General features: G+C 34.4%; 37 protein-coding genes. 24 read left to right on the top strand and 13 right to left on the bottom strand.

The genetic code is table 11. The features are described 5' to 3' along the window. Positions 1 to 423 precede the first annotated feature (423 nt). From FLB_RS01450 to FLB_RS01440, 3 genes are all read left to right on the top strand, one after another. Positions 424 to 1,077 carry a HipA domain-containing protein gene (locus FLB_RS01450; RefSeq protein ID WP_231891026.1) on the top strand — a complete coding sequence of 218 codons (654 nt, stop codon included), beginning with the start codon at positions 424 to 426 and terminating at the stop codon, positions 1,075 to 1,077. 247 nt (positions 1,078 to 1,324) lie between these two features. Then, positions 1,325 to 1,657, top strand: a complete 333-nt coding sequence (locus FLB_RS01445) for a hypothetical protein (protein ID WP_064714191.1) — start codon at positions 1,325 to 1,327, stop codon at positions 1,655 to 1,657. Between the two features lie 11 nt (positions 1,658 to 1,668). Further along, positions 1,669 to 2,160 carry a hypothetical protein gene (locus FLB_RS01440; RefSeq protein WP_064714190.1) on the top strand — a complete coding sequence of 164 codons (492 nt, stop codon included), beginning with the start codon at positions 1,669 to 1,671 and terminating at the stop codon, positions 2,158 to 2,160. A gap of 69 nt (positions 2,161 to 2,229) precedes the next feature. On the opposite strand, the gene FLB_RS01435 is transcribed toward FLB_RS01440, so the two are convergent. Continuing rightward, entirely contained in the window at positions 2,230 to 2,589 is a 360-nt protein-coding gene (locus tag FLB_RS01435; RefSeq protein ID WP_064714189.1) for a hypothetical protein, read from the bottom strand. After that, positions 2,590 to 3,990, bottom strand: a complete 1,401-nt coding sequence (gene mnmE / locus FLB_RS01430) for a tRNA uridine-5-carboxymethylaminomethyl(34) synthesis GTPase MnmE (RefSeq protein ID WP_064714188.1) — start codon at positions 3,988 to 3,990, stop codon at positions 2,590 to 2,592. It abuts the gene before it with no gap. 195 nt (positions 3,991 to 4,185) lie between these two features. Between mnmE and FLB_RS01425 the strand changes: the two genes are divergently transcribed. From FLB_RS01425 to FLB_RS01415, 3 genes are all read left to right on the top strand, one after another. Further along, positions 4,186 to 5,025 carry a universal stress protein gene (locus tag FLB_RS01425; RefSeq protein WP_064714187.1) on the top strand — a complete coding sequence of 280 codons (840 nt, stop codon included), beginning with the start codon at positions 4,186 to 4,188 and terminating at the stop codon, positions 5,023 to 5,025. 382 nt (positions 5,026 to 5,407) lie between these two features. Beyond that, positions 5,408 to 7,180, top strand: coding sequence for a MutS-related protein (locus tag FLB_RS01420; protein ID WP_064714186.1), 1,773 nt, complete (start codon positions 5,408 to 5,410; stop codon positions 7,178 to 7,180). A 90-nt stretch (positions 7,181 to 7,270) separates the two neighbouring features. After that, positions 7,271 to 8,023, top strand: a complete 753-nt coding sequence (locus FLB_RS01415; RefSeq protein WP_064714185.1) for a hypothetical protein — start codon at positions 7,271 to 7,273, stop codon at positions 8,021 to 8,023. Between the two features lie 199 nt (positions 8,024 to 8,222). Here FLB_RS01415 and dnaN read toward each other — a convergent pair whose 3' ends face one another. From dnaN to FLB_RS01390, 5 genes are all read right to left on the bottom strand, one after another. Next, the gene (dnaN, locus tag FLB_RS01410; protein WP_064714184.1) at positions 8,223 to 9,341 is read right to left on the bottom strand and encodes a DNA polymerase III subunit beta; all 1,119 of its coding nucleotides are present in this window, start codon (positions 9,339 to 9,341) and stop codon (positions 8,223 to 8,225) included. A 106-nt stretch (positions 9,342 to 9,447) separates the two neighbouring features. After that, positions 9,448 to 11,133 (bottom strand): gliding motility-associated ABC transporter substrate-binding protein GldG, encoded by a 1,686-nt coding sequence (gene gldG / locus FLB_RS01405; protein WP_064714183.1) that lies wholly within the window; start codon positions 11,131 to 11,133, stop codon positions 9,448 to 9,450. Continuing rightward, complete coding sequence (gldF, locus tag FLB_RS01400) at positions 11,133 to 11,858, bottom strand: gliding motility-associated ABC transporter permease subunit GldF (RefSeq protein ID WP_064714182.1); 726 nt, start codon at positions 11,856 to 11,858, stop codon at positions 11,133 to 11,135. Before gldF ends, gldG begins: the two co-directional genes overlap by 1 nt. A gap of 68 nt (positions 11,859 to 11,926) precedes the next feature. Beyond that, a complete protein-coding gene (locus tag FLB_RS01395) occupies positions 11,927 to 12,223 on the bottom strand; it encodes a putative quinol monooxygenase (protein ID WP_064714181.1) in 297 nt (98 codons plus the stop codon). A 45-nt stretch (positions 12,224 to 12,268) separates the two neighbouring features. Further along, positions 12,269 to 13,096 (bottom strand): S-adenosyl-l-methionine hydroxide adenosyltransferase family protein, encoded by an 828-nt coding sequence (locus FLB_RS01390; RefSeq protein ID WP_064714180.1) that lies wholly within the window; start codon positions 13,094 to 13,096, stop codon positions 12,269 to 12,271. A 108-nt stretch (positions 13,097 to 13,204) separates the two neighbouring features. Between FLB_RS01390 and FLB_RS01385 the strand changes: the two genes are divergently transcribed. The 7 genes from FLB_RS01385 (at position 13,205) to FLB_RS01355 (ending at position 20,696) form a co-directional block, all read left to right on the top strand. Then, positions 13,205 to 14,158 carry a PhoH family protein gene (locus FLB_RS01385; protein WP_064714194.1) on the top strand — a complete coding sequence of 318 codons (954 nt, stop codon included), beginning with the start codon at positions 13,205 to 13,207 and terminating at the stop codon, positions 14,156 to 14,158. A gap of 109 nt (positions 14,159 to 14,267) precedes the next feature. Next, positions 14,268 to 15,071, top strand: coding sequence for a Cof-type HAD-IIB family hydrolase (locus FLB_RS01380; RefSeq protein WP_317038976.1), 804 nt, complete (start codon positions 14,268 to 14,270; stop codon positions 15,069 to 15,071). Between the two features lie 42 nt (positions 15,072 to 15,113). Continuing rightward, on the top strand, positions 15,114 to 15,725 hold the full coding sequence (locus tag FLB_RS01375; RefSeq protein WP_064714178.1) for a hypothetical protein: 612 nt from the start codon (positions 15,114 to 15,116) through the stop codon (positions 15,723 to 15,725). A gap of 3 nt (positions 15,726 to 15,728) precedes the next feature. Beyond that, positions 15,729 to 18,086 carry a S9 family peptidase gene (locus FLB_RS01370; RefSeq protein ID WP_064714177.1) on the top strand — a complete coding sequence of 786 codons (2,358 nt, stop codon included), beginning with the start codon at positions 15,729 to 15,731 and terminating at the stop codon, positions 18,084 to 18,086. Positions 18,087 to 18,169: 83 nt separating this feature from the next. Beyond that, positions 18,170 to 19,120 (top strand): phosphoribosylaminoimidazolesuccinocarboxamide synthase, encoded by a 951-nt coding sequence (locus FLB_RS01365; protein ID WP_064714176.1) that lies wholly within the window; start codon positions 18,170 to 18,172, stop codon positions 19,118 to 19,120. A 228-nt stretch (positions 19,121 to 19,348) separates the two neighbouring features. Beyond that, positions 19,349 to 20,050: a hypothetical protein gene (locus FLB_RS01360; protein ID WP_064714175.1), complete on the top strand. Its 702-nt coding sequence runs from the start codon at positions 19,349 to 19,351 to the stop codon at positions 20,048 to 20,050. Between the two features lie 235 nt (positions 20,051 to 20,285). Beyond that, positions 20,286 to 20,696, top strand: coding sequence for an ankyrin repeat domain-containing protein (locus FLB_RS01355; protein ID WP_064714174.1), 411 nt, complete (start codon positions 20,286 to 20,288; stop codon positions 20,694 to 20,696). Positions 20,697 to 20,914: 218 nt separating this feature from the next. Here FLB_RS01355 and FLB_RS01350 read toward each other — a convergent pair whose 3' ends face one another. Continuing rightward, positions 20,915 to 22,267: a M28 family metallopeptidase gene (locus tag FLB_RS01350; RefSeq protein ID WP_064714193.1), complete on the bottom strand. Its 1,353-nt coding sequence runs from the start codon at positions 22,265 to 22,267 to the stop codon at positions 20,915 to 20,917. 175 nt (positions 22,268 to 22,442) lie between these two features. On the opposite strand from FLB_RS01350, the gene FLB_RS01345 reads away from it, so the two are divergent. The 9 genes from FLB_RS01345 to FLB_RS01305 all read left to right on the top strand — a co-directional run bounded on the left by FLB_RS01345 (position 22,443) and on the right by FLB_RS01305 (position 30,584). Continuing rightward, positions 22,443 to 23,297, top strand: coding sequence for a S1 RNA-binding domain-containing protein (locus FLB_RS01345; RefSeq protein ID WP_064714173.1), 855 nt, complete (start codon positions 22,443 to 22,445; stop codon positions 23,295 to 23,297). 728 nt (positions 23,298 to 24,025) lie between these two features. Continuing rightward, positions 24,026 to 24,856 (top strand): 1,4-dihydroxy-2-naphthoyl-CoA synthase, encoded by an 831-nt coding sequence (locus FLB_RS01340; RefSeq protein ID WP_024982521.1) that lies wholly within the window; start codon positions 24,026 to 24,028, stop codon positions 24,854 to 24,856. 163 nt (positions 24,857 to 25,019) lie between these two features. Further along, positions 25,020 to 25,982, top strand: a complete 963-nt coding sequence (menA, locus tag FLB_RS01335; RefSeq protein WP_064714172.1) for a 1,4-dihydroxy-2-naphthoate octaprenyltransferase — start codon at positions 25,020 to 25,022, stop codon at positions 25,980 to 25,982. Positions 25,983 to 26,021: 39 nt separating this feature from the next. Continuing rightward, complete coding sequence (locus FLB_RS01330) at positions 26,022 to 26,699, top strand: metal-dependent hydrolase (RefSeq protein ID WP_064714171.1); 678 nt, start codon at positions 26,022 to 26,024, stop codon at positions 26,697 to 26,699. A 141-nt stretch (positions 26,700 to 26,840) separates the two neighbouring features. Further along, positions 26,841 to 28,040 (top strand): tetratricopeptide repeat protein, encoded by a 1,200-nt coding sequence (locus tag FLB_RS01325; RefSeq protein ID WP_064714170.1) that lies wholly within the window; start codon positions 26,841 to 26,843, stop codon positions 28,038 to 28,040. Between the two features lie 167 nt (positions 28,041 to 28,207). Further along, a complete protein-coding gene (locus tag FLB_RS01320) occupies positions 28,208 to 28,456 on the top strand; it encodes a DUF6364 family protein (RefSeq protein ID WP_064714169.1) in 249 nt (82 codons plus the stop codon). Next, on the top strand, positions 28,453 to 28,866 hold the full coding sequence (locus tag FLB_RS01315; RefSeq protein WP_064714168.1) for a type II toxin-antitoxin system VapC family toxin: 414 nt from the start codon (positions 28,453 to 28,455) through the stop codon (positions 28,864 to 28,866). The genes FLB_RS01320 and FLB_RS01315 overlap by 4 nt, the downstream gene beginning before the upstream one ends. A 189-nt stretch (positions 28,867 to 29,055) precedes the next feature. After that, a complete protein-coding gene (locus tag FLB_RS01310) occupies positions 29,056 to 30,102 on the top strand; it encodes an o-succinylbenzoate synthase (protein WP_064714167.1) in 1,047 nt (348 codons plus the stop codon). Positions 30,103 to 30,116: 14 nt separating this feature from the next. Further along, a complete protein-coding gene (locus FLB_RS01305) occupies positions 30,117 to 30,584 on the top strand; it encodes a CYTH domain-containing protein (RefSeq protein WP_064714166.1) in 468 nt (155 codons plus the stop codon). Positions 30,585 to 30,694: 110 nt separating this feature from the next. Here the strand turns inward: FLB_RS01305 and FLB_RS01300 are convergent, their stop codons facing one another. The 5 genes from FLB_RS01300 to FLB_RS01280 form a co-directional block, all read right to left on the bottom strand. Continuing rightward, on the bottom strand, positions 30,695 to 31,852 hold the full coding sequence (locus tag FLB_RS01300; RefSeq protein ID WP_064714165.1) for an OFA family MFS transporter: 1,158 nt from the start codon (positions 31,850 to 31,852) through the stop codon (positions 30,695 to 30,697). Between the two features lie 29 nt (positions 31,853 to 31,881). Next, positions 31,882 to 32,664, bottom strand: coding sequence for a pyruvate formate-lyase-activating protein (pflA, locus tag FLB_RS01295; RefSeq protein ID WP_064714164.1), 783 nt, complete (start codon positions 32,662 to 32,664; stop codon positions 31,882 to 31,884). Between the two features lie 92 nt (positions 32,665 to 32,756). Then, positions 32,757 to 34,991 (bottom strand): formate C-acetyltransferase, encoded by a 2,235-nt coding sequence (pflB, locus tag FLB_RS01290; RefSeq protein WP_064714192.1) that lies wholly within the window; start codon positions 34,989 to 34,991, stop codon positions 32,757 to 32,759. A gap of 350 nt (positions 34,992 to 35,341) precedes the next feature. Next, a complete protein-coding gene (gene rimK / locus FLB_RS01285) occupies positions 35,342 to 36,721 on the bottom strand; it encodes a 30S ribosomal protein S6--L-glutamate ligase (RefSeq protein WP_064714163.1) in 1,380 nt (459 codons plus the stop codon). Positions 36,722 to 36,850: 129 nt separating this feature from the next. Continuing rightward, positions 36,851 to 39,400 carry an ATP-dependent Clp protease ATP-binding subunit gene (locus FLB_RS01280; RefSeq protein ID WP_064714162.1) on the bottom strand — a complete coding sequence of 850 codons (2,550 nt, stop codon included), beginning with the start codon at positions 39,398 to 39,400 and terminating at the stop codon, positions 36,851 to 36,853. Positions 39,401 to 39,659: 259 nt separating this feature from the next. Between FLB_RS01280 and gyrA the strand changes: the two genes are divergently transcribed. Both gyrA and FLB_RS01270 read left to right on the top strand, forming a co-directional pair. After that, the gene (gene gyrA, locus FLB_RS01275; protein WP_064714161.1) at positions 39,660 to 42,314 is read left to right on the top strand and encodes a DNA gyrase subunit A; all 2,655 of its coding nucleotides are present in this window, start codon (positions 39,660 to 39,662) and stop codon (positions 42,312 to 42,314) included. 38 nt (positions 42,315 to 42,352) lie between these two features. Beyond that, a complete protein-coding gene (locus FLB_RS01270) occupies positions 42,353 to 43,624 on the top strand; it encodes a tetratricopeptide repeat protein (RefSeq protein ID WP_064714160.1) in 1,272 nt (423 codons plus the stop codon). The last annotated feature ends 274 nt before the right edge of the window (positions 43,625 to 43,898 follow it).

The raw sequence follows: 43,898 nt of genomic DNA, 5'->3' as shown, positions 1-43,898 counted from the left end.
ATGTCGCCGCCTTTCTTTAGTAAAACCCCTTCATCTTATGATGAAGGGGTTTTTTGTTTTGTAGTTTTATGAAAAAGCATGAGATATAAAGGATCAAGTTCAAAACCTGTGGATTAAGCAAAAAGATTGGATAATCTGAATAAGAAGAAATCCTTTAAGTAGTTGTTAGTACAATAATTCTTTCTTTGGTTAATATTTTGAGGGTTTTGGCTTCGTTCAAAAAAGGAATTTTTTCAGGCTAAATTTTGTGCTAATTTTTGTTTGGAAAAGTGAAATCTTAGTGTTTATAGGGTTTTTTTCGTTTTTTTAGGTGTATTTTGTAAATTTATTCTGTGTTTTTATGCAAATAAAGTGATGCTCAATTTTCTTAGGTAGACTATTTTAAGCGCTATAGTTTCTGTAGTAGATTAAGGTTTTGAAATAGTGGATCAATTTGGAAACTATATTATCATACCGCAAAATGATTTATTTCGAGAGCTACCACAAAACGAAGATGTAACCATGCGCATGGCTAAAAAATACGGACTGGACGTTCCTTTTCACGGCATGGTTTATGCTAAAGATGGCAGTTTGTCGTATTTTATAAAGCGTTTTGATCGCTACGGAAAAGGTAAAAAAATCGTTACAGAAGATTTTGCGCAGTTAACTGGAAATACAAGAGATACCAAATACCGCTTTACTATTGAAAAGATAGTAAATGTTATGGATGAGTTCTGCACATTTCCTGCTATCGAAAAAGCCGATTTTTTTAAAAGAGTTTTGTTTTGTTTCATCACTGGAAATGAAGACATGTATCTTAAAAACTTTTCATTAATCACGAAAGGAGGAAAAACGACATTGACACCCGTTTACGATTTTTTGAATTCCTCAATAGCTTTTAAAAACCCTGAAGAGGAAATGGCACTTACTTTAAATGAAAAGAAAAGTAATTTTAAAAAAGCAGATTTTATAAACTACTATGCTAAAGAGCGTTTAGGCCTTTCGGATAAAACTGTTGATTCGATTTTGGCAAATATGATTAAATGTCTTCCAGAATGGAAGGAGTTGATTGAAATTTCTTTTTGTCCGATGACATGAAAGAAAAATATCTGAAACTTTTAGGAGAGAGAATAAGTAGGTTTTAGCAACAGCAACATCACTAAATTTAATGATTGTTTAAGTGTGTTTTTATGATTATGTTTGAGAAAACTAATAAATCTCTTCGCTTCGGGATAGGTTATTACCTATGTTAATGAATGGGCAGGTGAGTGTGGGCGGTTATGAGGTTGAGGATCGCAAGTTGAGGATGGTTGCGGAGGAAGGAGAAAATTATAAAAAGTAAAATATGGAAATATTAAATAGAAGTGCTATTACAATTACACCAAAACAACCTTTTGTAGATTGGGCGAATGCGCTTGCTCCAGAATTTCCAATGAAAATAAGTGTACTAGGCGAATCACATACCTATCTCACCAATCCAGATTTTGAAGATGCCGAAAAACACTTAAAAAAATATTTCAAGCAAATTTTTATAGAAGAATTAGATAGTATTTGGACAGACGAACAGGATTGGCCACAAAAAAGAGATTTCAAAACCTTTTGCGAATGGTTTAGTTTTGAAATTTCTGATTGGGTACAAGATTTGAGTACTAAACCTCTCTTCGATGATGATCATTAAATAAAAAAAAGATGTCAAATCGCGAGGAATTACAGCAAATGCCTTTATACCAAAAAGCAGAGCAAATTTTAAAAATAACCATGGGATTAGTAGCAATTGTACCCGCTGAAAATGAGTTTTTACAGGAAACCACCGTGCGCTACATGATGGAAAATGCCTTGTTACTACTTGCTAAAATCGCGGGTGCACAAGGCATTGATTTGTACGATTTGAAAATGGAAAATGCAACGCTAATCCGCAAAGCTGCAAGAGAATTGTATGTGCAAGCCGGTAGTTTACGATTCGACGACTCAATTAAGGATAAAGATTATATCGAATTGCTACGAAATACAATCGAAGAATTTCGGTTGCTTTACATCGATTGGGTAGAAAATTTTGATCCATGGAATTACATCAAGGACGATTGGGGCTTGTTTAACCCTCCAGGAGTAAGCGCACATGATAAAGACCCAGATGAAGATATTCCCTTTGATCCCAATGATTTTTTTGGAGATGAGGAATAATCTTCTATGTATTTTACAGCTTAAGATCTGTGGCCTTGCAGTGAATAGCCTGCCCGTAAATCCTTGTCATTAATTTAAAACTTCATGAGCATTTATTCTTAGACAACGTTCGCTGCCTAAATAGAGCGGGTTGCCATGTTTTTCGGACCAAAAACCATCCAAAACATCTTTTGTAATGCATTGATAGACCGCAACACCTTTGTAGGTGACTTTGTCGTCTCCCTTGTACTTGAAGTTGATTACTAAAATATTGTTTTTGAAAAAACCAGAACCAGTTTGTATTTGCTCATCGTTTATCAACCAATGGGCTTGGATTCGATGGTGCTCGTCTAGCGATAGTGTCAAAACACCTTGGTAAGTAATAGCATTGTTTGCTTCCTGATTGCTTCCTGAAATGAAGTAGGTTCCGATGAGATCTTGTGGGGTCATTTATTTCCCAATACAAAAATTAGCAAAAATATTCCCCAACAATTCATCATTCGTAACCTGCCCAGTTATCAATCCGAATTGGTACAAAGCTTCCCGAATATCTAGAGCCATTAAATCACTGGATAAATTGGTTTCTAGCCCAAATTTTACTTTTTGTATTTCTTCTAAGGCTTTTAACAACGAATCATAGTGTCTTGTATTGGTAACTATCGTTTCGTTGTTGCGTAGCGCTCCAGTGTTCACAAACGAAAGCAATTGGTTTTTTAAATCCTCGATGCCTTCTTTGTTTTTGGCTGAAATTTTTAAAAGTTTAAGGTTTAATGTTTCAAGTTGATTGTTGATACTTACCATTTCATTTTCAGCTAACAAATCAATTTTATTTACGACAACGAGAATTGGTTTTAATGGGTATTTGTTTTTTACTTTTTCAATTTCGGTGATATAGTCAAAACCTGAAACTTTAAACTTTAAACCATCAAACAAAAAGATAACGACCTGTGCTTGCTCAATTTTTTCAAAAGTCTTTTGGATGCCAATGCTTTCAACATAATCTTTGGTCTCTCGAATACCAGCCGTGTCAATAAATCGGAAGCCAATACCGCCAATCACCAATTCGTCTTCGATGGTGTCACGCGTAGTTCCCGCAATTTCCGAAACGATAGCGCGTTCTTCGTTTAGTAAAGCATTCAATAAAGTCGATTTTCCCACATTGGGTTCGCCTACAATAGCCACTGGAATTCCGTTTTTGATTACATTTCCCACGGCAAAAGAATCAATAAGGCGTTTCAATACAAATTCAATTCGGTTGACCAATTCGTGAAATTGTGTTCTATCAGCAAATTCTACATCTTCTTCGGCAAAATCCAATTCGAGTTCGATAAGCGAGGCAAAATTTAATAGTTCTTCTCTTAATTTGGCAATTTCGTTCGAGAAACCTCCACGCATCTGCTGCATCGCAATTTGATGACTCGCTTCGTTGTCCGACGAAATCAAATCGGCAACGGCCTCGGCTTGGGACAAATCCAATTTTCCATTCAAAAAGGCTCTTAGCGTAAATTCACCCGCATCAGCCATTCTACAACCTTTACGCAACAGCAATTGAATAATTTGTTGCTGAATATAGGTTGAACCATGACAGGAAATTTCGATAGTATTTTCTCCCGTATAAGAATTTGGCCCTTTAAAAATAGAAACCAATACTTGATCCAATGTTTTCTCACCATCCACGATATGTCCCAAATGCAAAGTATGCGTTTTTTGGGCAGTCAAATCTTTGTTTTTGATCGAACGAAAAACAGAATTGCCAATTTTAATGGCATCTTGACCAGAAATACGAAGGATGGCAATGGCTCCAGCGCCCGAGGGAGTAGCTAAAGCAACTATAGAATCGTTTGGAATCATGGGAGGTGTCTATTTGCCTGCAAAAGTAAGCAAAAGTATTGGCTTTGCAATTTCCTTTTGCGAATCACAACTTGTTATCAAAGGATTATCTTATAGTTAAATATATGGTAAACTGACAAATATCAGTTGAATTGGATTAAACGTTTCTTAAATTTAAACAACATTTAAACGATAAATCTTAAAACTATAGTTACTATGAAAAAGATATTATTTCCAACGGATTTCTCAGAAGTGGCTACCAACGCTTTTGTTCATGCGTTGCATTTGGCTGATGTAGTCAATGGAGAATTAGTCCTATTGCACACTTTTCAACTCCCTATAGTAGATAGTCAGTTTACGCCTGACAATTACTATATGATATATGAATCGTTGCAATTGGCTGAATTTGATGCGTTCAAAGACGAAATTCCCAAACTGAGAGCGATAGCAGAAAAAGAAGGTTTGGAAAAAGTCAAAATCAGCCATCGTTTGATGGATGGAGATTTGGTTAGCAATATTAAAAAAGCAATCAAAGAAGAAAATATCAATTTTGTAGTCATGGGAACCGCCGGAGCTACGGGTTGGGAAACCTTTTTTGTTGGTACCAATACAGGCTCGGTTTTGTCAGCCGTTTCAGTACCTGTACTGAGCGTTCCGATCACAGCAGCGTATCAAAAAATAAAAACCATTGGTTTTACCACCAAGTTTAGAGAAAAAGATAAAAAAGCCTTAGAATTGGTTTGTAGCATTGCCAAAAAAACGAAAGCACAAGTAAAATGCTTGTACGTAAAAACCAATCAATCCGATGTGAAACCAGAAACCATCAAAGAATGGGAAACTCATTTCGCCAGCGAACCGGTTCAGTTTACGATTATTCCGCTAGAGGATGTGCAAGGCACCATTATTGATTTTGTGTCTCAAAAAAGCATCGATGTGTTGGCCATGGTGACCTACAAACGCAACTTTTTTGTCGAATTATTTAGTCCAAGTCTCACCCGAAAATTTTCAGATTATTCCGAGATTCCCATTTTGGCGCTACAAAGCGATACGCTTTAACCTAAAAAACAAACAAAAGTATAGTTAAGAGAAAGTATTTAAATTTGGGCGTGCCCCTCCCGATACTTCGACAAGCTCATTAGGTCGGGTCGGGCTTTACGTTCCCGCTTTTTTTTATCCCTTAAAAAAAAGGGATAAAAAAAGAGCTCCACTACAATCCCTCACGCATACCTCTACACGATTGATTACTATAATTCGAAGCTTTTTTTGCCACAAAGCCATAAAGATAAATCTATGTCAATCTGTGCAATCTGTGTCTGTTTTTTTTCACAGCGAAGCACACAAAGATTAATCTGTGTTAATCTGTGTAATCTGTGTCTGTTTTTTTCTTCTTCCATAAGTTTTGAAACACTTATATTTGCTTTTCACACTAAAGAATCCAATGGAAATTTACATACAAAAAAAAGCGCTTTATGAAGCTCAGGTAAAACAACTACAGCAACACTACAACCGAATCAGTCTTGGGCGTTTAGGGTCTGTTTTGGTATTGATTTTGGCTATTTATGGCTATCAAAAAAACAATAGCAGTAGTTGGGTCTATTTAGGTGCTTTAGCTGTTGCCGCTTTTTTTGTTTTAATGCGTTGGCATACTCGTGTGTCCTACCAAAAGAATATTGCTCAAGCTTTAGTTACCATAAATGCTGATGAAATTGATTTTCTTGAACGTAAAAACATCCCTTTTGAAGACGGCATCGAGTACAATGATTTTCATCATCCGTATGCTTATGATTTGGATATTTTCGGCCAACAGTCTTTATTCCAAAGTTTGAACCGCACAGGGACTTTCATGGGAAAACAAATCTTAGCCTCTCATTTGTTAAAAGTAAATTCGGCTACAGCAATTGAGGAAATTCAGGAAGCAACAAAAGAGTTAGGTGAAAAATTAGATTGGCGTCATACGTTTTTGTCTATCGCCAAAGTAAGTAAGGACAGTGAAGCGATTTATCAAAAGCTCTTGCGATGGAGTGTTTTCAATAGTGAGTCAGTGTCTAGATTTGCAGTAATTTTTGCTTATGTTTCGCCAGTTGTTTTAGTGGTTTTGGGTATAAGTTATGGATTGACCTCTAGTTTGGTTTTAGCTAAGTTTTTCGGATTCTTATTTATGGTCAATTTAGCAGTCGCAGGTATCTTTCTAAAACGGATTTTGTCTGAAACAGCGCATTCATCAGAAATCAATTCGATTGTCCATAATTACAGCTTGCTGATTGAAAAAATAGAAAATGAAAAGTTCAGCAGTTATAAAGCAAATCATTTGCAACAACAATTAGTTCATGAAAATAACAAAGTAAGTCTTCAGTTGAAGCAATTATCTGATTTGTTTTCAAAAATGGATAATACTAGTAATTTCTTGATAGCCATACTTTTTAATGGTTTCTTTTTGTACAATATTCACATTTTAAATGCCATTGTGAATTGGAAAAAAAATTACGCTATCAATCTGGAACAAAGCTTAGCTATAATTGGCGAATTTGAAATGCTCAATAGTTTGGCCAATTTTTCATTCAACAATCCTGATTTTGCTTTTCCAACATTAAATAATGAGCATAAATTTGCTTTTGAAAAGTTGAGTCATCCGTTATTGAACCCAGAAACTAGAGTAGGGAATACTGTTGCCTTTCAGCCGCAATCGTTCTTGATTTTGACTGGCTCCAACATGTCAGGCAAAAGTACTTTTTTGCGAAGTTTGGGAATCAATATGGTTTTGGCTGGAATGGGAGCGCCTGTTTGTGCCACCCAAGCGAATGTGCATCCTTTGCCGGTATTAGTATCGATGCGATTATCGGATTCGTTATCGGATAGTGAATCCTACTTTTTTGCCGAAATCAAGCGACTTAAGCAAATTATGGATGGATTGGACGAAAGTCCTGCCTTTGTTTTATTGGATGAAATTTTACGTGGTACGAATTCCGATGATAAGCGCAGTGGAACGATTGAGGTGGTCAAAAAAGTAATTGCAAAGCAGGCGATTGGAGCAATTGCGACCCACGATATTGAAGTGTGTTTGACTACCAATGAATTTCCTCAAATTTTAACCAATAAATGTTTCGAAGTCGAAATTAAAAATGACGAATTGCATTTCGATTACCAATTGCGAGAAGGCATTTGCCAAAACAAGAGTGCTACCTTTTTGATGAAAAAGATGGGTGTCATCTAGTCCTAAGTAGCAACGGATTTTAATCAGTTGACGTAGGAATGTTTCATTTTGTATAAACGGATTTTATTCCGTTGTTAAATAGTAATATTCATGACAAAAGTGCTAAAAAACAACAAAACTATTTCCGAAAATTACGCCCTCTTGGGCAAGTTGATTAATGAGCATTTAGATTTGTTTCCTGATAAGAAAAAAACTCTTGAAATTTGTCACACAGGAAAATTTCTAATGTTCTTTGATAACTTAACGATTCTTGAAGTTACTGAAAAACCAGACTTCATTCTATTTGATGGAAATAACCAAATAGGACTTGAACATCAAATAATTGTTGAATCAAAATCGAAAGAAAGAGAAGGTTTTTTTGAAAATATTTTTTCATTGGCCGAAATTGAATTGAAAGAAGATAGAGAATTACCAAACTTTCTTGCTAGCTGTTACATCGAACCTTACGCAAATTTTAAACTGAGCGAAAAAGAGTATTTAATTGAAACGGTGAAAAAGGTTGTTAAAGAATATGTCCTTAATAACAATTTCATTGAAAACCCACTAATTGAAAGTCTATTTATTCAACCTCATACACAGAAAAACATTTATGCAAATATGGGTGCTTGGTGGCAAAAAAATATTACTTTAGAAGCTATTGAAAATGCAATCAAAAAGAAAAATGCTAAAATTTCAACTTATAAAGAAATAGGAATAAATACTCAATGGTTATTGCTAGTAATAGGTAGCAGTGGAGATAGTTCATTTGAGATGGACAAAAACTTGAAATTGGAAATGGAAACAGAGTTTGATAAAGTTTTCGTTTTAGAAGATTTAAGAAACGTATTATATCAATTGAAATAAAATAAAATAAAATACTACTGGTAACAGCTACAACGGATTTTGGCAATTGGCTATTCAGCAACAAAGATTGCAGCGGAGAGCGGGACGATGTTTCTGGAAAATCCCCATTCTTTCTGCTCCAAAAAAAATCCGCAAAACTGGTTAGGAATTACGGATTCAAGAAATAGTATTGATTTTGGTTAGTTTAAAATAGTAGTGATTAGCTATTAAGCATAACCGGCATTACAAGCATGGTAACGGTTTCGCCTTCTTCTAAACCATCTACTGGGGTTAAAATCCCAGCGCGATTTGGTAAAGACATTTCAAGCATAATCATATCGGATTGAAGGTTGGTCAACATTTCGGTTAAGAATCGAGAGTTGTATCCAATTTGCATATCGTCTCCTTGATAATCACAAGTCAAACGCTCTTCTGCTTTGTTGGAGTAATCAATATCTTCAGCAGATACGTTTAATTCGGCACCAGCAATTTTCAAGCGAATTTGGTGTGTTGTTTTGTTAGAAAAAATGGCCACACGACGCACTGAACTTAAAAACAAAGTACGATCGATGATTAATTTGTTTGGGTTTTCTTTTGGAATAACCGCTTCGTAATTTGGGTATTTTCCGTCGATTAAACGACACATTAAAATGTAATTGTCAAAAGAGAAAGTGGCATTGCTATCATTGTATTCAATTTTTACTTCAGCATCCGATGTAGAAAGAATACTTTTTAAAATAGTCAATGGTTTTTTGGGCATTATAAAGTCTGCTACTTCAGAGGCGGTAACGTCTGTACGAGCATATTTTACTAGTTTATGGGCATCTGTTGCTACAAAGATCAATCCTTGTGGCGAGAACTGAAAAAATACTCCCGACATTACCGGACGTAAATCATCGTTACCCGCTGCAAAAATAGTTTTGCTTATGGCAGTTGCTAGAACATCAGCAGGAACAAGAGTTACTGAAGGTTCATCAAGACTAACAGCTTTAGGGAATTCATCACCAGGAGCATAAGCCAAGGCATATTTTCCAGAATTAGAACTAATTTCTATAGTGCTATTTTCTTCTACAGTAAACGTTAAAGGTTGTTCAGGAAACGTTTTTAAGATTTCTAAAAGTAATTTTGCTGGTACCGCAACACTTCCTTTGCTGGTGGAATCAATTGCTAAAGAGGCAGTCATGGTAGTTTCTAAATCAGAAGCTGAAACCATCAATTGGTTATTGTCTAATTCGAATAAAAAGTTGTCTAAAATAGGTAAAGTATTGCTACTATTGATTACACTACCTAAAACTTGCAATTGTTTTAATAAGTACGAACTCGATACTATAAATTTCATCTGTATTGTTTTATTTTTTTCTTTGGATTCTATAATTACTAGGGTAGAATACCTGATTACAAATATATCTTAAACTAGTTTATATTTTTATTTTTTTTATTAACACTTAACGGGCATATTTGCGCTTGCGAAGATAGGTAAATAGTACCCCGAAAACGACTAAAATTAGAATTGGAAGCCCGATAGTTAAGACTTGGATGGAGCTGTAATTGGTATAAACTTTTTCTTTATCCAATAACGGGAGATCTAAATCTTTGCTTCTAATGTTAATAAGTCCGCTATCATCTAATAAGTAATTTACACTATTCATCAGAAAATCTTTGTTATCATAGAGATTTCCTGAGCGTTGATCGTAGCCAAGCTCTACAGGAAGTTGGTTTTTATCCAGTTGGTTGCGAAGGATATCGCCATCTGATATGACAATCATTTTGGTTGGCTTGCTAGTGGATTGAAAATTAGCTTGCTCAAAAGCTTTTATTCTATTCTCGAAAGCAGAATGAAAAGAACCTTCCAATAAAACGGCCATCGGAATTCCGCCTGTATTTGGATAATCAGCAGGGCTTGTGGTTTCAGAAACTATAGACAAGTGTATTGCTGTTGGGGTTCCTATTCGCTTAGAATAAGGAGAGGATTGTAACAAAATCGTCTTTTTGATTCCATTTTTTAAAGTGTCTATGGCATTGGCAAAATCAAATTTGATGCCGCCTAAGTTTTTTACAATAGGATGCTTGCTCGTTGGAGTAACCAATGGTGCGTATTTCCAATTGAATTGTTGAAAACGAGTGGCGCTACCAGGTTCTCCAGAAGCCAATTGGATTGGACTTCCCTGCTCGTCTTTTACCAAATCTGGGTTAACACGGATACCGTATTTAAAGAATAAATCATTTACATTCAAGTCTCTTGGGTAGGCAAGACTCGCTCCTGACGGATTGTAAAGGCTATCCATTTCTGCAACGACCTGATCGACTAACCAAATCGTTTTTCCGCCATTCATAAGGTACTGATCTAAAACTTGTTTTTCGCTTTCGCTAAAAGCTTCAGTAGGTTTAGCGATAACAGCTAAATCATAATCTTTTAATGACGCTAAACTCCCTAAAGGATTTTTTGCTACTGAGTCAAGCGTAAAGGGCGCAATAAAATAACTCTCTCTAACCTGTAACAAAAACTTAGCAATAAAAGCTTCTTTTAGCTCTCCATTTCCTTTGATGATGGCAACTTTTTTCTGTTTGGCCTTCGTGATTTTATTAAAAGCATCTGAAAAGGAATATTCTAAATGCTGCACCGAACCAATTACTTTTTGAGTAGTAGAGGTTCCCATTTGGTTTTTAAGCAAGGGAATCGGAACCTCCTTGTTGTCATAAGTGGCAATTGCCCAAGGAAAAACTAAGGCTTGGGATTGCTTTCCTTTGTCATCTACAGTAATGTTAATAGGGGTTAATCCTTTTTTGTACAAATCTTTAATCAGATCCATACTCTCTTCTTGATTTTCCATCGGATCAACAAATTCAAACACAATATTGCTATTGTAGGCCTGAAATTCTTCCAAAATTTGTTTGGTTTCTTGCTGTAAACGCTTGAATTCTGAGGGTAAATCTCCTTGCATGTACACTTTTACAGCTAATGGATTCTTAACTTCTTTTAGAATGTGTAATGAAGTTGCAGAAAGTGTATATCTTTTGTCTTTGGTCAAATCAAAACGGTAAAAGAAAAATGAGCCTATTATTTGTAAAGCCAGTAATACTGCAAAAATATAGAGGAGCTGAGTAAGATTATTTTTTTTAGAGGTCTTCATTACGCTTTAAAAGATTTTAAGTTAAAAACAGTAAAGGATAAAAATAAAATAGTTAGGCTAACAAAATAAAGAATGTCTCGAGTATCCAAAACGCCTCGACTCATACTTTTAAAGTGATCTTGCATACCCAAAACTGTGATATATGAACTCCATCCATTAAAAACACTGGCCAAACCATCAAAACCAAAGTAAAACACAAAACACAAAAATACGGCGATGATAAACGCTACAATTTGGTTTTCAGAAAGTGTAGATGTAAAAATGCCAATTGAGGTATAACCACCAATCAAAAAAAGTAGTCCAAAATAGGAACCAATGGTACTTCCCATATCAATGTTGCCTTCAGGGAATCCTAAACTCGAGATAATATAAACATAAAGTAAAGTGGGTAAAATAGCGAGTACAATCAAAAGTACCGCTCCAAAAAATTTACCGCTTGCAATTTCCCAAATACTCAAAGGTTTGGTCAATAATAATTCTAAGGTACCTTGTTTCTTTTCATCCGAAAAACTACGCATAGTTACTGCTGGAATTAAGAAAAGTAGAATCCATGGAGCCAAAGTAAAAAAAGGAGTCATGTCTGCAAAGCCCGAATTGAGAATGTTATAATCTCCTTCAAATACCCAAAGGAACAAGCCATTGATGAGTAAAAACAAGGCAATGACCAAATAGCCCACAGGGGAGCCAAAAAAAGATTTTATTTCTCTAATTACGATTGATTTCATGTTTTAAATTTTTATTTCAATTGTTTAACGGTGTAATCGTTTATTGATGCTAGTTTAAACGAGAAAATTTATGCTAAACTTACCAGTTTATCTACACTCCAAGCTTCAGGTTTGGCATTGAATAGTTTCTTGGTAAACGTCCAAACGTCATTAAATAAAGCAGATTGTCTATAGTTTTCTAAATCAGCTTCTGTTTCCCAATAACTGTAAGTGAAAAACACATTTTCATCGGATTTGTCTTGATATAATTCTAATAAACGATTCCCTGGCGCATTCCGAATTTGATCTTTCATTACATCAAAATTGGCCAAAAAAGCCGCTCGGTGTTCTGGATGAAAACTCAATTTTACGATTCGTACAAACATGTAAATTTTTTATATTAAATTTTAATGATTTCTGTGGGGCTGTTTTTATGAAAATTTGATGGTAATGGTGTCTCTATAATTTAAACCCAATAAACTATGCGCTGATCCTACCTTTGAAGGGTTACTGCGATAAATAGCAATTTCTAAATACCCAGCTTCGTTGAAAAGTGCCAGTTTTTCTCCTTCGTAATACTTCATAGGATATTTATCTGAAACAGCTATTGCCGAATAATTTGAGACGATTGTTTTGATGCTTTTGGTTTTTAAAACAATCTCGAAATTTCGTCCTTTGGCAGCTTCTGTGAATTGAGTTTTGGTAATATTGGTCACCACATTGCCAAAATGATCGATGTACATTACAGAACCTGATAATTGATTCCCTTGATCGTTCAAGGTGACTTGCATTTCGGTTACTTCTTTAATGGATTGTATCTCTTTTCCAATCACATTAAGTAGTCCACCGTTAGCCAAATGACAGGCAACTTGAACAAATACATCCAAATCTGATGCGCCATGATGCAAACGGTCATGGATATTGATAGCAACCATTTTTTGTGGTACTATTTTTTGACACAGCATACTCAAAATACCATTATCGGCGGCAATGAAGTAATGGTCGTTCCACTGGATGGCAATATGTTGATTCTCTTTGTTTAATTCAATATCTACCCCAATTAGATGAACGGTTCCTTTAGGGAAACTGGCATAAGCAGCACTTAAAATATAACTGGCTTCAACGATATTGAATGGATCAATTTCGTGAGATAAATCGATGATAGTTGCGTTGGGATTTGTCGATACTATCTTACCTTTAAGAGCGCCTACAAAGTAGTCTTTTAAGCCGTAATCGGTAGTAAGAGTAATTATTGACATAATTTTGTTTATAACTATTTCAGACAATTTAAAGCTAATTTGCTTAAATTTGAGATATGCAAAGCTACTAATTTCAGCTATTATTTTTTAATTAAATACTACTCCATTTTGAACGAAAGAACCATTGAGTTAAACGACATCGCTCCGAAAGAGTTTTGGGGCGCTCAAGATACTCATCTTGAAATGATTAAAAAGTATTATCCCAAGCTAAAAATAGTGGCTCGTGGGTCTACTTTGAAAGCTTTTGGGGAAAAAGAAGTTCTGGATGAATTTGAAAAACAGTTCCAGCGCCTCATGTTACATTTTACCAGATATAATACTATCGACTTGAATGTAATTGAAAGAGTGATTATGAACGACGCTCAGGACAATCGAAAAATGGCTGATTACGACAAAATTCTAGTACATGGAGTAGGAGGCAAGATTATCAAAGCCATGACGCCAAACCAGCAATTGTTGGTAGATACCTTAAATAAAAACGATATGGTATTTGCAGTTGGTCCTGCAGGAACAGGAAAAACCTATACAGGTGTGGCTATGGCAGTAAAGGCCTTAAAAGAAAAACAAGTCAAAAAAATTATATTGACACGACCTGCCGTAGAAGCAGGTGAAAATTTAGGTTTTTTGCCAGGGGATATGAAGGAAAAGCTGGATCCGTACATGCAACCTTTATATGATGCACTTCGAGATATGTTGCCTAATGAAAAATTAGAGGACTATATCACTAAAGGAATCATTCAAATTGCCCCATTAGCATTCATGAGAGGGAGAACCTTAGATCACGCTTTTGTTATTTTGGATGAAGCACAAAACACCACACATTCACAAATGAAGATGTTTCTAACACGTATGGGAAAATGTGCCAAGTTCATGATTACAGGAGATCCAGGACAAGTTGATTTACCTAGAAGAACCATTTCAGGACTTAAAGAAGCTTTATTGGTTTTGAAAGATATAGAAGGCATTGGAATCATCTATTTGGATGACAAAGATATCGTTCGTCATCGTTTGGTTAAAAAAGTAATCGATGCCTACAAGCAGATTGAAAACAATGATTATTAGCTTTTAAATTTAGTTAAACAAGCGAAAAGAATTTGCCAGTTTTAAGCGATTCTTTTCGCTTTGTTATTTATTCAGAAAAAAGAAAGAAGAGGGATTTATAATGAAGGATATGCGCTCAAACATCAAAGTAATCGTTTCTGATCTAGACGGAACATTACTCAATTCAAATCATGAAATTACAGCCGAAACCAAAGCGGTTTTTAATCAATTGCATCAAAATGGATATCTAATTATCATCGCTACTGGCAGACACCACCTCGATGCAAAGGCAATTATTAAAGGATTAAACATTCCAGTATACCTTGTTACTTCAAATGGCGCAAGAATTCACGCTCCAAATAATGAACTTTTATTCTCATTTGATATTAAAAGCGAAATTATAGCCTCTGTTTTCGCATTGGATATTGATCCCACCATTACTACTGTACTTTTTAAAGAAGAAGTTTGGTTAACTTCTAAAACTAATAAAAAAATCAACAGCTTTCAGAGGGATTTGTCCTATCCTCCAGAAGTGGTTGATTTCAATAGTTTAAAAGATTACAGTGCAATAAAGTTATTTTTTACTCATGACAGCCATGAAGTGTTACAAGACTTGAAAAATCAAATTTTGGAGCATCATTCGGAGTATTTTAGTCACGCCTTTAGTTTGCCTTTTTGCCTAGAATTTATGGATAAGTCTGTAGACAAAAGCGTAGCGATTGAAACCATATTAAAAAAAGAAGGTTTTTCATTTGAAAACGCTATTGCTTTTGGAGACGGTTTTAATGATGAAAAAATGCTAGACACTGTAGCAAAAGGGTTGATCATGCAAAATGCTCCAGATACTTTAAAAGACAAATTACAACACTTAGAAGTAATAGCCTCTAATAATGACAATGCCGTAGCCACTTACCTTGCTCAAAATATTTTGTAGAAAAAAATCAAATAATTTAACTAGTAACAAATTTTTTATCACATGGAAAAACTTATTAATAATTGCAAAAATAATTTAATTGCAGGAGTTTTATTTTTATTGCCTTTATATGTTTTAATGATAATCGTTCAAAAAACTTTTGGTTTCTTTGCTAAGTTTGGTAACGGAATGGCCAAGTTTTTAGGCTTGGATACTATTTTAGGTAAAAACATGGCTAATGTTTTTGGCGTTCTTTTTCTTTTTTCTTTTCTGATTATTTGCGGTTTTTTGGTACGATTGAGCTTCTTTAAACGTATTAGTGATTCAATTGATGAAAAGTTGAAAATTTACCTGCCAGGATATGAAAAACACAAAGAAATGGCTAAGCAAAAGTTAATAAATGAAGATAAAAATGAAGAAACGCCGATAATACCTGAAAAAATACCTGTTTTGTTTCAATTTAATGGAAGTTGGATCCCAGCATTTTTAAAAGAAAAGAATGATAATGGGGAGGTAATTGTATACTTTTCGAATGCTAATGCCATTTCAGAAACCGGTTTTTGTCTCACTTCAATAGAAAACATTAGAATATTAGATGCTGTTACCGAAGCAGAATTTATCAAGTCGATTGATGCCAACGGCGAAGGATTTTTAGAATTAATTAAAAATAAATAACAAATGATCAAAAAAAAATGGCCCCTTTTTTTACTATTCACTGCTTTTATCGGTTATAGCCAATCTTTAAAATTAGAAGAAATCATGAAAGGAAATGATTTCATCGGTTGGCAACCCGAAAATCCTCGTTGGTCTTTAGACGGGCAAAAAGTGTTTTTTGAATGGAATCCGAACAAAGAATGGGGAGCAAGTACGTATTTCTGGCAAAAAGGAGCAACAGCACCAAAACTAGCAACACCAGAAGAAGCTGCTTTTTCTCGATATAACATCAAAATCAACAAGAGTGGTACTATTGGATATTATAGCAATAAAGGCGCTATTTTTTCCTATGCGATAAAAGATAAAGTGACCAAAAAACTATATGCTAGTACTGCTTCTATTACTAATCTAGAACTAGGAAATAGGGAAGGGGTTTTGTTTTTTGAACAAAATGATAATTTGATGCAGTTTGATACCAAAGCAGGAACATTACTTCAGATGACTAACTTCAAAAAAGGAACTTCAAAACCTAAAAAGGAAGAAGAAAAATCATTTTTAAAAACACAACAAACCGAATTATTTCAATTTATTAGAGATCAAGAAGCCAAAAAGAAATGGAATGCAGATCGAGCCAAGGCGATTAAATCTGATTTTCCTAAAGAATATTGGTACGGCGAAGATGAATTGGGAGCTTTCAAAATGAGTCCCGATGGAAGGTTTGCGACTTTTAGATTGACACAAGAAGCAAAAAATAAAAGTGAAAAAATGGAAGTTTTTATCACTGCTGATGGGTACAACCAATCGCCAGATACCAAAGAGAAAGTATCTGTCAAAAACTTAGTCAATTCGAAAATGGGAATTTATAATGTAGCCAAAGACACGGTATATATGATTAATTTTTCAAAATTATCGCACATCAGCGAGCAACCAGAATATTATGCTTTGTATGATAATTTAAAAAAGAAAGAGAAAGAAGACAAATTAATTGTTGCGCAAGATCCAGTTTACAACGAAACGGGAACTTATGCTGTGGTAGAAATTAGAAGTCAAGACAATAAAGATCGTTGGTTGGTAAATCTTAATTTAGCAAACGGAACTTTCGAAGAAATTGAGCATCAACATGACGTGGCTTGGATTGGTGGACCTGGCATTCCTTCTTATTCATTTGGCTCTGGGAATTTAGGCTTCTTGTATGATAATGAAACTATTTACTTTCAATCAGAAGCTACAGGTTTTTCTCATTTATATACCTATAATTTAAAAACAAAAAAGAAAACGCAATTGACTAGCGGTAAATGGGAAGTTCGTGACGTAACCTTATCAAAAGATAAAAAAACATTTTACCTATCAACCAATACCACGCATCCTGGAAATCGTGAGTTTTATAAATTAAATGTTAATGATACAGCTCTACAACCAATATTGACTGCCGATGGAGCTCATGAAGTTAGCATGTCACCTGATGAAGCTAATTTATTGGTTCGTTATTCTTATAAAGACAAACCATGGGAATTGTATGTAGCTTCTAATGTTAAAAACGCAAAGCTTAGTCCTATTACAAGTTCTACTTCCGAAGCTTTCAAAAGCTACAAATGGAGAAAGCCAGAAGTGATTACCTATAAAGCAAAAGACGGAACGACCGTTTACGCAAGATTGTACCAACCTGAAGTGGCTAAAACAAACAAGGCCGCAGTAATTTTTGTTCATGGCGCTGGCTATTTACAAAACGCACACAACTATTGGAGTAACTATCATAGAGAATATATGTTTCATAATTTGTTAACCGATTTAGGTTACACCGTTTTGGATATTGATTATAGAGGTAGTGATGGGTATGGAAGAGACGTAAGAACAGGAATTTATCGTTTCATGGGAGGAAAAGACCTTTCGGATCACGTGGATGGAAAAAAAGTATTGGTAGATAAATACGGAATTGATCCTAATAGAGTTGGGATTTATGGCGGATCCTATGGAGGTTTTATTACTTTGATGGCGATGTTAACGACTCCAAAAGAGTTTGCTTCGGGAGCAGCACTGCGTTCGGTAACGGATTGGGCACATTATAATCATGGCTATACCGGTAATATTTTAAATTTCCCCGAAACGGATCCTATCGCTTTTCAAAAAAGTTCCCCAATTTATTACGCCGATAAATTGGAAGGCAATTTATTGATGTTACACGGAATGGTAGATGACAATGTAGAATATAAAGATATTGTTCGTATTTCACAACGATTTATCGAATTAGGAAAGAAAAACTGGAGTTTAGCTTCGTTCCCTGTGGAAGCTCATGGTTTTAGAGAGACCTATTCATGGGTAGATGAATACAGCAGAATTCTACAATTGTTCGAATCGACTATCGGGAAAAAAGATACCAAGTAAATTATACCAACGCTTTTCTTTGCTTGCTCCTAGAAATAGTTTTAAATTTGCGTTCTTAAAAAAAACACACAACATACAACACAATGAGTACAACGATTACGACTACCAATTTTAATTTTCCGAATCAAAAATCCGTGTATCGCGGTAAAGTTCGTGAGGTTTACAACATCAATGACGATCTATTAGTGATGGTCGCTACCGATAGACTATCAGCTTTTGATGTAGTTTTGCCAAAGGGCATTCCTTACAAAGGGCAAATTCTAAATCAAATTGCTACCAAGTTTATGGAATTGACTCAGGATATTGTACCTAATTGGTTAGTAGCTACGCCAGATCCAAGTGTGGCAGTGGGTCATTTGTGTACACCTTTCAAAGTAGAAATGGTGATTCGTGGGTATCTTTCAGGACATGCAGCTCGTGAATATGCTGCTGGTAAAAGAACTCTTTGCGGAGTAACAATGACAGAAGGCCTAAAGGAAAATGATAAATTTCCGGAGCCAATTATTACACCTACTACCAAAGCGGATAACGGAGAACACGATGCTGACATTTCGAGAGAAGCTATTTTATCAAACGGTATCGTAACCGAGGAAGATTATGTAGTACTCGAAAAGTACACTCGTGATTTGTTCCAAAGAGGTACTGAAATTGCTGCAAGCCGTGGTTTGATTTTGGTAGATACTAAATATGAATTTGGTAAAACCAAAGAAGGACAAATCGTTTTAATTGATGAAATTCATACCCCAGATTCTTCTCGCTATTTTTACTCAGAAGGATATCAAGAGCGTCAGGATAAAGGAGAAGAGCAAAAACAATTGTCAAAAGAGTTTGTGCGTCGTTGGTTGATTGAAAATGGATTTCAAGGCAAAGAAGGACAACAAATTCCTGAAATGACAGAGGAGTATATTGCATCAGTTTCTGATCGTTACATCGAATTGTACGAAAACATTATTGGTGAAAAGTTTGTAAAAGCTGATATTTCAAATATTAATGAACGCATTGAAAACAATGTTTTAAATTATTTAAAACAATAAGTACGACGTAATACTATTTATGCAGGCCCCATGCTTTTGAAGCATGGGGCTTTTTTTATTCTTTGATTTTATTAAAGCTCACGTTTTCAAAGGGTTTGTGATTTTGTATTGTTAATTATATGTTAAATATAAGTACTATGCAAAACAAGATACTGTTTAAAAGATATATATTTGCATAGAATATTATTATTTAAAACAAAAAATCAAAAAACTAAAAAAATAAAAATCATGAAAGCATCAATCATTTACACAGTAGCAGTATCAGTAGTTTTAATTTCAACTTTAGAAATTCGTTTAGATAAAAATAATTTTGGTAAAATTGGAAGTAGAAGAGCAATCAAAATCAATCCTATTTTGAAACAAAATGAAAACCAAAAAGCAACAGTAGATTTTACAAAAGTTCAATTGGCTAAAACAAATTTTGATGGCAAAAAGGAAACTCCATTAGTTTTAGTAAAACCAGAACTTGTTTTAGAAGAAACCCCAGTGGTTTTAGCATTGGCTTCATCAACCCAAAAAAGTATTTCTTTTGAAAGTGCCATAATTGAAGAAATAGAAAAAGACGAAACTAGCGCTTTAGATTTTAACCAAATCAATATTTTATCAAATACGGAAGAGGCTATTGAAATACCCTTTAAATCAAACAAAGAGTATACTTTTGGATCTAGAAATCAAGAATATGAAACAATAGGAGAGGTAGACCAAAATGAAACTAACGCTTTAGATTTTAATTGGATCAATACCTTAACAATGTATGATGAAGCTATTGTTTCGCCTTTTTCTAACCTTGAAAGCAATACATTGGATTTTAATGTAATAGGAGAGGATGATGCATTATCCGAACAGCCTTTGGACTTTAACTGGATTGAAACCTTGCAAATGTTTGATGAACCTATCGTTACTCCATTGCAAATGTTAACCAAATTTTAGTAAAATGAAAGTTTCTATTTTTTATGTAATGTAACAATAACGATTCTATAACGTCTATTGGAATAGAGTATTCTACTTTTGAAATGCAGTATATATCAAGTTATTAAGTGTAAAGTTAAATATTGGTTAATAAATAGTACCTTGTAATACATATAAATAAAAAATGAATACATTTGAATAGAATTTAAATCATTAAATAATAAAAAAAAATCATCAATCAAAAATCACAATCACCATGAAAAAATCAATCATTTGTTTAGGATTAGTCGTAGTACTATCAAGTTTTACTACAAAAGTGGAAGCAGCAAACGTTAAATCATTGGCTAAATTAGAAGTTATGACTCCTGTTTATGGAGAAGCAACGCCTTTGCATGTTGCCATTTATAAAGGAGATTTGGAATTTATCAAAAAATTAATTGACTTTGGAGCTGATGTTAATGAAAAATCATATGGTTTAACACCTTTAATGATTGCAGCACGCTACAACAAAGTTGAAATCATGAAATTGCTAATTGCCAAAGGAGCAAAAGTGGAAGAAAAAACAAGTTTTGGTGCCGATGCTTTGAAATATGCTCAATTATCGAATGCTAAAGAAGCCTATGTTTTTCTTCAATTGAATAAAGAAAATGCCTTAGCTCAGCGTTAATAGCATCAATCATCAATCAAAAAAGAAGCGGTCTCCTCGAGGCCGCTTCTTTGCGTTTACTTATAATCTATAGTTTTAACCGATTACACTTGCAACCAGAAAAAGGACGATTAAAACAATAACTACTACTTTTAAGTATTTTGAATTTCTCATGATGTATTTTTTAAGATTCCAAAAATATAGATTCTTTTTGTTATTTAGCTCTCCTACTGTTTTTTTTAACGAATCGGAATTGGAAAAACAGGTAAACTTGCATGTCCTAAAGTATCTACTGACTGCACAGCAAAGAAATAATTGTCCTTTGAATAGGGGATTTCTATTTTGTTTTCTTTTGTGAAAACTGCTTTTTGCCAATGGGAAGCACTCGTTTCTCTTATTAAAATGGTGTATCCAAAAACGGGTTTTCCTTGTGGAGCTTGCCAAACTAGTACGGATGAATTGGTTAGTTCTTTAACTTCAATTCCGACGTTTTCTGGTGCTTTTGGTGACCAAGCTAAATTGCTGAAAGTAGATAAATTAGAGCAGGTTACTTTACGCATGTATTCAAAGTCCATGAACTCAGGTAAATCGCCATATTGAATGTTGTTTTCTTTACGAACGTTTTGATGTTGATGGTCATAGTTCTCATTCATTTCACAAAAACGAATCGCTGTAAATCCATTTTGGCTAAAAGGAGTGTGGTCACCACCTCTTAAAAAGCGGTCATTTCTATACACCAATTGAATGTCTAATTGAGGGACATATTGTTGGGTTACTGTTTTGATATAACGAGCCAACTGTCGGGACGGACTATCATTGTCGCGATTGGTTGCTTTTCTCATTTTGGCTTCGGCCTCCGTTTCGGTATAAGGAATCGTTTCGCTAAATACGCGCACTTGGGTATTATCGCGCAGTTGGGTACCGCTTGATAAACTATTGCCAATCATATCATTATTGAGCATGGCGATTAGGTTCCATTTTTGTTCTTTGGCTATGTCGGCCAAATGTTTTGCTCCATACAACCCTTGTTCTTCACCCACTACGGTTGCAAAAATGAGGGTAAACGGAAATTCCCTTTGACTCATGATTCTGGCCAATTCCATCACACAAGCTACTCCAGAACCATCATCATTGGCTCCTGGCGCATCCGATTTGGCATCCATTACATCAGAAGCACGAGAATCCAAGTGCCCACTAATTATTAATACACGATTATCGGTTGGGTCAGTTCCTTTTAGGGTTGCCATTACATTGCCTAGTTCGCTATCCACAGCGATTCGTTTGCCATCGGCCTTGATGGTGAAATAGTCAATTTTAGAGGTCAATCGTCCATTAGAAGCTAATGCATATTTGTCAAATTCTGATTTTACCCAGCGCTGAGCAGCACCTATTCCGCGTGTGTTACTTTTAGTGTCACTTAAAGTATGACGCGTACCAAAAGAAACTAATTTTTTTACAATGGCTTCAAGATTTTCTGTTTTGACTTCAGATACCATTTTGGAAATTTCTGGGTCGGAAGTTGTGATTTGAGAGTGTAAATTTGGAGCTACAAGAAGTAGTAAAAAGAGTTTAAAAATTACGGTTGGTTTCATTGGAGTTAGTTTGATTTCTTCAAATTTAAACAAATAAAAAATTTTTTGCTCTTTTGATGTTGAGATTAACACTTGTACAATGATGCGCTTCACAAGATACATCGAAGAATCTCAACGCTTAGCTCTAGAATAAAGCAAAGTCTTTGTACCTTTGCGCCATAGAAAATAGAAGATAATGATTCAGATAGGAAAATACAATACCCTAACCATTTTAAGAGATACCAAAGTAGGTTTGTTTTTAGGCAACCCTGAGCAAGACCCAGAAGGAATACACGATATTCTATTGCCTAACAAATATGTTCCAAACGAATTTGAAATTGGTGAGGAATTGATAGTTTTTGTGTATTTAGACCACGAACAACGACCTGTTGCTACCACTTTAGCGCCTTATATTTTATTGAATGAATTTGCTTTACTAAGAGTAAATTACATCAACCAAGTAGGTGCTTTTATGGATTGGGGAATGGAAAAAGATATTTTGGTTCCTTTCAAAGAGCAAGCACGTCCTATGGAAAAAGGAAAACGCTATTTGGTGTATTTGTATATGGATGAAAAAACGAATCGTTTGGTCGCTTCTAGCAAAACCAATCAGTTTTTGAGTAATGATGTGCTTACAGTTGAAAAAGGAGAAGAAGTAGATTTAATCGTTTCGCATATTACCGAAATTGGGATTAACGTAATCATCAACGAAAAGCATAAAGGATTACTCTACAAAGATGAAGTGTACGATGATGCTATTCGAACTGGGGATAGAATGAGAGGCTACATCAAAAATATTCGTCCTGATAATAAGATTGATGTTTCGTTGCAAATTCAAGGGTATCAAAATATTGAACCCAATGCTGAAAAGATTTTAAATGAATTGAGAGCAAGTCGTGGTTTCTTGCGATTGAATGACAATTCACATCCTGAAGACATAAAAACGGTATTGAAGATGAGTAAAAAAACATTCAAAAAAGCCATTGGTGCATTGTACAGAGATAAAGTAATTGAGATTAAAGAAGACGGAATTTATTTGATTCAAGAATAATTCTAACAGCATAAAACAAAAAAAAGGCTAATCGATGTACGGTTAGCCTTTTCTCTTTTGATGACAAGATTGTCTTCAAAAAGGATACATTCTTAAGGTCTTTGTATCACCTGAAAAACAACAGTTTTTGACGTAAATTAACTGCTTATAATAGATTAACTTAAGTGTAAAATACCTATTGAATGTTTTGTCTTTAAATGGAATTTTCGATTGGTTCAGAATACTAGAATTAACCTTGCAATAAAACCATTAGTCTGTTATATATATTGTAACGATTCGATTTCAGTTAAACTCCTTATTTCTTTTAGGCAACCAAATTGAAAACGCTTATTGTTGACTGTAGGTGCTACTATTATGTTCTAAAATACTTTGCAAACAAATCATCCATTTGCCCAATTGTTTTTGAAGTAGATTTTATCATTCTTTCCGAAAAAAATTGAGCGACATTTTTTTTAACTAATTTCAAAAGCTTTCATTTTTTAAGGTTAATAATTCAGTGAAAAAATCCGCGCTAACCTAAGCTCAAAAAAAAAGAAGTACAAAGCTGATTAGCAATAATTAAAAGTACATATTTTTTTAGTACGTGTTTGTTAAAAAACTGAATTTCTGACCAATTTTAACACTTCAAAAAGATTCGTCAGATTAGGATTATCAAAGCTTATTCAATAAGAATAGTTTAAAATAGAAAAATGCTTTATTTTTACACTAAAAATTTAAAATTGTAACTAATGGAATGGATTACCGCTAGAGAATTTGAAGATATCACGTATAAAAAATGCAATGGTGTAGCCAGAATTGCATTCAACAGACCCAATGTTCGTAACGCTTTCAGACCCAAAACAACTTCCGAATTATACCAAGCTTTTTATGATGCTCAAGAAGATACTTCTATTGGAGTAGTCTTGTTATCTGCCGAAGGTCCTTCTACTAAAGATGGGGTGTATTCGTTTTGCAGTGGTGGTGACCAAAATGCAAGAGGACATCAAGGCTATGTGGGAGATGATGGTCAACATCGTTTGAACATTCTAGAAGTACAACGTCTTATTCGTTTTATGCCAAAAGTTGTCATTGCAGTAGTGCCAGGATGGGCTGTTGGCGGTGGACACAGTTTGCACGTAGTTTGCGATATGACTTTAGCTAGTAAAGAACACGCTATTTTCAAACAAACAGATGCCGATGTAACTAGTTTTGATGGTGGTTATGGTTCAGCGTACTTGGCTAAAATGGTAGGTCAGAAAAAAGCCCGTGAGATATTCTTTCTAGGTCGTAATTATTCTGCTCAGGAAGCTTTTGAAATGGGAATGGTCAATGCTGTGATTCCTCACGACGAATTAGAAGAAACGGCTTATCAATGGGCACAAGAGGTATTGGCAAAATCACCAATGGCTATCAAAATGCTAAAATTTGCTATGAATCTAACGGATGATGGAATGGTTGGGCAACAAGTCTTTGCTGGCGAGGCCACTCGTTTAGCCTATATGACCGAAGAAGCAAAAGAAGGTAGAAATGCATTCCTAGAAAAACGCAAACCTAATTTCGAAAAGAAATGGCTGCCTTAAAAGTTTATAGTTGTTCAATGGTTTAAATTTGTTTGAAATAGTTTAAGGTTTTTTAAAATTGTTTAATAGAGAACATTTTATATTATTTTTTAAACCTTTAAACAACTTTAAACCTTGTAAACTATCTTAAACTTTTAAACATTTTAAAAACAAAAAATAAGAAATGAAACACTGGATTCAAGCCGCACGATTAAGAACTTTACCATTATCCGTATCGGGAATAATTGTGGGGAGTATGTATGCCTTAGCGCATCCAACAGATTATGTTTTAACGCCTACCGAAGTATTCAATTGGTCTATTTTAGGCTTTGCTTTGCTTACCACTTTGGGGCTGCAAGTATTGTCAAACTTTGCCAACGATTATGGAGATGGCGTAAAAGGCACCGATAACGAAGATAGAGTAGGGCCAAAACGAGCTATTCAAAGTGGAGTGATTTCTGCGCCAGCGATGAAGCGTGCCATAATCATCACTTCTATACTTACGCTTTTATCAGCCATTACATTAATTTATATTGCTTTTGGAGACACCAATTTTGTGTATTCGTTGTTCTATTTAGTACTTGGAGTTTTGGCTATTGCCTCAGCTATCAAATATACAGTCGGGACATCTGCTTATGGATATCGCGGATACGGAGACGTTTTTGTGTTTGTATTCTTTGGTTTGGTAAGTACGCTTGGGGTTAACTTTTTGTATTCTAAACAATTGGATTTCGATTTGTTTTTGCCTGCCATTGGTATCGGATTGTTGAGTGTTGCAGTACTTAACTTAAATAATATGCGAGACGAAGCCTCGGATAGAAAATCTGGAAAGAATACAATCGTGGTACAAATGGGCGGCGAAAAAGCCAAAAAATACCATTATGTTCTAATTATCACTGCAATGGTGGTGTTTGTTGTCTTTGCTTTACTCAATAATTTTAATATCGATCAATACTTGTTTTTAGTAGCCTATTACCCTTTGGTTAAACATTTGGATACGGTGAAAAAAAACACCAACCCTAAAGAATTAGATCCTGAGTTGAAAAAAGTAGCCTTAAGTACGTTTTTACTTTCTGTGCTTTTTTCATTGTGTATGATTTATTTCTTTTCAGACGTTATTGTGAATACTTTTATGGGTGGCCGATAAAAGGCTTCTTTCAATCTTTCAATTTTTAATTATTAAATTATGAAAATTACATTCTACGGACACGCTTGTATCGGAATTGAAGTGGCAGGAAAACATATTTTGGTAGATCCATTTATCACTGGAAACCCAAAAGCTAGCCATATAAATATAAATGAACTAAAAGCAGATTACATTTTGATTACCCACGCTCATTTTGACCATATACAAGATGTCGAGGCTATTGCTAAACGTACGGACGCTGTGATTGTCTCTAATTGGGAAATTGCCAATTACTATGGTACTAAAGAACTAAAATTCCATCCGATGAATCACGGCGGAAGCTGGACTTTCGATTTCGGAAAAGTAAAATATGTGGCAGCGGTTCACTCAAGCGCCTTCCCAGACGGAACTTATGGTGGCAATCCTGGTGGATTTGTAATCGAAGGCGAACACAAAAACATCTACATCTCTGGCGATACGGCGCTAACGATGGATATGAAATTAATCCCAATGCGCACCAAACTAGATTTGGCGATTTTCCCAATTGGTGATTGCTTCACGATGGATATAGAAGACGCCATTATTGCTTCGGATTTTGTAGAATGTGATAAAGTCTTAGGTTGTCATTTTGATACTTTTGGTTTCATCGAAATCAATCACGAACAAGCCATCAAGAAGTTTTTCGACAAAGGAAAAGACCTGATGCTTTTATCCATTGGCGAGTCGATAGAATTGTAGTTCATCTGGTATAGTAAGAATTAGGAGCTGTTTCCTGCTGTCCACTATATCTTTACTGCCGAACCCCGGCAGTAAAGGATGCCGTTCCCATCAGGGCTAGGGTCTAGTGCATTCATCACGCTTTGTTTTTATATTTTAATTATGATTAAAAAAACATTCCTTTTACTTTTTGCATTACTTTGTTGTTCTCCATCACTTCTAGCTCAAAAAACGGGCTATTGGGACAAAGAAAGAGCTACTTCCAAAGAAATTATCGTTTCCGCAAGAGACCGAATCATCATCAAAACAGAAGACTTACCTACTGGGACAACCGAAGTAGTCTATCGCATTACTTTATTAGACGAAAACCAACAAATGGCGGGAAGTTTGGTTTCGGTACTAAAATCCATTCCAGACCCTACTGGAATTAGTCAAGGTTCTGCGGGTGCGGTGTTTATCTTGTCTAAAATATCTGGCGATGATAAATGCCAATACGCTATTTTTTCTTCAAATGCTGCTGCAACAACCTATCAAAAAACGGGTAGTACCACAGAGGCTTGTTTTTTGCAAGAAACCCCTTTGAGCAAAGATGCCAAACGCTTATCCACAGACAAATCAACTTGCTTGCAATCCAATGCCATTTGGTTTGGCTTCGAAAGCAAGAATTGGATAATGAAGCAAAAAATAGTGTTAGAGGTTGTGCCTTGGGTCGATTATAAATTGAGCCGCGGCTGGAGCGCAAGTAACCGAAAAAGCATTATCGAGCAATGTAAAACCTCCACAATGGCTCAAAAAATGACCAATTCGGACGACTTTTGTGTTTGTGTTTTAGACAAAATCCAAAACAAACACACCCACACCGAGTTTCAAAAGCTATTAAAAGAAGAGCGTAACAAAGCTTTCAAAGATTTTGGCAACAGCTGTTTTGGTGAATCTAGCGTTTCTAATTCAACCTATGCTGACGAAAGAAAGCAAGCTAGCCAATTAGCCAAACAAGGGAAACACGGCGAAGCCATCACCAAACTAAAAATGATTATCAATGATGGTAAAGGCAAAGTCCAAGATTATAATGCTATTGGAACCAGTTATTTGTTGACCAAGCAATACGGAAAAGCCATTAAATTTTTGCAAGACGGCGAGCGCTTAGACGATACCGAGTTGTTGATTAAGTTGAATTTAGCCCACGCTTATTTATTAAACGACAACTACAAATCTGCCAAAGCGATTTACAAAAAGTACCAAAATCAAAATGTCACTGACAGTTTGAGTTGGATTGAAAAGACAAAAGTAGATTTCGAAACCTTTCAAAAACTAGGAATTAAATCTGATGATTTTGAGCGTGTTTTAAGTCTATTTAAGTAGAGTAGACTTAGCAGAGTTAAAATTGTAATTTAATTCATAAAATTATAAAAGAATAATTAGACGATTCTATATCGTATATATAGATTTAAGCAGCAATCGAAAAAAATAGAAACCCATATTTTTTCCGTCTTAAATTTATATATTTGTACGTACAAATTTTTTCTGCTATGGATACTAAACTCACATTAAAGCTTGACCAAGAAATAATTGAAAAAGCTAAACATTATGCCTCTGAAAAAAAAATAAGCTTATCTCGAATTGTTGAAAATTACCTTAATTCTTTGACTTCGGATAAAGAAAATAATCACATACAAATTTCACCTTTTGTAAAAAGTCTTTCTTCGGGAATTGAAATTCCAGCTGATTATGATTATAAAAAAGATCGTGCTGATTATTTAGAACAAAAACACAAATGAGCAGAATTTTTTTAGATACTAACGTAATATTAGATTTGTTGGGAGAAAGAGTTCCTTTTTTTGATGCTATTGCTAAAGTTGCTACTTTGGCAGATCAAAAAAAACTTGCTATAATTGTCTCGCCTCTTTCTTTCACGACAATAGATTATGTTTTGAATAAATACGAAAGTTCCGAATCTGTTCTGAATAAACTTCGAAAGTTTAAAATAATCTGTGAGGTCTGTGAAGTTACTGAAGAAACAATTGAGAAAGCGTTGAATTCGAATTTTAAAGATTTTGAGGATGCTGTTCAATATTTTACCGCTTTACAATCTAACTGCTCAGTAATTATAACTAGAAACGGAAAAGATTTTAAGAATGCTACAATTCCAATTATGACAGCTGAAGAATATTTAAGTAGTCTTATATAATACAGCTGTTGCTAACCGCTAGTAAGCAATAGTTTGGAATTAGCATTATTAGAAAGATTTTTAGTTTTTGATTTATTGTGATAATTTGAAATAGAAAGGATGATTCAGTCTTGTTAGTATCAAAAAGGGGAAGCAAGAAAAAGTAGAGTATGAAATAAAATATACAGAACAGTTTAGAAAGACACAATTTTGAAAGCAACCTATCATAAATACTTACTTGATTTTAAACGACCATCAGGAACGTCACGCGGCGTTATGACCACTAAGGAAACGTGGTTTTTGGTGTTAGAAGAAGATGGAAAATGGGGAATAGGAGAGTGCGGGATTCTCAGAGGTTTAAGCGCCGATGACCGTCCTGATTACAAAACGAAATTGCATTGGGTTTGCGAAAATATTCATTTAGGAGAGCGCACTTTGTGGGAAGCTTTAATGGAATTTCCTTCCATCCAATTTGGGGTCGAAATGGCTTTTTTGTCGCTCAAAAGCGAAAATCCATTTTTACTTTTTCCATCAGATTTTACTAATGGTTCTCAATCTATAGTGATAAATGGACTTGTTTGGATGGGTGAACCTTCGTTTATGAAAGCCCAAATCGAAGAAAAAATTGCACAAGGTTTTAGTTGTATAAAACTTAAAATCGGAGCCATTGATTTTGATAAAGAGCTGGCTTTGTTGGGGTATATTCGCACTCATTTTTCTGAAAATCAAATTGAAATTAGAGTGGATGCAAATGGCGCTTTTAATTCAAATGAAGCTTTACATAAACTGAATCAACTTACTGGTTTTAAACTACATAGTATTGAGCAGCCAATTGCAAAAAACAATACTGACACTATGACAGAGCTATGTAGAACCACTCCATTTCCTATTGCTTTAGACGAAGAACTCATAGGTGTGTTTTCTCTTGCTGACAAAGAGCAATTACTGAAAGATATTCAACCGCAATACATCATTTTGAAACCTAGTTTTGTGGGTGGTTTTAGAGGAACACAAGAATGGATTACTTTGGCTGATAAATATAAAATTGGCTGGTGGATTACTTCAGCTTTAGAAAGCAATATTGGTTTGAATGCTATTGCTCAATGGACGTATCTTCAAAATTCAAAAATGCCTCAGGGTTTAGGAACTGGAGCTTTGTATACCAATAATTTTGATTGTCCTTTGGAAGTCGAAAAGGGGCAGCTTTGGTATAGAAAAGATGCAAATTGGCATTTTGATAAAGCCATTTTTTCATAAATAAAATAGTCTAGATGATAGAAATAGAAAGAAAATTTTTGGTCACTTCAACCGATTTTATTTCACAAGCTTTTGCTCATAATCGAATAGCTCAGGGATATATTAGCAAAAATCCAGAGCGTACAGTTCGCGTCAGAATAAAAGGAGATAAAGGTTTTTTGACCATCAAAGGAAAAGGTAATGAAAGTGGTTTGTCGCGTTTTGAATGGGAGAAAGAAATTCCGGTTGAAGAAGCGCAGCAATTGATGCATTTGTGCGAGAAAGCAACCATTGATAAAACGCGCTATGAAGTTCAATCTGGAAATCACGTCATTGAAGTGGATGTTTTTTATGGCGAAAATGAAGGCTTGGTAATGGCGGAAATAGAACTATCATCTGAAACAGAAACCTTTCTCAAACCTGAATGGTTAGGAGAAGAAGTTACCAATGATGTCCGCTATTACAACGGCTATTTGAGTGAGCATCCGTTTAAAAGTTGGTAATCACAAATGAAATTCATAAATTCTAAATGGATGCGTTTTGTAAAAAATCATAAAAAAGCCCTCAAAATATAGTGTTTTTGAGGGCTTTTTTTAGCATACATTTTAATAAATTAGATTAATTTTTTTAACCAAAACCCAACCAATAAAGCTATTCCGATTAGAAGCGAGAATAAATAGAAAATCGTGATTTCATGAGTCAATCCCAAGAGTATTGGGCCAACAAAAGCTGCAGCAGACCAAGCGGTTAAAATATAACCAAAAACTTGTCCATAATTTTCTGCGCCATAGATGGATTTTACAAACGATGGCATGGTAGAAAAACCTGCACCATAACCAGCAATAATGATATAAGTGACGACTTGAAAGGAGGTACTATTAGTAGCTACCATAGGAATCAAAGCAAAACAAATCATATTTACAGTCAAAAAAATCATAAAGGTTGACCAACAATCAATTTTATCCGAGATACTGGACCAAAACAGACGTCCTAAACCATTGAATAGTCCTATGATGGCTACAAATAAAGTAGCTTGAGTAGCAGTCATTCCTACTACTTCTTCACCTAAAATTGCTGCTTTTGAAATAATTGCAATACCACCACAAACATTTAAAAAGAGCAATAACCATAATGCAATAAAACGTTTGTCTTGAATAATTTCTCTTGCTGTTAATATTGTAACATGTTCTTTTGAACTATTTTCGGCCACTGGATTTGCTAAATAAAAAGCACTTAACAGCATGCAAACTCCATAAACGATTCCTAATACTAAAAATGAACTAGACAAGCCTATTGAGGCATACAATGGTCCAATTATAAAAGAAGCCAACAAAGATCCCAAAGCAAAAGACATAATAATTATACCAGAGGCTAGACCTGGTCGGTCTGGAAACCATTTTACAACAGTATAGACCGGAACAACATAGCCAAATCCTAAACCTATTCCTTGTAATACTCCGAAAGTTAGGTAGAACAGTTCAATTGAACTCCATTTTACAGCAAAACTACTTCCAATTAAACCGATTATCATAAAGATTGTTCCAATGCTACCTGCTTTGGATGGGCCAATTTTCTGAGCAAATTTACCCATAAATGCTGCGGTAAGTCCAAGGAAACAAATGGCTAAACTAAAAGCGGTTTTGGTGTCGTGCGCATCCCAATTCAATTCTTTCGATAATGGTTCTATCCATTTACTGTAGGCATAGATAGAGCCTATTGACAGTTGCATAATCATTCCTGCAACTACCATTAAATATTTATTTTTTGACATTTTGTATAATTATTTTGAAAAATTTTAGTTTATTTCACCACAACATTTTTGAAATATTGTTGAAAAATAGCGGTTGTTTTTTGGATAATTTCTTCTGTTGGTGATGTTACATCTGCAAAAGCATATTCGAAATTTAATAAATCCCATTTGTGTTTTCCCATTTGATGAAATGGAATGATTTCTACCCTTTCTACTGTTTTAAAGTCTGAAAAGTAGTTTCCCCATTCATGCAAATATTCTTCTTGATCAGTCCAACCAGGTACCAAAACATAGCGCAACCACATTGGTTTTCCAGTTTGCTCACGGTATTTGGCAACTTTTAATGTAGTTTTATTTTTTAACCCAGTGAGTTTTTTATGCCAATCATTATTGATATGCTTAACATCTAGTAGTAGAATATCGGTTTTATCTAATAATTCTTTTGTCTGTTCGTCTAAAACACGACCATTAGAATCTAAACAAGTTGAGATCCCATTGAGATGAAGTTTTTCAAAAAAAGGAATCAATTTAGCCCTTTGAAGTAAAGGTTCTCCTCCAGAAACGGTAACTCCTCCATTTTCTGCAAAAAAGAGTTTTTGGTTGATTGCTTTTTGAACCAATTCATCTATTGGAATAAACGAACCTCCATGAACATCTAATGTATCTGGATTTTGACAATACAAACATCTAAATTGGCAACCTTGAACAAAAATCACCATTCGAATTCCAGGACCATCATGTGTACCAAAAGTTTCTAAAGAATGTATACGGAGCAAATCAATATCTGCATTATTTAAGGCTTCATCATGTTGGGATTGTTCAGGAAAATACATAGGCAAAAAGAAATTTATTAAAAAAACCTGTTTAGAGTATAGGTTCTAAACAGGTTTTAAAGTTAATCATTCACATTGAATTTAATGCTTAATTACATTCTATCGTGGAAAGTTCTGCTAATTACTTCCAATTGATGTGCTTTAGACAAACGAACGAAGTTTACAGCATATCCAGAAACACGAATGGTTAATTGAGGATAATTTTCTGGGTGTTCATAAGCATCCATCAAAGTTTCTCTATTTAAAACATTGACATTCAAATGATGTGCATCTCTTCCAAAGTAAGCGTCAAGAGTAGTTTTTAAGTTCAAGATTTGATCTTCTTTTGTAGATCCTAATGATTTAGGAATCATTGAAAAGGTATACGAAATACCATCTTGAGCATCATTGTATTTCAGTTTACTTACAGAGTTTAAAGAAGCGATAGCTCCATTTACATCTCTTCCGTGCATTGGATTAGCTCCAGGAGCAAATGATTCACCACCTTTTCTTCCATCAGGAGTAGCTCCAGTGTTTGTACCATACATCACGTTAGATGTGATTGTTAGTAAAGAAAGGGTAGGAGTAGCATTTTTATATGTTTTATGTTTTCTTAATTCCTCAATGAATAAGCTTGTGATTTCTATAGCAATATCATCTACACGATTATCATCATTACCAAATTTAGGGAAGTCACCTTCTATACTAAAATCTACGGTTAATCCTTGTTCATTTCTGATAGGTTTTACTTTTGCGTATTTGATAGCAGATAACGAGTCGGCAATGATTGAAATACCAGCAGCACCGTAAGCAATATCAATAGCAGGATCACTATCAATTAAAGCCATTTGAGCTCTTTCATAATAGTATTTGTCGTGCATGTAATGAATAATGAACATGGATTTGGCATATACACGAGCTACTTCAGCTAGAGTTGCTTTGAAAGCTGTTATTACTTTATCATAATCCAACACTTCATCATTCATTTCTGGAATGTTATTGATGACTAAAGCGCCTTTGTCTTCTTCGCGTCCACCATTTAAAGCCATCAATAAAGCTTTAGGTAGGTTGGCACGTGCTCCAAAATGTTGAATTGATTTACCAATTTTTTGATAAGAAACACAACAAGCAATTCCGTAGTCGTCAGAACCTCTGTTGGCTTTCATCAAATCATCGTTCTCATATTGTAGAGAAGAGGTGTCGATAGAAACTTGAGCACAGAAATCTTTGAATCCTTTTGGAAGGTTTTGTGACCAAAGAATAGTTAAGTTAGGTTCTGGTGAAGCACCTAAATTATAAAGGGTTTGTAAAAAACGGAATGAAGTTTTAGTAACTTTTGTTCTACCATCGTGGAATTGTCCTCCAATAGCTTCAGTAACCCATGTTGGATCTCCACCAAATATTTCGTCATAAGCACCTGGACGTAAATGGCGAACTACTCTCAGTTTCATTACGAATTGATCAATAAATTCTTGAGCTTCTTCTTCAGTAATTAAACCACTTTTTAAATCTTGTTCAATATAAATGTCCAAGAAAGACGAAACGTTACCAAGTGACATTGCGGCACCATCTTGTTCTTTAACGGCGCTTAAATAAGCTAAATAAGTGAATTGAACCGCTTCATATGCAGTAGTAGCTGGTTTAGAAACATCGACACCATAAGATAGTGCCATAGTTTTCATATCTTGTAATGCTTTGATTTGGCTAGTGATTTCTTCACGTAAACGCACTTTGTGTTCGCTCATTTCTCCAATTACATTAGCAAAATCAGCTTTTTTTGCTTCAATTAATGCATCAGCTCCATATAAAGGTAAACGTCTAAAATCACCAATAATTCTTCCTCTAGCATAATTATCAGGTAATCCAGTTAAAACGTGTTTAGAGCGATACATTTTGATTTCTGTATCATAAGCGTCAAAAACAGCTTGATTGTGGTCTTTAGCGTAATTAAAGATGTCTGATACTCTTTCTGACACTTGTAGGCCTTTTTCTTTAACTGCTGACTCTACTAATTTGATTCCACCAAAAGGTTTCATGGCTCTTTTGAGTAAAACATCAGTTTGAAGACCAACAATCACTTCATTTTCTTTATCGATATATCCAGGGCCAAAAGCAGTAATATTAGAGATAGTCTCGGTATCGATGGCTAAACAACCGTTATTTTGTCTTTCTTTTAATAATTGTTGTTTACATGCCTCCCATAATTTTGTGGTTTTGTTTGAAGGTCCAACTAAAAAATCTGCTGTTCCTTCATACGGATTTATGTTTTTTACTACAAAATCATAAACATCAATCGTTGTAGTCCAATTTCCCTTTTTAAACGTTGCTGTATTTGTTACAATTTCCATTTCATTAATTTTTTTCAATGTTCTTAAAATACTTGTATTCACTTACTTAGCTAAATGAATACATTCAAATTTACGAAAAAAAAGCCTTGAAAAATAAGGTGAAATTAAAAGTGTCAAATGTTTTTCTTTTAATATAAAAGACCTCAGAATTGGTAGAAATTCAAGTCATTTTTTTTGCTTTGTTTACTTTTACAAAACATCTATTTCATAATTTTCGATGGTTGTTTTGTAATTTTTTAAAAAAAAACATTATTTTTTGATTAAATTTTGGCTAGAGTACCCAAAATAAGGAGTCCACTTGAAATTTTTTTTAAGAAATTTCAAGTGGACTCCTTGATTTTTTGTTTATTTTAAACTACTATTTTGTTTTTAAAGTTTTTTTCGATGGCTTTTATCATTTCACCAGCAATATCCTTGTTGGTAGCTCCTTCGATTCCCTCTAAACCAGGGGATGAATTTACTTCGAGCAATAATGGGCCTTTAGAAGAGCGAATGATATCTACTCCAGCTACTTTTAAATCCATCGCTTTAGCCGCTTTTATAGCGATTCTTTTTTCTTCACTGGTCACCTTAATTATGGAAGCTGTTCCTCCAAGATGGATATTAGCTCTAAATTCGCCTGGCATTGCCTCACGTTGAATGGCAGCAACGACTTTCCCATCAATTACGAAACAACGAATATCTTTTCCATTTGCCTCTTTAATGAATTCTTGTACTAAAATATTTGCATTCAAACTTTTGAATGCATTAATCACACTCTCTGCCGCTTTTTTAGTTTCTGCCAAAACGACTCCTTTGCCTTGCGTGCCTTCCAATAATTTCACTATTAATGGCGGGCCACCTACCATTTTTATTAAATCATTGGTGTCCAGTGGTGAGTTTGCAAATCCAGTGGTTGGTATATCAACGCCATTGTTGAGCAATAATTGTAATGAAAACAATTTATCTCTAGATTGCGTTATTGCAGTTGAGGAATTAAGACAAAAGACTTTTAAGGCTTCAAATTGTCTGGTCAAAGCACAACCATAAAAAGTGATACTGGGACGAATTCTCGGAATAATTGCATCAAATTGATTGAGTATTTTTCCACCTCGATAGTGAATTTCTGGTGTTTTTGCGTCTAATTTCATATAACATTCTTTGATATTCAAAAAATGCATTTCATGTCCTCTCATTTCACCAGCTTCCATGATTCGTTTATTACTGTACAATTCTGGGTTACTAGCTAAAACCCCAATTCGTAAACCAGAACTTGCTTTTTCGGCATTCTTGTATAATTCTTTCAGGTTATCTGCTGAGGGTTGGCCTAATAAATACTTTTGTTCTGGATCTACTAAAACCCTACCACTCATGGCTTCACGACCTAATAGCATTCGAAATCCCATCGAATCTCTATTAGTTAATGTCATTTCTATCGCCCAAGTATCCCCTCCAATTTTTAATGGGGTTTGTATAACATAACGTTGTTCTCTATACCCACTGGAACTTTTTACAATTCGTTTGTCTACCAATGGCGCTTCACAATGAATTACGGTTTTGTTATTGTTTTGTATAGGATTGATGTCGAACTTTACCCAATTACTATCATTTTTTATAAAAGGGGCAATGTTTATGGCGTGCAAAGCTGATGTTTTTGCTCCAGAGTCCACTCTTGCTTTTATGGTTGGGATATCTAGATCTGGGAAAGAACACCATTCTTCGCTCCCAAGAATTACTTTGTTTTGTAGCATACAGTAATAATATTTAATAAAGCATCAAAAGTAACTTTTTGTTTTTTAAAAAAGTTAATTTATTATAAAGATTTAGCCCGCTATATTATAAAATAAATACAACGGGCTAAATGGATGAGTTACTATAATCTATTGATTGGTAGGTTCTTCTGCTTTGTTTACTACTACTTTTAATTCAGTGGCACCTTCTTCAATATCCATAAAAATTTCGTCACCTGCACTAATTTTTGAAGTGATAATTTCTTCAGCTAAAGCGTCTTCTACATATTTTTGTATGGCTCTTTTTAGTGGTCTTGCACCAAATTGTTTGTCAAAACCTTTGTCTGCAATAAATGCTTTTGCTTTATCAGAAAGATTCAAGGTGTATCCTAAATCTTTGATTCGAGCGTATAGTTTTTTTAATTCAATTTCGATAATCAAGTTGATGTCTTCTTTTTCTAATGAATTGAAAACAATAACATCATCGATTCGGTTCAAAAACTCAGGAGCAAAGGTTTTTTTCAATGCATTTTCGATAATACTTTTAGAATTATCTTCGGCTTGAGCAACTTTTGCTGCTGTTCCAAATCCAACACCTTGGCCAAAATCTTTTAATTGTCTGGCACCAACATTAGATGTCATGATGATAATTGTGTTTTTAAAATCGATTTTGCGACCTAAACTATCTGTCAAGAATCCATCGTCTAATACTTGAAGCATCATATTAAATACATCAGGATGTGCTTTTTCTATTTCATCCAAAAGCACTACACAATAGGGTTTTCTTCGTACTTTTTCGGTCAGTTGCCCACCTTCTTCGTAACCAACATATCCCGGAGGCGCTCCAACTAATCTTGAAATGGCGAATTTTTCCATGTATTCACTCATATCGATTCTAATTAAAGCTTCTTCAGAATCAAACAATTCTTTTGCAAGTACTTTGGCCAATTGCGTTTTTCCAACACCAGTTTGACCTAGGAAAATAAAGGAACCAATCGGTTTGTTTGGGTCTTTTAAACCTGCTCTGTTTCTTTGAATGGAACGAGCAATTTTTAAAACCGCTTCATTTTGTCCAATTACTTTGTTTTGGATAAGTTCTGGCAATTTAGCTAATTTATTGCTTTCGGTCTGAGCAATTCGGTTAACAGGAATACCAGTCATCATAGAAACTACATCAGCAACATTATCTTCGGTAACGTTGATTCGGTTATTTTTTGAGTCCTCTTCCCATTGTTCTTGGGCAATAGCTAAATCTTTTTCAATTCGTTTTTCATCATCACGTAATTTAGCTGCTTCTTCATATTTTTGCTTTTTGACAACTAAATTCTTCAACTCACGTACGTCTTCTAATTGACGCTCCAAATCTAAAATCTGCTTTGGAACATCTATATTAGTGATATGAACTCTTGAACCCGCTTCGTCTAAAGCATCAATAGCTTTGTCTGGTAAAAAGCGTTCTGACATATATCTGTCAGTTAGTTTTACACAAGCTTCAATAGCCTCAGGAGAATAAGTTACATTGTGATGCGATTCGTATTTATCTTTGATATTGTTCAAAATAGTAATGGTTTCCTCAACCGAGGTTGGTTCTACGATTACTTTTTGAAAACGTCTTTCTAAAGCGCCATCTTTTTCTATGTATTGGCGATATTCATCTAATGTAGTTGCGCCTATACATTGAATTTCACCTCTTGCTAAGGCAGGTTTGAACATATTTGATGCGTCCAATGAACCTGTTGCTCCACCTGCACCAACAATCGTATGAATTTCGTCTATAAACAAGATAATGTCATCGTTTTTTTCCAACTCATTCATAACGGCTTTCATACGTTCTTCAAACTGTCCTCTGTATTTTGTTCCAGCAACTAGGCTAGCTAAATCAAGAGTAACTACTCGCTTATTGAATAAGATTCTAGAAACTTTCTTTTGAATGATTCTCAAAGCTAATCCTTCTGCAATAGCAGATTTTCCAACTCCAGGCTCACCAATTAAAAGCGGGTTATTCTTTTTGCGACGGCTTAGAATTTGAGACACACGCTCAATTTCTTTTTCGCGACCTACGACTGGGTCTAATTTTCCTTCCTCGGCCATTTCGGTTAAATCTCTACCAAAATTATCCAAAACAGGGGTTTTAGATTTTTTGTTGGATTTGTTTACAGGATTATTAAAGGTGCCTTCTTTAAGACTGTCATCTTGTCCTGAATCTTCATTGTATGATTCGTTTTTTGGCAAGTTGTCGATAAAATCTTGTTCGTTTGGAGTCATATTCAAATATTGTTCTTTAGCTATATCATAATCTATTTTTAGTTTATTCAATAGCTTGGTTGTAGGATCGTTTTCGTTTCTCAAAATGCACAAAAGCAGATGTGCAGTACTTATAGAAGTACTTTGAAACACTTTGGCTTCAAGAAAGGTTGTTTTTAAAGCTCTTTCAGCTTGGCGTGTTAAATGTAAATTCTTTTTTTCAAGATTTATTTCTAGGCTGATAGGACTTGCAGGGCTAAGAATTTCAACTTTTCTTCGAAGATGTTCTAAATCTACATCCAAATTGTTTAAAATATGGATAGCCTTTCCATTTCCATCTCGCAAAATGCCTAACATCAAATGCTCAGTACCAATAAAGTCATGTCCTAATCGTAAGGCTTCTTCTTTACTGTACGTAATAACATCTTTTACTCTAGGGGAAAAATTGTCATCCATGTGGTATCTATTTTATAGTTGTAAATTTACTGAATTAGTATTTATAAACAAAAATCATTCCTACTAATATCAGCTGTCAGCTAAGTGACAAAAATAATAATAAATTATAAGTTAAAATTGAAGCGATTTATTAACTATTATGCGCTTTTTTATTGTTAATAAATTAGAGAAATTAGGTTGTTAAAATGCCTTAAAAAATTTCAGAAAGCCGTATATTGGCACGTTTTGAAATTAATATAATTATTTAATATAACAACTTATGTCTGAAGGAGAAAAGTTAATTCCTATTAACATAGAAGATGAAATGAAATCAGCTTACATCGATTATTCGATGTCTGTAATTGTATCCAGAGCACTTCCTGATGTTAGAGATGGTCTAAAACCCGTACATCGAAGAGTGCTATACGGTATGTATGATTTAGGAGTTTTTTCAAATAAAGCCCATAAAAAATCCGCAAGAATTGTCGGTGAAGTATTAGGAAAGTATCATCCCCACGGAGATACTTCGGTTTATGACGCTATGGTTCGTATGGCTCAAGAATGGAGTATGCGTTATTTATTAGTTGACGGACAAGGGAATTTTGGTTCTGTGGATGGTGATAGTCCAGCTGCAATGCGTTATACTGAGGCCAGAATGCGTAAAATATCGGAAGAAATTATGGCCGATATCGAAAAAGAGACCGTTGATTTTCAATTGAATTTTGACGATACATTATATGAGCCTAAAGTAATGCCAACTCGTGTTCCTACCTTATTAATTAATGGTGCTACAGGAATTGCGGTGGGTATGGCTACTAATATGCCTCCTCATAATTTAACTGAGGTTATAAACGGAACACTTGCCTATATTGATAATAATGAAATTGAGATTGATGAATTAATCACTCATATAAAAGCACCTGATTTTCCTACTGGCGGTATAATTTATGGTTATGAAGGGGTTCGTGAAGCTTTTAAAACAGGAAGAGGACGTATAGTGATGCGTGCCAAAGTTGGTTTTGAAGAAGTAGATGGAAGAGAGTCAATTATTGTGACTGAAATCCCATATCAAGTTAACAAAGCTGATATGATCAAGCGCACAGCTGACTTGGTTAATGAAAAGAAAATCGATGGTATCGCAAATATCCGTGACGAATCAGACAGAAATGGTATGCGTATCGTTTATATTTTAAAGCGTGATGCAACCCCAAATGTGGTTTTAAATACGCTTTATAAATATACACAACTACAATCTTCTTTTAGTGTAAACAATATTGCTTTAGTAAATGGCCGTCCGCAAATGTTGAATCTTAAAGATTTGATTCATTATTTTGTAGAACACCGCCATGATGTTGTAATTAGAAGAACACAATTCGAATTAAGAAAAGCTGAAGAGAGAGCGCATATATTAGAAGGATTAATTATTGCTTCTGACAATATAGATGAGGTAATTGCACTTATTAAAGCCTCTAAAAATACAGAAGAAGCAAGAGAGAAGTTAATTGAAAGATTTAAACTTTCAGATATTCAAGCTCGGGCAATTGTTGAAATGCGTCTGCGTCAACTTACCGGATTAGAGCAAGATAAATTAAGAGCGGAGTACGAAGAAATCATGAAATTAATTGATCACTTACGTGCTTTATTGGCAGATGTAAATTTGAGAACTGCCTTGATAAAAGAAGAGTTAATTGAGATTAGAGATAAATATGGAGATGCTCGTCGTTCACTAATCGAGTATTCTGGTGGCGATGTTAGTATAGAAGATTTAATAGCAGATGAAAGTGTTGTTGTGACCATTTCTCATGCGGGTTATATCAAACGAACAAATCTAAGCGAATACAAAACCCAAAATAGAGGAGGGGTTGGTCAAAAAAGTGCTGGTACAAGAGATCAAGATTTCTTAGAGCATATGTTTGTGGCAACTAATCATCAATATATGATGTTCTTTACTCAAAAAGGAAAATGTTTTTGGATGAGGGTTTATGAAATTCCAGAAGGAACAAAAACTGCCAAAGGTAGAGCGATTCAAAACTTAGTCAATATTGAAAGTGATGATAAAGTAAAGGCTTATATCTGTACGCAAGATTTAAAAGATAAAGACTACATAAATAGCCATAATTTGATTATGGTGACCAAACAAGGTCAAGTCAAGAAAACTTCATTAGAAAAATATTCAAAACCACGTGTGAACGGTGTAGCCGCAATTACAATCAAAGATGGGGATGAGCTGTTAGAAGCAAAATTAACTAATGGGGAAAGCCAAATTATCTTAGCAGTAAAATCAGGAAAATTAGTTCGTTTTGAAGAAACCAAAACCCGCCCGATGGGTAGAACGGCCTCTGGAGTTCGAGGTATTACTTTAAAAGATGAAAAAGATGAAGTAATAGGTATGGTTACTGTTGATAAAGAAGATATTGCTGATTCTCAAATCTTAGTTGTAACTGAAAATGGATATGGAAAGCGTACCAAATTAGTTGATGAGGATGGGGAGGATGTCTACCGCATAACCAATCGTGGAGGAAAAGGAGTTAAAACTCTTAATATTACGGAAAAAACTGGGAACTTAATATCAATTAATGCAGTTACAGATGCAGATGATTTAATGATAATTAATAAATCTGGCTTAACCATTAGAATGGCAATTGAGGATTTACGTGTTATGGGACGTGCTACACAAGGAGTAAAACTTATTAATTTGAAAGGGAGTGATTCGATAGCAGCTGTAACAAAAGTAATGAAAGATGATGCCAACGAAGTAATAGTAGATGAAGAAGGTAATGTTATTGAATCTGTTACCATTGAACGAGTTAAACCAGTTATGGAAGTTTTAGAAGATGAAACTTCTACAGATGATGATGATAGTGAGGATGAAGAAGATTTAGATCTAGAAGAATCGGAAGAATCAGAAGAAGAATCAGAAGAAGATGATGCTTAATAAAAATTAAATCAATATTAAATTTAAATAAGAATACCATGAAAAGTAAATATGTATTACTCGCGTCAACCATGTTGATCTCAGTAGCCACTTTTGCACAAAAAGATCAAATTAAAGCCGCTGAAAAAGCATTAAAAGCGGGTAAATCAGATGAGGCAAAAACAATTTTGTTGGAGGCAGAAAACGTTATTGTAAATGCTACTGAGGCTGAAAAAGCGCAGTACTATTTTGTTAAAGGAAATGTAATGTTAGATTTGGCAAATAAAAGTATCGACAAAGACAATAATTTATCATTAGCTGCTGGTGCTTTCCAAGATTTAATTGAAGTTGAGAAAGCTTCTGGTAAATCAAAATATACGGCACAAGCTACTAAATCTGTAATCGATATTAAATACAAATTAATTAATGAGGCGATTGCTGATTCAAAAATCGATAAATATGAAGTAGCAGCCAAAAAATTATACGATGCTTATCAATTAGATAAAAAAGATACTATTAATTTATATTATGCAGCTTCGACGTATGTAAATGCAAAAAATTATGATGCTGCTCTTAAAAATTATGACGAGTTAAAGAAACTAAATTATTCTGGAAAAGGGACTAATTATTTTGCAGTAAACAAGTTAACTTCTCAAGAAGATATGTACTTAACGGCTGCAGAAAGAGATCGTATGATCAAATTAGGAACGCATGAAAAACCTAGAACTGAAGTAATTCCATCTAAAAGGGGAGAAATTTATAAAAATATTGCATTAATTTTAGTACAACAGGGTAAAGCTAAAGAAGCACAACAGGCTGTTGCAGAAGCTAGAAAAGCAAATCCAGAAGATACTTCTTTGGCATTAACTGAAGCTAATCTATATTTGGAAGCTAAAGATTTCGATACTTATAAAAAATTAGTTGCTGATATCTTGGTTAAAAATCCTAATGATGCTGATTTAGTTTTTAATCTTGGTGTTTTGACTGCTAATTCAAAAAATAATGTTGAGGCTGAAAAATACTACAATAGAGTGATTGAAATCAATCCTGCTTATACTAATGCATACATAAACATTGCTGCTTTAAAATTAGAAAACGAAAAACCTATTATTGATGAAATGAATAAATTAGGTACTTCAACTGTTGATATGAAGCGTTATGATGTATTGAAAAAGAAGCGTGAAGAATTATTTAAAAGTACCATTCCTTTTCTAAAAAAAGCGGTTGAGTTAGACCCTAAAAATGTTGATGTTGCTAAAACATTATTAAATGTGTATAGTGCTTTAGAAATGACTTCTGAATACAAAGAACTAAAAGCAAAAATTAAATAATTGTCTTTTTAGTTTTAAAAAAGTTTAGTTATGTCGGTTTTTTTTAAAATATCCACACATAGTAATTTTTATTAACGAGGCTAGTTTTAAAGATTAAAATTAAAATAAAAGGGAATTTAATAAAACCCAGATTTCAAATGTGGAATCTGGGTTTATTCTTTTTAATGAATTTTAACAATCGCAGCTTTTAATACCTCCAAAAAAAATGCCCTCATGAAAAAATTCAGAGGGCATTTTTTTGGTTTAGAGAAACCTATTAAAGCGCAGTTACAAT

The sequence above is a fragment of the Flavobacterium succinicans genome (genome assembly GCF_001662485.1).
In the GTDB taxonomy this organism is placed as follows: Bacteria; Bacteroidota; Bacteroidia; order Flavobacteriales; family Flavobacteriaceae; genus Flavobacterium; species Flavobacterium succinicans_A.
Note: the sequence above shows the minus strand (reverse complement) of the source record. Positions and strands in the feature narration are given on the sequence as shown.

Bases quoted from the DNA above. Each gene is read 5' to 3' on its own strand.
- FLB_RS01445 (WP_064714191.1), top strand. From the start codon at position 1,325: ATGGAAATATTAAATAGAAGTGCTATTACAATTACACCAAAACAACCT.
- FLB_RS01440 (WP_064714190.1), top strand. From the start codon at position 1,669: ATGTCAAATCGCGAGGAATTACAGCAAATGCCTTTATACCAAAAAGCA.
- FLB_RS01435 (WP_064714189.1), bottom strand. From the start codon at position 2,589: ATGACCCCACAAGATCTCATCGGAACCTACTTCATTTCAGGAAGCAAT.
- mnmE (WP_064714188.1), bottom strand. From the start codon at position 3,990: ATGATTCCAAACGATTCTATAGTTGCTTTAGCTACTCCCTCGGGCGCT.
- FLB_RS01425 (WP_064714187.1), top strand. From the start codon at position 4,186: ATGAAAAAGATATTATTTCCAACGGATTTCTCAGAAGTGGCTACCAAC.
- FLB_RS01420 (WP_064714186.1), top strand. From the start codon at position 5,408: ATGGAAATTTACATACAAAAAAAAGCGCTTTATGAAGCTCAGGTAAAA.
- FLB_RS01415 (WP_064714185.1), top strand. From the start codon at position 7,271: ATGACAAAAGTGCTAAAAAACAACAAAACTATTTCCGAAAATTACGCC.
- dnaN (WP_064714184.1), bottom strand. From the start codon at position 9,341: ATGAAATTTATAGTATCGAGTTCGTACTTATTAAAACAATTGCAAGTT.
- gldG (WP_064714183.1), bottom strand. From the start codon at position 11,133: ATGAAGACCTCTAAAAAAAATAATCTTACTCAGCTCCTCTATATTTTT.
- gldF (WP_064714182.1), bottom strand. From the start codon at position 11,858: ATGAAATCAATCGTAATTAGAGAAATAAAATCTTTTTTTGGCTCCCCT.
- FLB_RS01395 (WP_064714181.1), bottom strand. From the start codon at position 12,223: ATGTTTGTACGAATCGTAAAATTGAGTTTTCATCCAGAACACCGAGCG.
- FLB_RS01390 (WP_064714180.1), bottom strand. From the start codon at position 13,096: ATGTCAATAATTACTCTTACTACCGATTACGGCTTAAAAGACTACTTT.
- FLB_RS01380 (WP_317038976.1), top strand. From the start codon at position 14,268: ATGCGCTCAAACATCAAAGTAATCGTTTCTGATCTAGACGGAACATTA.
- FLB_RS01375 (WP_064714178.1), top strand. From the start codon at position 15,114: ATGGAAAAACTTATTAATAATTGCAAAAATAATTTAATTGCAGGAGTT.
- FLB_RS01370 (WP_064714177.1), top strand. From the start codon at position 15,729: ATGATCAAAAAAAAATGGCCCCTTTTTTTACTATTCACTGCTTTTATC.
- FLB_RS01365 (WP_064714176.1), top strand. From the start codon at position 18,170: ATGAGTACAACGATTACGACTACCAATTTTAATTTTCCGAATCAAAAA.
- FLB_RS01360 (WP_064714175.1), top strand. From the start codon at position 19,349: ATGAAAGCATCAATCATTTACACAGTAGCAGTATCAGTAGTTTTAATT.
- FLB_RS01355 (WP_064714174.1), top strand. From the start codon at position 20,286: ATGAAAAAATCAATCATTTGTTTAGGATTAGTCGTAGTACTATCAAGT.
- FLB_RS01350 (WP_064714193.1), bottom strand. From the start codon at position 22,267: ATGAAACCAACCGTAATTTTTAAACTCTTTTTACTACTTCTTGTAGCT.
- FLB_RS01345 (WP_064714173.1), top strand. From the start codon at position 22,443: ATGATTCAGATAGGAAAATACAATACCCTAACCATTTTAAGAGATACC.
- FLB_RS01340 (WP_024982521.1), top strand. From the start codon at position 24,026: ATGGAATGGATTACCGCTAGAGAATTTGAAGATATCACGTATAAAAAA.
- menA (WP_064714172.1), top strand. From the start codon at position 25,020: ATGAAACACTGGATTCAAGCCGCACGATTAAGAACTTTACCATTATCC.
- FLB_RS01330 (WP_064714171.1), top strand. From the start codon at position 26,022: ATGAAAATTACATTCTACGGACACGCTTGTATCGGAATTGAAGTGGCA.
- FLB_RS01325 (WP_064714170.1), top strand. From the start codon at position 26,841: ATGATTAAAAAAACATTCCTTTTACTTTTTGCATTACTTTGTTGTTCT.
- FLB_RS01320 (WP_064714169.1), top strand. From the start codon at position 28,208: ATGGATACTAAACTCACATTAAAGCTTGACCAAGAAATAATTGAAAAA.
- FLB_RS01315 (WP_064714168.1), top strand. From the start codon at position 28,453: ATGAGCAGAATTTTTTTAGATACTAACGTAATATTAGATTTGTTGGGA.
- FLB_RS01305 (WP_064714166.1), top strand. From the start codon at position 30,117: ATGATAGAAATAGAAAGAAAATTTTTGGTCACTTCAACCGATTTTATT.
- FLB_RS01300 (WP_064714165.1), bottom strand. From the start codon at position 31,852: ATGTCAAAAAATAAATATTTAATGGTAGTTGCAGGAATGATTATGCAA.
- pflA (WP_064714164.1), bottom strand. From the start codon at position 32,664: ATGTATTTTCCTGAACAATCCCAACATGATGAAGCCTTAAATAATGCA.
- pflB (WP_064714192.1), bottom strand. From the start codon at position 34,991: ATGGAAATTGTAACAAATACAGCAACGTTTAAAAAGGGAAATTGGACT.
- rimK (WP_064714163.1), bottom strand. From the start codon at position 36,721: ATGCTACAAAACAAAGTAATTCTTGGGAGCGAAGAATGGTGTTCTTTC.
- FLB_RS01280 (WP_064714162.1), bottom strand. From the start codon at position 39,400: ATGGATGACAATTTTTCCCCTAGAGTAAAAGATGTTATTACGTACAGT.
- gyrA (WP_064714161.1), top strand. From the start codon at position 39,660: ATGTCTGAAGGAGAAAAGTTAATTCCTATTAACATAGAAGATGAAATG.
- FLB_RS01270 (WP_064714160.1), top strand. From the start codon at position 42,353: ATGAAAAGTAAATATGTATTACTCGCGTCAACCATGTTGATCTCAGTA.